Consider the following 57,216-nt stretch of genomic DNA (forward strand, 5'->3'; position numbering starts at 1 on the left):
CTGCGGTCATCGACCGTCCCAAGGGTTATTTCCCGGTGCCAGGGCTCAAGCATCTGCAGGGCGATACCTTGAATTGGGTGCGGGAGCTGCTGACCGACCCGAGCCAGGACCGCGGGCTGTATAACCCGGCCATGCTGGACAGGCTGTTCAATGACCCAGAAGGTCAACTGACGCCTCTGCGTGGCTCGAAATTGTGGCAGTTGGCAGCGGTCAATCTATGGTTGAGCGAACAAGGCCTCTAACAACCCGTTCATGACGACGCAATGAGCGAGCGCCGAAGCGTTGCCGTAGTGAAGTCATACAAGCTCCAAGGAATGCACCATGCAGAAGTCTCAAGCCTACGGACAGCGACTGTTGCGCGGCCAGACACCGACCTATGAGCGCTTGCAGCAACGGCTCGCCGAGGACGGCCAGGCGGAACATCAGGCGCCAGTAACACTGCACTGCGGCTGGGGCCGGATCTTGATCGGCCACACCTACTCCGACCCTGAGAAGCTCGCGGCCGACCTGCTCCATGAACAGGCCGGTGAGCGGGATATCGCCCTGTACGTCGCCGCGCCGCATCAGGTACTCGCCTATGCGCCGCAGCAGCTGTTCCTTGATCCATCGGACACATCGCGCATCTGGTTCACCGATTACCGCCCGGCTCGCCGGAGCTTCCGCGGCTTCGGCATCCGCCGCGCTCAGAGCGAGGAGGACTGGAAGGCGATCAACAGTCTGTATCAGTCCCGCCACATGCTGCCGGTCAACCCTGAGTTGTGCACACCGCGAGAGCAAGGCGGTCCGGTGTATTGGCTGGCTGAGGACGATGACTCCGGCGAGATCATCGGCAGTGTCATGGGCATCAACCACCACAAGGCGTTCAATGATCCGGAGAACGGTTCCAGCCTCTGGTGCCTGGCGGTCGCGCCAAACTGCACGCGCCCCGGTGTAGGCGAAGCGCTGGTTCGCCACCTAATCGAGCACTACATGGGCCGTGGGCTGGCGTATCTCGATCTGTCGGTACTGCACGACAACAAGCAAGCCAAGGCGCTCTACGCCAAGCTTGGCTTCCGCGACCTGCAAACCTTCACGGTCAAGCGCAAGAACACCTTCAACCAGCCGCTGTTTCTTGGCCCAGGCCCGGAAGCGGAGCTGAATCCCTACGCCAAGATCATCGTCGACGAGGCACGCCGCCGCGGCATCGAGATCACCATCGATGATGCCGAGGCCGGCCTGTTCACTCTGACCCAGGGTGGCCGCAAGGTGCGCTGCCGCGAGTCACTGTCGGACCTTACGTCTGCGGTCAGCATGACGTTGTGCCAGGACAAGAGCCTGACTCACCGGACCCTTGCTCGCGCGGGGCTTAAACTACCTGCCCAACAACTCGCGGGTTCGGTCGAGGAGAATGCCGCGTTTCTCGAGCAACACGGCGGTGTGGTCGTAAAGCCGCTCGATGGTGAACAGGGCCAAGGCGTCTCGGTCGACCTGCGCAGCAGCCAGGATGTCGAAGAAGCCATTGCTCGCGCACGTCAGTTCGATCAGCGCGTGTTGCTGGAAAGCTTTCATCCCGGACTTGACCTGCGCATTGTCGTGATTGGATATGAAGTCGTGGCCGCGGCGATCCGCCGTCCGGCTGAAGTGGTGGGTGACGGCAGCCACAGCATTCGCCAGTTGATCGAGACCCAGAGTCGGCGCCGCCAGGCTGCAACCGCTGGCGAAAGCCGAATCCCTATGGACGAAGAGACACAGCGCTGCATCAGCGACGCTGGCTTCGACTACGACAGCGTCTTGCCACGTGGCGAGCGCTTGGCGGTGCGCCGCACTGCCAACCTGCATACCGGTGGCACGCTCGATGATGTAACCGATCAGTTGCATCCAGATTTAATCGACGCCGCCGTTCGGGCCGCTCGCGCGCTTGATATTCCTGTAGTCGGCCTGGACCTGCTGGTGCCGGCAGCAGACAAACCCGAGTACGTATTCATTGAAGCGAACGAGCGGGTCGGCCTCGCCAATCACCATCCCCAGCCCACCGCCGAGCGCTTCGTCGACCTGCTCTTTCCACTCAGCTACGGCACCCACTAGCGGGGCACTCAGGCCGTAGATGGCCTGGTTCCGGCACCAGCAGATGCCGGAACGGCCCGCCGCCTCGCTTGCGGCACCACCGCAGCTCAACTTCACTCACTTACATAGCGGCAGCCAGTTTTCCGCCGCTAAGGAATGATCATGACTGCCAAGCTTCCCGAACCGGACCTCAACTACCTGCAACGTGTGCTGCTGGAGATGCTCGCCATTCCCAGCCCCACCGGCTTCACCGACACAATCGTTCGATATGTGGCAGAGCGCCTGAAGGAGCTCGGCATTCCCTTCGAGCTGACCCGCCGCGGAACCATCCGCGCCACGCTCAAAGGTCGCCGGTACAGCCCGGATCGAGCCATCGCCGCGCACCTGGACACCATCGGCGCCAGCGTCCGGGAAATTCAGGACAATGGCCGACTCGGTCTGTCCCCGGTGGGTTGCTGGTCAAGCCGCTTCGCCGAAGGCAGCCGCGTCAGCGTCTTCACTGACACCGGCGTGGTACGTGGCAGCGTGCTGCCCCTGCTCGCCTCGGGGCATGCATTCAACACCGCAGTCGACGAGATGCCGATCAGCTGGAACCACGTCGAGCTGCGTCTGGACGGCTATACCGCGAGCCGCGCCGACACCTTCGCGCTGGGCATCAACGTGGGCGATTTCGTCGCGTTCGATCCAATGCCCGAGTTTACCGACAGCGGTTACATCAGCTCGCGCCACCTGGATGACAAAGCCGGAGTGGCAGCCTTACTGACGTCACTGAAAGCGGTGATCGAAAGCGGTCGTGAGCCACCCATCGACTGCCATCCGCTGTTCACCATCACCGAGGAAACCGGGTCTGGGGCAGCCGGCGCCCTGCCCTGGGATGTCAGCGAGTTCGTCGGCATCGACATCGCGCCGACGGCCAAGGGCCAGGAATCCAGCGAACACGCAGTTACCGTCGCCATGCAGGATTCGGGTGGGCCATACGATTTCCACCTGTCCCGGCATCTGCTCAAACTGGCAGAAGCCAAGGAGGTACCGGTGCGGCGTGACCTGTTCCGCTACTACCACAGCGATGCACAGTCGGCGATCGCTGCCGGGCACGATATCCGCACCGCGCTGCTGGCGTTTGGCTGCGATGCGACACACGGCTATGAGCGCACCCATATCGACAGCCTGGCCGCCATGAGCCGCTTGATTTCAGCCTATTTGCTGAGCCCACCGGTTTTCACCAGTGATGCCCATGCAGGCAAGGATTCCCTGGAGAATTTCAGCCATCAACTCGAACACGTGACGCAGATGGAAAACGACACGCGCGTGCCGGCAGTCGATTCAATCTTCGACAAGCCGACCGATGATTCTTCAGGTTGACTGTGGCGTTTCATGATGTGCCGCCAACTTGAGGCATTTGCCGATTGCGAGGCGGCGGTGATCCGGGCAAAGTCGCAAGCCTCTGAAACATATGAATGCTTGGCCAGTCAGGCATGAAGCGAACAGGGTTTGCCATTCGCGCGACTGGAAACTGCGTTTTGCGAGTGTGTACTCCTTGGATCAATAACATGGCGCCGCGTCTTTTTCTGGCCGTTCTTCTGTTCTGTCTGACCGCTCAGGCATCGGCGTTCGAGCCCGTGCCGGTGGACTCCCAGCATTTCCGCCAGGCACTGGGTAGCTGGAGCTACTTTTTGCGAGACCCGGCTGCCGAACTCGGCGTGGCTGAAGTCTTCGCGCTGCCGGAAAAAACCTTCGTCCCCGTGTCCGGGGTACATCCCAACAAGGGCAAGAACGATTCGGTCTGGTGGTTCCGTGTCGACCTGGAAAACCAGTTGCACGACCCCATCGGCGGCTTCGTCGAGATCAACTACCCCCTGCTCGACGACATCCAGCTCTATCTCCGTCACCCGGACGGCCGCATCAGCCAGCAGCGCTCCGGCGACAACCATCCGTTCAACGAACGAGCGGTCAGGGTCAGCAACTTCTGGTTTCCTCTGGAACTGGAGCCCGGTACCTCGACCTTGCTGCTGCGTGTGGAAAGCACCAGCACTCTCTACGTGCCGCTGTACTTCAGCAGCTATGCAGCAAACGCCGAATCATTCGAGGATTCGACGGGCTTGGCCGGAGCCTTCTACGGCGTGCTGTTTGCGATGTTCTGCTACAACTTCTTTCTGTTCCTCTCCCTCCGCGAGCCTGCGTATTTCTGGTACCTGATCTACAACCTCAACGTGGGCCTGTTTGCGCTCAGCTTCGATGGCATGCTGGTCAAGTGGCTGAACGATGCAGGCGGGGTGATCGCGCTGGGCATCTATGCACTGATGCTCAGTCATTGCCTGGTGTCTATCCAGTTCAGCCGCCATTTCCTGCATACCCGAGAATACTTTCCGCGCCTGGACTTCGCTCTGCGGGTGGCTCTGATCCTGTCAGTGGGCGCGCTGCTCTCCGGTTTCGTTCTGGAAACGCAGGTGTGGAGCGTACTGGCCAGTGTGATGGTCATCAGCTCGTCGATCGGGCTGCTGCTGACCGGAGCGTTCGTCTGGAGCCGCGGCGTGCGCTATGGCCTGTATTACACGCTGGCCTGGGGCGTGCTGTTGGCGACCTTCGTCATCGTCACGGCCGGATCACTGGGCTTCAACCTGCTGGGGCTGTATGGCCCCTCGATCGTCAAAGTTGGTATTGCCTTCGAGCTGATCACCCTGTCGATCGGGCTCGCGGACCGCATCAACCTGCTCAAGGAAGAAGGCTTCCGTTCACGCCAGGCAGCCGAACGGGCGGAGAGCGAGAACCAGGCAAAGAGCCGCTTCCTGGCGAAAATGAGCCATGAAATCCGCACGCCGCTGAACGGTGTACTGGGCATGCTGCAATTGCTGCGTGAGACCCCGCTTGACCGTAACCAGCGGTTCTACCTCGACACTGTTTCGAGCTCCAGCCACTCGCTGATGACGGTCATCAACGACATCCTTGACTATGCGCGGATCGGTGCTGGCAAGCTGGTTCTGGAAGACATCGAGTTCGACCTCGAAGTGCTGGTCTCCGAAACCATCAGCCTGTTCACGGCTCAAGCGCTGCAGAAGCAGCTGAACCTGCATCTCAGCCTCGCCCCGGGTGTGCCGCGCCGCCTGCGCGGCGATCCGACTCGTCTCAAACAGGTTCTGATGAACCTGCTTAGCAATTCGCTCAAATTCACCGAACAGGGCTGTGTGGTACTGAAGGTTGTCTGCCAGGGCCCTGAAAGCAGTCGAAGCCTGGTCTTTTCGATCACCGACAGCGGGATCGGCATGCGCGCGGAGGTTCTGGCCCAACTGTTCGAATCCTTCGCTCAAGGCGATTCCAGTACCACCCGGCGCTATGGTGGCAGCGGTCTGGGGTTGGTTATCAGCAAGGAACTGGTAGAAATGATGGGCGGCCAGATCGATGTGCAGAGCACGCCCGGCCAAGGCAGCCAGTTCAGCTTCGACATCCCGCTGCGCGAGGCGAGCGGCAACCTCGACCCACTGACGGCGCTACTCGAGGGACGCACCGCTGTGATCGCGTCCAAGGACATCTGCGCCCTGGATGCAATGGGCAACTTGCTGCAGCGCTGGGGCATGCGAACCGTCCGCTGCGAGGAGCCACAACATCTGCGCCGCTACCTCGACGATCAAGCCTCAGCCCCACTATTGGTAATCATGGCGCCGTGGCCAGGTAAACCCCAGGCTTGGCTTAACGCCGTAGCCGATCAGCTCGAACTGAATCAACGGGTGATGCTGCTCTACCCGCCGCAAAGCGAACCTTCCCCGGCATCGTCATCGCTGCGCCTGGCCAACTTGCCGTTGCCACTGCTGCTCGGTCCCTTACGCGAAGCGCTGCATCGCCTCCATCAGGCGAACCCTCCGTCCGATAGCGCTGCGGCGGACACTGAGCACCCGGGACGCTCCAAACCGCTTATCCTCGCTGTTGAGGACAATCCCGTCAGCCAGATGGTGGTGTCCAGTCTGCTGCGCAAACGCGGCTATGAGGTCATGATGGCCGAAAACGGACGCAAGGCGGTCAGTGCCTACAGCGAGAACCCGGCCGCGGTGCGGCTGATCCTGATGGATTGCGAGATGCCGGAGATGGATGGTTTCGAGGCCAGCCGACAGATCCGCCGACTAGAGGCGCAGTTGCGGTTGCAGCCAGTGCCGATCATTGCGCTGACCGCTCACGTACTCGATGAACATCGCCGCGCTGGCAGCGAGGCCGGCATGGATGAATTCATTGGCAAACCACTGGACAGCGAGCAGCTGTATGCTTACCTGGATCGGTTCCTCAACGCGCCGATCAACGAACCCGACCTGCACCCTCCCACCTGATTCGGCATCGATGCTTATTCCTTACGACCAACTCGAACCTGACACCCTGACCCGCCTCATCGAAGATTTCGTGACCCGCGAGGGCACCGACAATGGCGATGAGACGCCGCTGGAAATCCGTGTCGAGCGGGTACGCCAGGCGCTGAGCAAAGGCACCGCGGTGATCGCGTTCGACATTGAGCATCAGCAATGCCAGTTGGCGCTCAGACGCGACGTACCGAAAGAATGGCTGGAGGACTAGAACTCAGCTGAGCACCCCACCGTCACGTTCCCAGGCGCAGCGCATGCGCAGATCGCGCTGATGAGGGCTGTGCGAGCCGCTTTCGGTTTCCCAGCGAAAGGTATGAATGCCATTGAGTTCGGTCTCCAGATGGACCACCGCGCTGGTCCAGTAGAGTTCGTTCAGCAGCTCCTCGAAATGACGCACCCAGAGCGCCCACTCATATTCGACCGCGCGGTAGCTGGCACCGAAATGAATGACCTGCGTCTGATACACCCCTTCGTCCATACAGCAAGAGAACATCTCTCTTCCGAGAAAAGGCCAACCCTCGCCTTGCGGCAGGCTGTACAGCGCACGCCGATTGACCGCGCGGCGCAACCGGCACTGCTCGATATCGGTTGAAGGCCAGTCACGGATGCTGCCGTAGACGATGGATTCCGGCTCCACAGAAACACTCCAGGAGAAAGCCCGTCATGTTCGACTAAATCCGTTCAGCCTTCCAGCGTCCCTTGCAGACAAGGTCTGGGTACAAGCTGCAGAGGTGACGCAGACCACAACCTCAAGGCAGTCGAGTCGCTTCAGCGCGTGCTCGCTGCAGCCAGATCGCGCCGAGGCGCCAGCCGCAAGGCCAGCAGGGACATCGCCGCCGACATGGTCGCGAGTACGAGGAAGGGTTCACGATAGTCACCGGCGATATCTCGGCCCAATCCGGTCAGCACAGGGGTGAAACAGGCCAGACAATAACCGGTGCAGAGCATCATCGCCGTCAAGCGGCTAACCGCAAGCGGCGTACTGGCTTCGTACATCGGCAATACCAGCGACATGGAGAAGGTCCCGTTCAGGGCTATACCCAGCAGCATGCACACCAGCAGCGGATTGACCTGCGGAAGCCAGGCAATGAGCAGCAGACAGACCGTTGCCAGCACGCCGCAGCAGGCCATCAGCAAGTGCCGCCGGCCAAAGCGCTGCGCCAGCCAAGGCATGATGAACGCGCTGGGCAAACCGATCAGCATGAAGCCACTGAAGAAGGCATTGCTCTGCAGCAGACTGAAGCCAACCTCGTGGTAACGCGCCACCAACCAGGTAGCCAGCGCGTAAAACAGACCAGCCTGCAAGGCGAAATAGATGCTTACCAACCAGGCGCGCGGTTCGCGCCATGGCAGACCGGTACGGCTCTCCACGGCCGGCTCCGGCTGGTTCGGTAGGCGCCACCAGATCAGCAATGCCAGCACCGCCGGGATTGCCCACAGCGCCAGGCCCCAGGTCCAACGCTGGCCCAACCATTCGGCTGCTGGTGCAGTCAGCACTACGCCGATGGTGCCGCCAACCGCCATGCTCAACGAATAGTAGGCCGCAGTCTTGCCCATCTGCTCGAGAAAATAACGCTTGATGAAGCCCGACAGCAGCGGCCCGGCAACCGCGATTCCGGCACCGACCATAGCCGCTGTGCCGATCAACACTGGAGCATTCTTGCCGAACAGACGCAGTAACAGCGCCAAACCGATCAAACCAAGGCACAGGCTGATGGTGCGCTCCAGGCCGAAACGCACGGCCAGACGGGGTGCCAACGGCGCCAGCAGCCCCATCAGCAGTACTGGCAAGGCGGTGGTGAGGCTGATGACGCTGCGGCTGAGACTGAGCTCCTCGGCGATGCGTTCGATCAATGGTGCAAACGAAGTGATGCCTGGCCGAAGGTTGATGGCGGCCAGCACAAGGGCCAGCATGAGCAGCCAGCGAGACGGGTTTTTCACAGTGAATCCAGAGGCAGACTGGGAAGGATCGGCAACCCTACTCCCGCCCCTGGATCAGGGCAAGCAAAACGGACCAGCCGGTCAGGTTTTGCTCTTGCTGCGCTTCTTTTCTGCCAACAGCGCCATCTCGTCGTAGATCGCCTGCGGGTTCTGTTGCTTGATCTTCCAGGCCATGCGCCCTTCATCGTGGGGCAGGATCATGAACACGCCCTCAGCCACCTGGCGATAGATGTAGTCGGCAATGTCGGCAGCAGAGATAGGCGACGCTTCGAGCAGCTTGCTGATCTGCGCTTTCATATTGGGAGTCGGACCGCGGTAGGAGTCCATCAGGTTGGTCTGGAAGAATGACGGGCAGACCACATGAACTCCGACTTCCTGCTGCTTCAGCTCCACCAGCAGGCTCTCGGACAACGCCACCACACCGGCCTTGGCCACGTTGTAATTGCTCATGCCCGGCGCCTGCATCAGAGCCGCCATGGACGCGATGTTGATGATCTTGCCTTGGCTCTTCTGCACCAATGGCAGGAAGGCCTTGCAGCCCTTGACCACACCCATGAGATTGATCGCGATCTGCCAGTCCCAGTCCTCCAGTGACAGCTCGTCGAAGAAACCACCCGAGGCAACACCCGCGTTGTTGACCACCACATCGATACCGCCAAGCTTGCTTTCGCATGCCTGCGCCAGGGCTGTCAGCTGGCTGTAGTCGCGCACGTCACAGCGTTGAGTAAAACCGTCGCCGCCTGCATCACGGACCATTTTCAGGGTTTCGGCCAGGCCGGCCTCGTTGACATCCGACAATGCCAGCTGCCAACCCTCGCGCGCCCAGCGCAACGCTATCTCGCGACCCAGGCCGGATCCGGCCCCCGTGACCATCATGCGATTTTGCATCGGTTGTAACCTTTTGTTCGTTGGGTTGCCACGAGTCTAGCGAAAGCTGCAGCAGGCTCCGGCCTCTATCGAAATGCTGAATGACTGGCATGCTCCGCTCCCGATTGGCCCCGCAGAGATGGCTGGTCCCAGAACAAAAAAGGCAGCCCGAAGGCTGCCTTTTCGATCACAAAACCCAGGATCAGTGGGCGACCGCACCAGTCGAACCCAGACCGGTCTGCGAGCGGATGAACTGCGGGAAGAAGCGCGCGCGCTCTTCGGCAGCCGTCTTGGACTTGTCGGTGACCGAGAAGAACCACAGGCCGGCAAAGGACGCGATCATGGCGAACAGGGCCGGATACTTGTACGGGAATATGGCCTGTTCGAAATGCAGCACGTCGACCCAGACCGTCGGGCTCAGGATGGTCAGCAGCAACGCCGTACCCAGGCCCATCGCACCACCGATCAGAGCACCGCGAGTGGTCAGGTCCTTCCAGTACATCGAAAGGAACAGGATTGGGAAGTTACAGCTGGCGGCAACCGAGAACGCCAGTCCCACCATGAAGGCGATGTTCTGATTCTCGAAAGCGACGCCAAGCAGGATGGCCAGTACGCCCAATGCCAGCGTGGTGCGCTTGGTCACCTTCATCTCGTCCTCTTCCTTGGCTTTGCCCTTCATGATCACGCAGGCATAGAGGTCATGAGCGACCGCGGAAGCACCGGCCAGCGCCAGGCCCGAGACCACCGCAAGGATGGTGGCGAAGGCCACCGCAGAGATGAAGCCCAGGAACAGGTTGCCGCCGACCGCCGATGCCAGGTGAATGGCGACCATATTGGTGCCGCCAACGATGGCGCCCGTGGCATCTTTGAAGCTTGGGTTGGTGCTGACCAGCAGGATCGCGCCGAAACCGATGATGAAGGTCAGGATATAGAAATAGCCAATAAAGCCTGTCGCGTAGAACACGCTCTTACGCGCTTCCTTGGCATCGGCGACGGTGAAGAAGCGCATCAGGATATGCGGCAGGCCGGCAGTACCAAACATCAATGCGAGGCCCAGCGAGATAGCCGAGATCGGGTCGGAAACCAGGCCGCCCGGGCTCATGATCGCCTGATGACTCGGGTGCAGCGCTACAGCCTCGGAAAACAGACGGCTGAAATCGAAGCCGACGTTATACATGACCATGACGGCCATGAAGGTTGCGCCGGACAGCAGGAGCACAGCCTTGATGATCTGCACCCAGGTGGTTGCCAGCATGCCGCCAAACATCACGTACATGACCATCAGCACACCGACCATGACCACTGCAACCAGATAGTCGAGGCCGAACAGCAGTTGAATCAGCTTGCCCGCACCGACCATTTGCGCGATCAGATAGAAGGCCACCACGATCAGCGAACCGCAGGCAGAAAGGATACGGATCTGTGTCTGTCCCAGGCGGTAGGAGGCTACGTCGGAGAAGGTGAATTTGCCCAGGTTGCGCAAGCGCTCTGCCATCAGGAAGAGAATGATCGGCCAGCCCACCAAAAAGCCGATCGAATAGATCAGGCCGTCGTAGCCGCTGGTGAAAACCAGCGCGGAAATACCGAGAAATGACGCCGCCGACATGAAGTCGCCAGCAATTGCCAATCCGTTCTGGAAACCAGTGATACTGCCACCGGCCGTGTAGTAATCAGAAGTGGAGGTATTGCGTTTGGCCGCCCATTTGGTGATTCCCATCGTGAACACGATGAACACGATGAACATGGAAATGGCGGTCCAGTTGGTGGCCTGTTTCTGCACATCGCCGGTCAGGGCGTCAGCAAACAGCGCCGGAGCAACTGCCATCAGAGCAGCTGCGGTCAGCAGACGAGCGAGCATTATTTCTGAGCCTCGTTGAGAATGTCCTGGGTAATGCGATCGAACTCGCCGTTAGCGCGCTGCACGTAGACGCCGGTCAGCACGAACGACAGGAAGATCAAGCCCAGACCCGCCGGGATCCCCCAAGTGGTGACGGAGCCTGCACTTAGAGGGGTTCCCAACACCGCAGGGTCAAAGGCGATGACCAGAATGAAAGCGAAGTAAGCGGTGAGCATGATGGTCGCCAGCATCCAGGCGAAACGACCACGCTTGGCAACCAGGTCCTGAAATCGTGGGTCAGCATTGATCTGCTGAATTACGGTCTCGTTGTTCATTGGGGGTCTCCACACGGTCCTCTGCCCACACATGAAGGCAGGGCGGCTACTTTAGGGCCGGCCCGTTTGAAAACCACTCGACCATAGTCTTGTTTTTATTTGGTGGAAGGCCCGTGCCAGACGCATTGATGACGACTTCCACCTAAAGCAGCGGGCACCGATAGCGATGGCCTATGTCATTCATCAAGCGTGACCATTTCCAACGTTTTGGCGGCATCTGCACACTCCATTGCAACCGAGAACAGTTCTCGATCGCCTTGGAGAAACAACCATGATCAAGACCGTTACCTTTACCCTGATGCATTTCTGCATCGCATTCTCGGTGACCTATGCGTTAACCGGCAGCGCTGCAGCGGGCGGGCTGGTTGCGGCGATCGAGCCCCTGTGCAACTCAGTAGGTTTCTACTTTCATGAGAAAATTTGGCAGCGCCTGGACAAGCGTCAGCTTTCGGAGGAGAACATCCCCGCTCACGCCTGGTTGCATCACCAGGCGTAAGCGACTCGACCGCAGTCCCGGAAGCGCTTACGCCGTCAAGAATTAATCGGCAGCTTCTTTAAAACGCTCTGTTCAGCGCCTGCGCCTGCCCTGACTGATCGGTCACATTTACCAGCCAATCAGTCCGCGACCGGCTTTTCGCTATCACCGGGCCTAAGCTACGCAACCTGACGGCTTAATTGTGGTCCATGCTTAGCGAAACGACAGGGTGCAGGCGATTCCAGGCATGATCTGGGTATGAAGATGCGTGGTCGTTGCGATCGAATCAACCTCTGCCGAGACGCCACCCGTTGTACCAACCGACGCCATTTCGCCGGACGGATTCCGGCCCCGCCGCCGACACGCGAACACTAAAGATTAAATCTGCCAACCCCCCACCGTAGTCACCGGAGATCACCTCATATGCGATTGCTGCTGTGCCTGAGCGCACTGCTTGCACTGGTCGTTACGCCTGCCCACGCGGCAGACATCAGCGTCGAGCAGTATGGCTATCCCCTGAGTAACCCGTTCGAGGCGACGATAGCGACGACACCGGCGCCTTTTCGTGCCGAGCTGCCTGAGGATGACGAGATCGATCAGGCCGACTACAGCCTGCGGTTACGCCCCGAACGGGAGTTCACCCTGCCCGACAATTTCTGGGCGGTTAAACGGCTGACCTACCGCTTGGCAAAACAACCCGGACCAGCACCGCTGATGTTCATCATCTCAGGCACTGGTGCCAGCTACTCGGCTGGCAAGACCGAGTCGCTCAAGCGACTGTTCTATGGGGCTGGCTATCATGTGGTGCAATTGTCCTCCCCCACCAGTTTCGACTTTATCGCCGCTGCCTCGCGCTACGCCACGCCAGGCTACAGTCCAGGCGATGCCAAGGACCTCTACCGCGTGATGCAGGCCGTTCGCGCACAGCAACATGAACTGCCCGTCACTGAGTTCAACCTGGTCGGTTATAGCCTCGGCGCGCTTAATGCTGCGTTCGTCAGCAAGCTTGACGAGACGCGACAAAGTTTCAACTTCAAGCGCGTGTTGATGATCAACCCGCCGGTGAACCTCTACACCTCGATCAGTAACCTCGACAAGTTGGTGCAGACGCAGGTCGATGCCATCGACAGCACCACAACCTTCTATGAAGTCATCCTGGAAAAGCTCACGCGTTACTACCGGCAGCAAGGCACGATCAACCTGGACGAGGCGATGCTGTTCGACTTCCAGCAGTCCGCGCTGCGGCTGACCGATGAACAAATGGCCATGTTGATCGGCTCGGTATTCCGCTTCTCGGCAGCTGATATTGCATTCACCTCGGATCTGATCAACCGCCGCGGCCTGATCGTGCCGCCGAAATACCCAATCGATGAAGGCACCAGCCTCGAGCCGTTCTTTCGCCGCGCGCTGCTCTGTGACTTCGATTGCTATATCACCGAGCAGCTGATCCCCATGTGGCGCGCGCAGCAGGACGGCGGCAGCATGGCGCAGCTGGTAGAACAGGTAAGCCTGTACGCGCTTGAGGATTACATGCGCAACAGCCCGAAGATCGGTGTAATGCATAACGCCGACGACATCATTCTCGGCGCTGGAGACCTGGGGTTTCTTCGCCGCACCTTCGGCGAGCGCATGACGCTTTACCCTCGCGGTGGCCACTGCGGCAACCTCACCTACCGGGTCAATGCCCACGATATGTTGGAGTTTTTCCGTGGCTAAACGCTCTCTGCTTGCTGTCATGCTGCTGATCAGTAGCGTGGCCCATGCCCAGACGGGAACTGTCGATGAAGATGGATTCACCCATCCGTTGCGTGACCTTGAGTTCAACCCTGGCCTCGACCAACGCGAATTCGAGCGCGCTACCTTCGACGCGCTGAACATCTATGACCCCTGGGAATCGCTGAACCGGCGCATGTATTACTTCAACTACCGACTGGATCAGTTCGTGATGCTGCCTGCCGTTCGCGGCTACCGTTACGTCACGCCTAAGATCGTGCGGACTGGCGTCAGCAACTTCTTCGATAACCTCGGTGAAATCCCGACGCTCTTCAACAGCATCGCTCAGCTCAAGGGCGAGCGCGCCATGACCACCACGGCGCGCCTGCTGTTCAACACGATCCTTGGCGTCGGAGGCGTCTGGGACCCTGCTACGCGCATGGGCTTGCCCCGTTACAACGAGGATTTTGGTCAGACCCTTGGCTTCTATGGCGTTCCCCACGGCCCGTACCTGATCCTGCCCGCACTCGGCCCGTCCAACCTGCGGGACACCGCAGGCCAGGCAGTGGATTTTGGCGTCGAACGGCAGGTCGACTACTTCAGCTATGCCGAAGCCAGCGGCGGTGAGTTCGGCTTAACGGCGCTTCGGTTGATTGACATCCGCTACACGACGCCGCTGCGTTACGGACAGCTCAACTCGCCGTTCGAATACGAGAAGGTCCGCTACGTCTATACCCGGGCGAGGGAGCTGCAGATCGAAGAATGATCGATCTGACCGATACGAAGGGTTCAAATTTCGCATGAACGGATCGAGTTGCTGGTCGTAGTCTTAGCTCATCTGTTCTAGGAGCGAGCTATGACCACGCGCGAAATCTTTTCTATCAGCACCGGCCGTGCCACCTCCGATGGTGCAGGCGTCAGCCTGACACGGCTGTTTGGCGGCGCCGAGCCGAAGCGATTCGATCCCTTCCTGATGCTTGACGAGTTCGGCTCGGATAACCCGGACGAATACATCGCCGGCTTTCCGGCGCACCCACACCGCGGCTTCGAGACCATCACTTATATGCTCGAAGGCCGCATGCGTCACGAAGATCACCTCGGCAATGTCGGTCTGCTGGAAAGCGGCGGCGTGCAATGGATGACCGCCGCACGCGGCGTCATCCACAGCGAGATGCCTCAGCAGGAACACGGGGCGATGCGCGGCTTTCAGCTGTGGCTCAACCTGCCGGCGAAGAACAAGCTGGACGAGCCGAGCTACCGTGATTTTTCACCTGCCGAAATCCCACGGATGACGCTGCCGAACGGTATCGAAGCAGTCGTAGTCGCCGGCCAGCTCTGCGCCGAAGGCGTCAGCCAAGCCGGTGCTGTGCAGCGCCCTGATACAGAGCCACAGCTGTTCGATCTTCACCTTCCCGCCGGCACAGGGTTAAGCCCACAGCTGTCCGACGGGCTGCGAGTGATCCTCTATGTGTTCGATGGCGAGTTGCTGGTAGGCGGGCAACGCCTCTCGAAAAACCAGCTCGCGCGACTTTCCGATCAGGGCGAGTTGGCGCTTTCGACCAGCAGCGGCGCCCGCGTTCTGCTTCTTGCAGGCCGTCCAATCGGCGAGCCGATTGTGCAGTACGGCCCGTTCGTAATGAATAGCCGCGAAGAGATCGAGCAGGCGCTGCGCGACTTCCGCGACGGCGTCTTTACAGACTGACCGGTTTCTTCGGGCGCTTGCGGTAAAGACTCGGATCCCCCGCCGGTCGTGTCTTGAAGCGCCGGTGGGCCCACAGATACTGTTCAGGATGCTGCCTGACCGAGTCTTCAATCCACTCGTTGATGCGGCGGCAATCAGCCTCCTCGCTTTCACCGGGAAAATCTTCCAACGGCGGATGCACCACCAGGCTGTAGCCCTTTCCGTGGGGCAGGCGCTCCAGCGTATAGGGGATCACCTTTGCCCGTCCCAGGCGGGCAAACTTGGTCGTAGCGGTCACGGTTGCGGCCTGAATTCCAAACCAGGGTACGAAGATGCTCTGCTTACGGCCGTAATCCTGGTCGGGTGCATACCAGATCGCCCGGCCCGCGCGCAGGACCTTGAGCATGGCACGCACATCTTCACGCTCGATCGCTGTCGCGTCCTGGTTGTGCCGCTCCCGGCCACGCCGCTGCACATAATCGAACACCGGATTCTTGTGCTCGCGGTACATACCATCAATGGTGTGCCACTGGCCGAGGAGCGCTCCACCGATTTCCAGCGTGGTGAAGTGCAAGGTCATCAGGATCACGCCCTGCCCTTGCGCCTGTGCTTGTTGCAAATGTTCGAGCCCCTGGATTTGTGCCAGCTGCTGCAAACGCGACTTGGGCCACCACCAGCTCATGGCCATCTCAAAGAAGGCAATGCCGGTCGAGGCAAAATTCTCGCGCAGCAGCCGCTCACGCTCCGCTTCGCACAGCTCCGGAAAGCACAGCTGCAAGTTGCGTCGGGCGATCTGCCGTCTCGAGCGCGCTACGCGGTACATCAACGCGCCAAGGCCGCCCCCCAGCAGCAGCAGTATCCGATAGGGTAACTGCACCACCAGCCACAACAGGCCGAAGCCAAGCCACAGCAACCAGAAACGTGGGTGAAGAAATGATGAACGGAAACGAGGACGATCCATTGGCAAGCCCGAACCAATAAAAGCGCGCATTCTAGCGATAAATCGCCCGCCAATGCGGTGGCGTCGCGATACACGGCATCCGTCCGACAGCGCTGGCGAGACTTGCAGGCGACAGTTTGCCCCGCTATAAGTCCTCGCCATTTACCGCAGCAGGCAGACCATGAGCCAAGCCGATCTCACCGACCAAGCCCCCGTGTTCCAGCTCAAGGGCAGCATGCTCGCTATCACCGTGCTGGAGCTGGCACAGAACGACCTGCAGCGTCTGGATCAACAGCTCGCCATCAAGGTCGAACAAGCCCCGGATTTTTTCAACAATACGCCGCTGGTGTTGGCGTTGGACAAACTCCCGGCCGATTGCAATCTCGACCTGCCCGCGCTCATCGCGCTCTGCCGCAAGCACGGCCTACGCACCCTTGCGTTGCGTGCAGGCGACCCGCAGATCGTCGAAGCCGCCGGCCGCCTGGATCTGCCCGTACTGCCGCCGTCGAACGCTCGTGAACGCAAGCTCGACATCGCCAGCAAAGCCCCAGCCGAGCCCGACAAACCGGCAGAGCCCGTCTACCGACCAACACGGGTGATCACCACCCCTATCCGCGGTGGCCAACAGGTCTATGCTCAGGGCGGCGATCTCATCGTGCTTGCTGCGGTGAGTCCTGGCGCGGAACTTCTCGCCGACGGGAACATCCATGTGTACGGCCCGTTGCGCGGCCGTGCGCTGGCAGGCATCAAGGGCGACGCCAACGCACGTATTTTCTGCCAGCAACTGGCCGCTGAAATGGTCTCGATTGCCGGGCATTACAAGGTCGCCGAAGACCTGAGACGCGACCCTTTGTGGGCCGAAGCCGTGCAAATGAAGCTATCCGGCGACGTGTTGAACATCACCCGCCTTTAACGGATACTGCCGCGAATTTTCAAGCACCAAAACGGGCGCACTGTAAGCCGACTCGGCTACGGTCCCGACTTCATATTTAGGGTGAATCACCTTGGCCAAGATCCTCGTAGTCACTTCCGGCAAGGGTGGCGTCGGTAAAACCACTTCCAGCGCCGCCATCGGTACCGGCCTCGCCTTGCGCGGCCACAAGACCGTCATCGTCGACTTCGACGTCGGTCTGCGTAACCTGGACCTGATCATGGGCTGCGAGCGTCGCGTGGTGTATGACTTCGTCAATGTCATTCAGGGCGATGCCACCTTGACCCAGGCTCTGATCAAGGACAAGCGTCTCGAAAACCTCTACGTTCTGGCCGCCAGCCAGACCCGCGACAAGGATGCCCTGACGCTCGAAGGCGTCGGCAAGGTCATCGACGAGCTGGCCAAAACGTTTGAGTACGTCATCTGCGACTCCCCGGCTGGTATCGAGAAAGGCGCCCACCTGGCGATGTACTTCGCCGACGAAGCCATCGTCGTCACCAACCCGGAAGTCTCTTCGGTTCGCGACTCGGATCGCATGCTGGGCCTGCTGGCCAGCAAGTCCCGCCGTGCTGAAAACGGCGAAGAACCGATCAAGGAACACCTGTTGTTGACCCGCTACAACCCCGAGCGCGTAGTCAAAGGTGAAATGCTTGGTGTCGAGGACGTCGAGGAAATCCTTTCGATTCGTCTGCTCGGCGTCATTCCCGAATCCCAGGCCGTACTGAAGGCTTCCAACCAGGGTGTGCCGGTGATTCTCGATGACCAAAGCGATGCCGGCCAGGCGTATAGCGACGCCGTGGATCGCCTGCTGGGCAAGGAAGTGAACCATCGCTTCCTCGACGTTAAAAAGCAGGGCTTCCTGCAACGCTTGTTTGGAGGCCGCGAATGAACCTTCTCGACTTCTTTCGTGAACGCAAGAAGAAGGAAACACCAGCCAACATCGCCAAGGAACGCCTGCAGATCATCGTCGCCCACGAGCGCGGCCAACGTACGCAACCGGACTACCTGCCGGCTTTGCAGAAGGAACTGGTCGAGGTGATCCGCAAGTACGTCAACATCGACAGCGATCAGGTTCAGGTCGCCCTGGAGGATCAGGGCAGCTGTTCGATCCTCGAGCTGAACATCACCCTGCCGGATCGTTGATCGAACGGGTAGTCGCCAGCACCTTTGTGTAGCGGCAGATTCATCGGCGACTTCGGTCGCCGATGTCGTTTGCGGAATTCGAAAATGCCACTGAGCAACATCCAGATCGTTCACCAAGACGCCGCGTTACTGGTCATCAACAAGCCTACTCTGCTGCTGTCGGTTCCCGGTCGCGCCGAAGACAACAAGGATTGTCTGGTTACCCGCCTTCAGGAAAATGGTTATCCAGAGGCACGGATCGTCCACCGCCTGGATTGGGAAACCTCAGGCCTGATCGTGCTTGCGCGCGACGCGGACAGCCATCGCGAACTCTCCCGACAGTTTCATGACCGCGAAACAGAGAAAGCCTACACCGCCTTGTGCTGGGGCGAACCCGAGCAGGACAGTGGAAGCATAGATCTACCGCTGCGCTATGACCCCCCAACCAAACCCCGACATGTGGTCGATCATGAACTGGGCAAGCATGCTCTGACGTATTGGCGAGTCCTGGAGCGCTGCGGTGATTACAGCCGGGTCGAACTCACCCCGATTACCGGCCGCTCCCATCAGCTGCGTGTACACATGCTCTCGATTGGCCATCCTCTATTAGGCGACCGACTGTATGCGCATGAGCAAGCCCTTGATGCGCATGACCGGCTCTGCCTGCATGCCAGCATGCTTGCCCTGACCCATCCTCAAAGTGGCGAGCGTATGCGCTTCGACTGCCCGGCGCCGTTCTAGAACGAAGCGGCTGAAGGCTTCATGCAAAACACAAGGTGCGGTTTCGGCTGCTTGCAGCATGCGGCTGTAGCTAGCACCTTGTTCCGCGATAAACTCCGAGCCATTGCCGTCCGGAGCCAACCATGCGCGAAGAACTCAACCAGGGTCTGATTGATTACCTCAAAGCCTCCCCTACCCCATTTCACGCCACCGCCAGCCTTGCCCAGGCGCTGCAGGCCGCTGGCTACAAGGCATTGGAAGAACGCGAGACCTGGCACACCGAACCGGGCGGCCGTTACTACGTCACCCGTAACGACTCCGCGATTATCGCGTTCCAGCTGGGTAACCAATCGGTCATCGAACAGGGTATCCGCCTGGTCGGCGCCCACACCGACAGCCCCTGCCTTCGGGTAAAGCCGCAACCTGAATTGCAGCGTCAGGGCTTCTGGCAGCTAGGCGTCGAAGTCTACGGCGGCGCGTTGCTGGCGCCATGGTTCGACCGTGACTTGTCCTTGGCTGGACGCGTGACCTATAGCCGCGATGGCCGGATCGAAAGCCAGCTGATCGATTTCAAGCTGCCTATTGCCGTAATTCCCAGCCTTGCCATACACCTCAATCGAGACGCCAACCAGGGCTGGGCGATCAATCCGCAGAACGAGCTGCCGCCGATACTGGCGCAAGTCGCCAGTGAAGACAGCCCGGATTTCCGGGCGCTGCTGGCGGACCAACTGAGCCGCGAGCATGGTCTGGTAGCTGACGTCGTACTGGATTTCGAACTGAGCTTCTACGATACCCAGAGCGCTGCCGTGATCGGTCTGAATGGCGATTTCATCGCCGGCGCCCGCCTGGATAATCTGCTGTCGTGCTTTGCCGGCCTCCAAGCCCTGTTGCGCGCCGGCCCCGAGGAAACCTGTGTACTGGTCTGCACTGATCATGAAGAAGTCGGCTCCACGTCGATGTGCGGTGCCGACGGGCCGTTCCTCGAACAAGTCCTGCGCCGCGTATTGCCTGAAGGCGAATCCTTCCAGCGCAGCATCAACCGGTCACTGATGATCTCTGCCGATAATGCTCACGCCGTGCATCCCAACTACAGCGACAAGCATGACGGCAACCACGGTCCGAAACTCAATGCCGGGCCGGTGATCAAGGTCAACAGCAACCAGCGATACGCCACAAGCAGCGAAACTGCCGGCTTCTTCCGCCACTTGTGTCTGGAAAATGAAGTCTCGGTGCAGAGTTTCGTAACCCGCAGCGACATGGGCTGCGGCTCGACCATCGGTCCTATCACCGCCAGCCAGCTGGGTGTACGCACCGTGGATATCGGCCTGCCGACCTTTGCTATGCACTCGATCCGCGAGCTGGCCGGCAGCCAGGATCTGGCACATCTGGTGAAGGTACTCAGCGCGTTCTATTCGAGCGCCGAGCTGCCTTGACCCGTGAAATCCAGGCGCACGCGCCTGGCTTGGATTGTTCAGCCAGACTGGCATCGATAACCAACGCAATATTCGCCGATATATGGTTGCTCGCCAGGGCAGCAAACGCGCCTCCACGTCGCCGGGACTGCATCCAAGGCGTGGAGAAAGCGTCTGGTTGGCCAAGAGCGGCCCGAATCTGCTCTGCAATGTCAGCCAGTAACTTAGCCCGGTCATCCGAAGATATCGGTCACACCGGGTGGCGGCGGATGGTGCCCGCGCACTGCAGCAAATCGGCACGGTTCAGGCCTGCAGTCGCCATTTGAATCCTGACCTCTTTCTTGCCGCACTTCGCAACGGTGCGCTCCACTCACTCCAGCTGTCCTTCGATGCCTTGCAATGCCTTCATGCTGCCTCCATAGTGGTTCACACCTGCGCCCGCTAAACCGTGACTCCGGCAGTGCAGGCCGCTGATCAAGTTCTACCCAGGCCTCACAGCGATACGCCCATTCAAAACCATGGATTGCCTGATCGGCATCCTCGGTGCGGAGAATCGCCCTACCGCCTCGGTGCGAACTGAATCGCGGCGTGCCAGCCGCCAGATACCATCGGGCTGTGTTCTTCCCGCCGAGCGGATTCCGTCTCGGCGCCTGATTTGATGGCCTAATATGCGTTACTACTCAGCCTCGCGTCGCTCTCTCGATATGAAACGATCATTAACCGCAGGCTTGCTAGCTTTGCTGGTAGGTCTTCAGGCAAGCGCCACTCTGGCCAAGCCTGCCGACCCGCACACCTGGGATTATCTGCAGCCTGACCGTGATCAGGTGATTGCCAGCCTGAACGTGGTCGAACTGCTCAAGCGTCATCACTACAACAAGCCCCCGCTCAACGACGCTCGCTCGGCGAAGATCTTCGACAGCTACATCGAGATGCTCGACCCTTCGCGCAGCTATTTCACTGCAGGCGACGTCGCCGAGTTCGAAGCCTGGCGCAACCAGTTCGACGACTTCTTGAAGAATGGCAACCTCGAGCCTGGGTTCATTATTTACAAAGTGCATCTGGAGCGGCTGCAGAGCAGGCTGGAGTACGCCCTGAGCCTGCTGGAGCAAGGCGTTGACAGCTTTGACTTCACCCTGGACGAGGAGCTGCTGGTCGATCGCGAGAATGCAGCGCGCCCGGAGAACGAACAGGAACTGGATGACCTCTGGCGCAAACGCGTAAAGGACGAGGTGCTGCGACTGAAGATCGCCGGCAAGGAGTCCAAGGCCATCGAGGAGTTGCTCACCAAGCGCTATAAGAACCAGCTGGCACGCCTTGAGCAAACCCGTGGCGAAGACGTGTTTCAGACTTACATCAATGCCTTTGCGCAGTCCTACGATCCGCACACGCAATACCTCTCTCCCGACAACGCGGAGAACTTCGATATCAACATGAGCCTCTCCCTTGAAGGGATTGGCGCGGTACTGCAGAGCGACAACGAGCACGTCAAAGTGGTGCGTCTGGTCCCTGCTGGTCCTGCGGAGAAGAGCAAGCAGATCGCGCCTGCCGACAAGATTGTCGGGGTCGGTCAAAGTAATGAGGAGATGGTCGATGTGATCGGCTGGCGGCTAGACGAAGTCGTCAAACTGATCCGCGGCCCGAAAGGATCAGTCGTCCGGCTCGAGGTCATCCCGGCGAGCAATGCGCCAAACGACCAGAGCAGCAAGGTCGTTGCCATTACCCGTGAAGCGGTGAAGCTTGAAGAGCAGGCGGCGAAGAAATCCGTGCTCAAGCTCAATCAGGACGGCCGCGATTACAAGCTCGGGGTCATCGAAATCCCTGCGTTCTACCTTGATTTCAAGGCCCTGCGTGCTGGCGACAAGGAATACAAGAGCACAACCCGCGACGTGAAAAAGCTGCTGACGGAGCTGGAAGAGGAAAACGTCGATGGCGTGGTCATCGACCTGCGTAACAATGGCGGTGGCTCGCTCCAAGAAGCCACCGAACTGACCGGCCTTTTCATCGATCAAGGGCCTACGGTTCTGGTCCGCAACAGCGATGGCCGTGTCGACGTCCTCGCCGACGAGCAGCAAGGTGTGTTTTATAAGGGCCCACTGGCCGTGCTGGTCAATCGACTGTCCGCATCGGCCTCGGAGATCTTCGCCGGCGCCATGCAGGACTATCACCGGGCGCTTATCGTCGGTGGTCAGACCTTCGGCAAAGGCACCGTACAAACGGTCCAGCCACTTAATCATGGCGAACTCAAGCTGACACTGGCCAAGTTCTATCGGGTCTCGGGACAGAGCACGCAGCATCAGGGCGTGATTCCGGACATCTCCTACCCAGCCGAAGTCGATACCAAGGAAATTGGCGAAAGCGCATTGCCGGAAGCGATGCCCTGGGACAGCATCCGCGCAGCGGTCAACCCGGATATGAACCCGTTCAAGCCGTTCCTTGCTGAACTCAAAGCTCGTCACGAAGGACGGACCCATGAGGATCCCGACTTTGTGTTCACGCGCGACCGTCTCGCGCTGACTCAGGAGCTGACTCACGAGACGACCATCAGCCTCAACGAGGAAAAGCGCCGGGCTCAGCAGGAGCGCATCGAGAAGCGCCAGCTGGCCCTGGAGAACACGTTGCGCGAGGCCAAAGGCGAGGAGCCACTGGCCAAGCTCGAAAAAGAGGATGAAACGACACCGCACGTTGAGGATAAAAAAATCAAACCCGAGGACGATGCCTACCTCTCGGAAAGCGGCAGAATTCTGCTGGATTACCTGGGACTGCATAAGGCGATGGCCAAGAACCAGTCTGTCGAGCGCTGATCTCGGTGTCATCACAATGACATCATAGTGTCGTGAAATACGAAGGGCCGCCATTGTGCGGCCCTTCGCATTTTAAGGCCGCCACGAGACCCTCATGACCGTCACCGAGCAGTTGAGCACGCTGGATTCCATCCTTGCTCACAGCAGCATTACCAGCCTGTTCCAGCCGATCGTATCGCTTGCCGAACGAGTCATCCTCGGCTACGAAGCCCTTACCCGCGGCCCTTCAAACACCTCGCTTCACTCCCCTATCAATCTGCTAGCCGCCGCTCGACATGCCGGACGGCTCAATGAGCTGGAGATGACTTGTCGCGAGAGCGCCTGTCGCCGGTATAGCCAGCAGCAGCTAAAGGGCAAACTGTTCCTCAACGTGTCGCCGGAAACATTATTGGATGCCACGCACAAGCCGGGCCGCACCCTGGAGCTGCTGCACAACTACGGCATCTCGGCCGACAGTGTGGTAATCGAACTTACGGAGCAAACGCCCACCGACGATTTCGAACTGCTTCGTGCCGCCTTGCACCACTATCGTGACATGGGCTTTTCCATTGCACTGGACGACCTCGGTGCAGGCTACTCCAGCCTGCGCATGTGGTCGGAACTGCGCCCCGACTACGTCAAGATCGATCGTTACTTTATAGACGGTATCCACCGGGACGTTGTTAAGCGCGAGTTCGTCGGGTCGATCATGAAGATCGCCAGAGCATCACGTGCTCAGGTCATTGCTGAGGGCATCGAGCTGGGCGAAGAACTGCACGTCCTGTCAGACATGGGAGTCGATCTGGTTCAAGGCTATCTGTTGGGCCGCCCGGAAGAGGAGCCGAAAGCGGACGCCAGTCTTTGTCTGCCGGTTTTGGGAAATCGTGGCAGGCCATCAAACGACCACGACCCTGCCTGGCCGCTCGGCGGCTCAAGCAGCCCACACTCTTCAGCTAGTTGGGCTTGTTCAGCCTGCAAACAAGCTTGACGCTGCAATAAGAAGTTAGCGCAACAGTCAGGCTGGTGATCTTTTCCGTAGCGACCCATCGGCCAGTGCTGGTCACCCTCGTGTGCCTAACGAGCGAGACCGCACTCGCTCCGCAAGCGGCTGACGCAAGCAATCATCGGTTCAAAATACAACCGTGATCTATCGCCCTCCTCGTCCAAACAATGGGGGTGATCAATCCTGATCTCGGTCCCCCAACGTTCGGCGCGGGCGATGCTCCATATCCGGATCAGTGTCGCCATGATTGGATTGCTCGTAGATCTGCTCCAGCCGCTGATCGTGGACCTCACGAACGTCGCGCTTTTCCCCAGACTGTTCCGGTAGTCGTTCAATACCCGCGCCAGTGCCCATGGAACCATTTCCGAGGGTACGGTCGACCGAGCCGGTATTCTGCGCCAGCAGCGTATAACCAGGCATCGAATTTCCCGCTGACGCCTGGGCCGTAGCCACTGCCGCAAGCGCGGCCCCAAGCACGATAAGCAAATAGCTCGGCATACGTTTCTCCTTATGTTTAGAGCCGATACTCGAAATTAGGCAACGGGCTGCGGCCATTGATCCGCGCTATCGACAGAAGGCAAGCGGAACCGCTGTTTCGTTTCGGTGGTCCCATATCCAGAGAGCACTTGATGTCTGGTTAGAAAGGAATCCAACGATGATCACAGCGCCACTGGTAATTCTTCTGATAGTAATTGGCTGGAGTGCAGCCGCCCTGGCGATGCTTTGGGGCATGCTGCGAGTCGCTCGTCATCATCACAAGCCATCCGCAGATAGCCGACTGGATCAGAACCGGCCTCGGGCAAGCAAGTCGCACAGCGCTCATGTTTCGCTTAGCGCGTGACGAAATATCGTTCGGTTCGCAATAAAACCGTGACAGATCAGCCGAAAGATGTAAAATGCCGCCCACAGACGCGGGATGGAGCAGTCTGGTAGCTCGTCGGGCTCATAACCCGAAGGTCGTCGGTTCAAATCCGGCTCCCGCAACCAAATACGGAAAGGCCACTCAATTGAGTGGCCTTTTTCGTTTGGGTCCGCGCACAGACCCGGACTTAAGCGCTCCACTCATTGCGCCAACGCCTGACTACCCGCCTAAATACCTGAAAATAAAACGCTTTATCGAGCAGCAAGGTTGACACGGGATCGTTAGCCTGTAGAATGCCGCCCACAGACGCGGGATGGAGCAGTCTGGTAGCTCGTCGGGCTCATAACCCGAAGGTCGTCGGTTCAAATCCGGCTCCCGCAACCAAATAGAAAGGCCACTCAATGAGTGGCCTTTTTTTTGGTCTCCGCTTTGTACCCGAAAGAATTTCAAACGATATAAATCGCCCCAACCTTTTAATTTCGAAATAAGCCAAATAACTTCCGGCATCTATCTGTTCATCGATAAAATAGTCGTAGATCAAACGACTTAGTTCAGAAGATGGAGCCCGCTTAAACCCGTCCAACGCGGAAACCCATAAACACTTTAAAAGTTCCTTTGCAATCAAGGCATTGAGCTAAGTGACCGTATTGCTGACGATTTTTTTTGTTTCGGTTCTTGACTGCCGTCAGGTTCTGAATGTTAACTACATCACACAGCTAAGAGACGCCTCATTTCGAACGGCAAACTAACTAGTAAGCCGAGCTGTACTGATGCGCATGGATGGCGTTTCTTCAGCAGCAGCAATGCTGCTGCTTTCGCCAACAAAGATTTGTTTGCTTATCTCGAATTCTAGCCGAGTGCGGTAGCTCTGTCTGAAGCGTGCCAAGCCTGCAACCTAGAGCAACGCTCTAATCACGCAAAGGCAGCTGTGTCGGCTGGTGCGGTAGCTTTGCCTGATCGAAACTCGTGAGCGAAAAGCCAATACGGCTCGATACTGGCTCAAGCCCTTAATGCCAAACATCAGTCGTAAACAGAGAGCGCTGTTTACGAGAAGTTATCGCTTGGCTTGAACCTTTAAAAACTTCTACTCGATTGTATTATCCAATTGGAGTGCATCGTGAATACATCTTTCCGCAACCTGGAAGCGCCCGATCTTCAGTTAATTACTTATGAGATGTCCAATAAGGGAAGCGCCTGCATTGCCAACTTTCTAACAAGTGACCAACTGAAATCTCTTAAAGAAAGCGTCCGAGCAGAAGCCGAGAAGCATAAAGGAAGTTATTTCGCGCATCATGGTGGCAGCGAAATAGAAAGCTCCCTGCTCGGCGCGCTAGGCGCATCACCAGAATTTCGAAACATGCTGGAAAGTGTCTATCAGGCGGGCGCGGGGCAAGCTGCTTATAGCAACGAGATACTCAAAGTCCTGCGCTGTGTCCAAGGGACTTCAGGTCGCCGTGAGTCCAATTGCTTTCACTACGACGCTAGCCTGGTCACGGCGCTGCTACCGATAGAAATTCCTCAGGATGGCGTCGACCGGGGTGATTTGCTGTTGTTCCCCAATGGTCGCCGCATCCGCTCCAACGTGTTGATCAATGTTCTCGAAAAAGCGTTGCTGCAGAACGCGCTGAGTCGGAAATTGATTAGCGCAGCCATCCGGCACAACTTTCTGCGTCCACAAAAGCTTCAACTCGTTCCCGGCAACCTTTATCTGTTCTGGGGCTACCGCACGCTTCATGCCAACGAGCCCTGTGACCCTGATCATCGCCGCGCAACGGCCATCTTTCACTTTGGCGATCCACATGCAGGCAGCCTCGCGACCCGCTTGATTCTCAAGCTGAATCAGCGACGAGCACGACGCGCAACAGCCTTGGGTACGCAACCTGCAGCGTGACCTCACAGGCGCAACATTCATTGCGCCTGGTTCAGACGTGACGACAGATAGGGATATCGAGATGATCAATGTCACCCGATCATATCTTGGCAACAAAGCCAAATTTCTGGGCTACGTCGACAGCATCTATGCCACCGGTTGGCTGACCAATCATGGCCCTTTGGTTACGGAGCTGGAGGAGCGGCTGCGTGATTACCTGGGTGTCAGAAACATCATTCTGACCAACAACGGCACCTTGGCGTTGCAGATTGCCTATCGGGCTCTGAACCTCACCGGCAGTGCAATCACCACCCCGTTCAGTTTTGTCGCGACCACCAGTTCACTGCAGTGGGAGGGCATTCGACCGATATTTGCGGATATCGACAAAGCTACCTGGAATCTTGATCCCAGGGCGATCGAAGCGAGGATAGAGGCCGACACTCAAGCTATCGTCGCCACCCATGTTTTCGGCAATGCCTGCGACGTCGAAACAATCGCGCAAATCGCGCAGCAGCATCGCCTGAAAGTGATCTACGACGGCGCCCACGCATTCAGCGTCCGCTACAAGGACCACTCGGTATTCAACTGGGGCGATATCAGTACGCTCAGTTTTCACGCGACCAAGCTTTTCCACACGATCGAAGGTGGTGCCATCGTCACCGACGACGATGCGCTGGCCGCCAGGATTCGTTTGCTCTGCAACTTCGGCATCGTCGACACCGACATCATCGACGGCATCGGAATCAACGCCAAACTCAATGAGTTTGCCGCCGCGATGGGGCTGTGCATTCTCGACGACATGGCATTGATTCTGGAGCAGCGTGAAGAAATCGCTAGCCGCTACGAACATCAGCTCAGTGACCACTTCGACTTGCAGCGCCAGCAAGCGGACTCGCAACGCAACCACAGCTATTTCCCCATTGCCCTGACTGATGAAAGTCAGCTGCTGCGGTGTCGAGCGGCACTCATGGACAAGGGCATCAACCCCAGGCGCTACTTCTACCCCTCGTTAGACACGCTCAGCTACGTGCAGCCGCAAACCCCACAAACCGAGTCCCGCGCCCTGAGTCGTCGGGTGCTGTGCCTGCCGATCTATCCGGGCCTGCCACGGCATGTCCAGAACACGGTTATCGAGACGCTGTTGAAAGAATCATCACATCGCAGCCAGCCGCAGGCCGAGCGTATCTGGCCTCAGGTCACCGCCGGTTGGCTGGTGGACGACCGGGCAAACCTGCCGGCCCCTATGTGCAAGCGCATTTACTGATTCATTCGCAACGGCTGACGTCATGTCCGATCGAAATTTATCGATGCTTCGTAACACCGGCCTGAGCTATGCGGGGCAAGCGTATGCCATGCTCATCGGCATTCTTATCCTGCCCTTCTACCTCGGACATCTGGGCGCGGAAGCTTACGGTCTGATCGGCTTCTTCGCGGTACTACAAGCCTGGCTGCAGCTGCTGGACGCTGGCCTGTCCCCTTCACTGGTTCGTCAGATCGCCCATTTCCGCGGCCGGCCGGACAATGCGACACAGCGCTACGAACCGGGACAATTGCTGCGTTCGTTCGAGATCATATTTCTGCCGTTGGCAATATTCACCGCTCTCAGCATTCATCTCACCAGCGGATGGATTGCCTACCAATGGCTGCAGGCAGCCGAATTGAGCAACACCACCATCGTCCACTGCATCAGCCTGATGGGCTTGATGATCGGGCTCAAGCTCTACGCCACCCTGTATAAGAGCGGCCTGCAAGGGCTCGAGCTACATGCGTGGCTGAACAGCGCCAATGTCATCGTCGCCACGCTGCGTTATTTCGGCGGGTTGTTTCTGGTGGCCAATATCAGCCAAAACCCGGAAGACTTCTTTCTCTTCCAGACAGCTGTCGGACTGCTCGAAACCCTCATCTTCGCCGTAAAAGCGTACAGCTTGATGCCCAATCCAAAGCTGCTGACCGGTTTCAACTGGGCAGTCGTCAAGCCGGTGCTGCCATTTGCCGCCGGCATTTCGCTCACCTCGGTGCTGTGGATTGTCCTCACGCAGCTGGATAAGGTGCTGCTATCCAATGTGCTGCCGCTCAGCGAATACGGCTATTTCTCGCTGGTTGCGCTGATGTCGACCGGCATCATGACGCTGACCAATCCGCTGGTGCAGACGCTGTTACCGCGCATGACGATGCTTGTCGCCGAGGACCGTATCGCCGATATGCAGGCGCTCTATCTGAACGCGACCCGGTTCGTCTGCAGCTTGCTGTTTCCCCTGGCCGGGGTGATCGCGTTTCACTCTGCCGAGCTGGTTTTAGCCTGGACCGGCGACGCAGAAGCCGCGCAATGGAGCCGTCTGGTCCTGCCGTGGTACGTGATCGGCAGCGCCATCATGGCCGTTACCGCCTTCCAGTTTTACCTGCAGTACGCCTATGGGCAGTTGCGCCTGCATGTGTGGTTCAGCCTGGTCAGCGCCGTATTGAGCATCCCCGTGGTCGTCTACGTAACCCTCGAACACGGTGTCTACGGCGCTGCGCTGGCCTGGTTCGGATTACGCATGCTGACCTTTCTGATCTGGCCGTCGATGGTGCACAAACGCTTCGGTGCCTGCCTGCATCGCCCATGGCTACAGGACCTGTTGCGCATCACGGCCATGACCGGCCTGGGGCTGCTGATCGGCGAACCGGTGTTCGCTGCCATCGCCAGTGACAACCGATTCGACATTCTCCTGGGGCTGGCAGTCAGCGGCCTGATCTGCCTTGCCCTGGTGACCTTCACCTCCAAGCCGGTGGTAATGCGGCTTTACGTAATGATGACCAAGTCGAGCGTTTGAAATGGACAGCCAATCGAGAACCGAACAGGACGTAATGGCAGCTTGGGGCGACCAACGCTCTCCCCTGCTGAGCATCATCTGCCTGACCTACAACCATGCGGCGTTCATAAAGGAAACGCTGGACGGTTTCATTCGGCAGGAAACCGACTTCCCGTTTGAGGTGGTCGTCCACGATGATGCGTCGACCGACAGCACAGCCGCGATCGTCCGCGAGTACGCCGCGCGTTACCCCAACCTGATCAAGCCGATCTATCAGCAAGAAAATCAATATCAGCTGGGGGTGCCGTTCAGCACGCGACTTTTCGCTCAGGCCCGCGGCAGATATATCGCCTACTGCGAAGGAGACGATTACTGGACGGACCCGCGCAAGCTGCAGATACAGGTGGACTTCCTCGAAACACATCGTGACTACGTGATGACTTACCACGATGCATTCATGTTCAACAGCCAGGGCGTCGTCCGTACCCCTCACCTGACCGGCAAGTATCGAAAGGACGCAACCGCTCTCCAGCTGCAAAAGGCGCGTCCGGTTTCCACGCTGACCGTCTGTTTTCGCAACCTTTTGAAGGAGTTGCCACCGGAGTTGCACGGCGTCGAAGTGCTGGATATCTGCTGGTGGTCACTGCTTGGCGCGCATGGCAAAGGCAAGTTCATCGAAGAGATAAAGCCTGCGGCCTATCGCGTGCATGAAGGCGGAATCTTCTCGATGCGCAGCAGTAAGCAACGCATCCAGATGACCACGCACGCCTACTACAACCTCGCTCGTTACTACCAGCGCATCGGCGTTCAGCCGCTGTACGAGTACTTCATGATCCAGGTGTTCGCTCAGGTGCTCGCGTCGATCTCGCCGCTCAGCAAGCTCCAGGCACTGGGTCAGGTCTTCCAAAACATCAGCATCAATCTTTTGCGCAGGCTGACCCCAGGTGTCTGAAGAACACCTGGCCGTCACGCCCGCTGCTGCACCGGTGGCGCAACACTCAAGGAAGGAACCCGCAATGACTGCAATGGCCCGCTCTTCGCTGGAATACGATGGCGATAACCGGATCGATCTGGCGCGCATTCTGCGCGTGGCGTTCGATCACAAGCGTCTAATTTTCACCATCACCGGCCTCTTCGCTCTGCTCGGCGTCGCCTACGCCATCGTCGCCACTCCGATCTATGAAGCCACCGCGATGATCCAGATCGAACCAAAGAAGTCAGGGATCACTGGTATTCCCGAATCCGTGCCCAGGCCGAACTCGGTGTCGCAGGCGATCACCGAAATAGAGCTGATCAAATCCCGTGCGGTACTAGGCGACACCGTCAATGACCTGAGGCTTTACATCAATGCCCGGCCCAAGTACGTCCCGCTGCTCGGCAGCTACCTGGCCCGCCAGCACGACCCCGTAGAAGACGGAGAGCTCGCTGCACCGCTATTGGGCCTGGACAGCTACGCCTGGGGTGGAGAAAAACTCGACATCTTCCAGCTGGACGTGCCGGACGCCTACCTGGGCGAGAAACTGCTGCTGCGTGCCGGCACTGCTGGCTCATACCGCCTGTATGACGCTGAAGAGAAATTGTTGCTGACCGGCAAAGTCAACGAAGCCGTTCAACTAGACGGATTTCGTCTTCAAGTCGCCGAACTCAAGGCTCGCCCCGGCACCGAGTTCGTCGTTGTGCGCAGCCGTCCGCAGACCACAGCCTTGGACTACCAGAAGCGCCTCAAGGTGGGTGAAGCCGGAAAGGACTCCGGGATCATCTATCTCACGATGGAGGACCCGGATTCGGACAAAGCAAATCGGGTGCTCGACAAAATCAGTCGCCTGTATGTTCGACAGAACATCGAACGCAGCTCCGCCGAAGCGGCTCAGCGCCTGGAGTTCCTGAGGTCGCAGGTACCCATGGTGCGCAAGGAGCTGGAAAAGGCCGAAGCCGCCCTCAATGACTACCAGACCAGCGCCCAGTCGGTGGACATCAGCATCGAGACCAAGGGCGTGCTCGATCAGATCGTCGCGCTGGAATCACAGATCTCCGAACACAACCTCAAACGCACCGAATACAACCAGCTCTACACCCCGGAACACCCGACCTACCAGACGCTGATGAAGAAGATCGGCCAGTTGGAGGCCCAGAAAGCCGCGTTGATGGGCAAGATCGACACCCTGCCAATGACGCAGCAGGAACTCTTGCGTTTGAATCGCGACATGCAGGTCACCACGCGCACCTACACGCTGCTGCTGGACAAAGCCCAGGAACAGGACATCCTGCGCGCGGGCACCATCGGTAACGTCCGCATCATCGACAGCGCCTACGCGGTGGTGGAGAAACCAGCAAAACCAATCAAGCCACTGGTGGTGCTGGTCGCGATCTTCATCGGGCTGCTGGTGTCGGCAATGGTGATCCTGCTGCGGCAGGTGTTCTACCGCGGCATCGAAAGCCCCGAGACCATTGAGAATCTAGGGACGCCAGTGTATGCCGCGCTGCCTTTTTCGCCGAAGCAGGAGCACCTGTACCGGTTGAGGAAGATTCACGACGGCAGAAGCAAGCTGCTGGGTCGCGCCGATCCCGCCGACCTGGCTATCGAATCGCTCCGCAGCCTGCGCACCAGCCTCAAGTTCGCCATGCTCGAGGCACGCAATCAGGTGCTGGTGATTACCAGCCCGACGCCCGCGGTGGGCAAATCGTTCGTCGCAAGTAACCTCGCTTCTGTCATAGCTCAGGCTGGCCAGCGCGTGCTGCTGATCGATGCCGACATGCGGCGCGGCTATCTGGCCGGCATGTTCGGCATGGCGCCGCGCAACGGTCTGTCGGACGCCCTGGCCAGCGGCTTGCAGCTCGCCGCCGTGGTTTGCAAGACCGATCAGGCCAACCTGCATTTCATTGCCAGCGGACATAGTGCGCCCAACCCCTCGGAACTGTTGATGCACGAGAATTTCGCTCGTCTGCTCAAGGACGCCGAGCGTGAGTACGATTTCGTGATCGTCGATACACCACCGGTGTTGGCCGTAACCGATGCCGTTCTGGTTGCGCAACAGGCCGGCACCTGCCTGTTGGTGGCCCGATATGGGTTGAGCACTGCCGGCCAGATCGAAGCCTCCAAACGGCGCCTGGCGCAGAACGGCGTACTGCTCAAGGGCGCCATTCTCAACGGCGTCAAACGCAGGGCCTCGAGCTCGGCCTACGAGACCGGCGCCTACGGTTACTACAGCTATTCTCAAAAAGCCTGACACACGCGAGGGATATGCCCGTGCTCAGAACCGTCTCGATGATGCAGCCCTACCTGTTCCCCTATCTCGGCTATTTCCAGCTGATCGCGCGCAGTGATGTCTTTGTGCTGGGCGACGACCTTCAGTACGTCAAAGGCTCATGGATCAACCGCAACAGGATACTGGCGGCTGGGCAACCGAAACTCATCACCTTTCCACTGCGGAAAGCCAACCAGTTCTTCCCGATCAACCAACGCTGGCTCTGCGACGAGTTCGAGCAAGAAGCGCAAAAGATGCTGAAGACCTTGGAGCTGGTGTACTCCCGTGCGCCACACAAAGCCGAGGTGATGACCCTGGTGCGTCAGATCTTGGCGCACCCCGAGCGCAACCTGGCGCGCTTCATCGAGAATTCCATCCGCCGGATCTGCGCCTACCTGCAGATCGCGACGCCGATCCGCATCGGCTCTGAACTGGGCTTGCCGGCACGCATGGACAAGCAGGAACGCGTGGTCACCATCGCCCACAAAATGAACGCGGAGCTGTACATCAACCCAATCGGCGGCACGGAGCTCTACAGCCACGCCTTTTTCAGAGCGCAGGGGCTGACGCTGAGATTCCTGAAGATGGATGACTTGAGCTATCCCCAGTTCAACCACCCCTTCGTGCCTTCGCTGTCGATCATCGACGTGTTGATGTTCAACAGCCGAAGCGAAGCGCAGGCGCTGCTCAAACGTTTTTCTTTGGTCGAGGGCATAGAGCAGCCGGCCGCGTTGCAAGGCGCATGACCTCGACAGAACGGACATCGACAATTCTCACTATGGAAGGCGGTTCAAATGACCTCGCTCAGCAGCAACTCCCACTGGTACCTGATCCAGACCAAACCCCGCCAGGAAAGCCGCGCCGAAGACAATCTTCGACGTCAGCACTTCGAGTGCTACCGGCCTATAAAGCCTTGCACAGGGAACGGAAAAACGGACGAAGCGCTCTTCCCGGGTTACCTGTTCATCCGACTCGATCGGCAGCTGGATAACTGGTACCCGATTCGCTCCACGCGCGGCGTCGCCCGCGTAGTGTCATTCGGCAGCGAGCCGACACCCGTCAGAGACGAACTCATCGAGCAGTTGCGTCAACGTCTGGCCAGCGAGCCTCAGGCGCCTCAGTTCGAGCCCGGCGAAAAGGTTCAGGTGCATGGCGGCAGCTTCATCGATCTCGAGGCTATTTTCGTCAGTGCCGACGGCGAGAAGCGTTCGGTGATCCTGCTGAACCTGCTTCAGCGTGAACAAAAGGTTCGTGTGCCCAACCGCTACCTCTGCAGCATCCCTGCACAGCCAGCCTTCTCGCTGGCCTGCCGAGCGGATTGACTGATCATCGAGGGGCGCACCATGAAGGTTCTTTTTCTACACAGTTTGTATGCGCCCCACATTGGCGGCGGAGCGGAAATAGTGGTCCGACAGTTAGCCGAAGGGCTCCAGCGCCGTGGCTGCGACATTGTTGTCTTGGCGACTGGCCCAGAGGCGGGACTTCACGATGAGGAACTCGACGGCGTGCGGATCTACCGCGCCGGGCTGGATAACTTCTACTGGCATTTCACTCAGTCCCGTCCCAGTCGACTGTTGCGGCTGGGTTGGCATTATCGAGACCGCTACAACCGCCCCATGCGACGGCATGTGCGTCAGGTCATCGAGCGCGAGCGACCCGACGTGGTGGTTTGCAACAACCTCACAGGCTGGTCGATATCCGCATGGGACGAAATCAGCGCGGCCGGACTGCCCATCGTTCAGGTGCTACACGATCTCTATCTGCTCTGTCCCAAAGACACCATGTTCAGCAAGGGCCGTAGCTGCGAGCGTCAGTGCGGCAAGTGTTCAGCCTTTCGCCATTCGCATGCGGCGGCCTCGGCTCAGGTCGCGGCGGTAATCGGCGTCAGTCGGTTTGTCCTAGATCGGCTGACCGCCCAGGGCTATTTCGGCCGAGCCAGCCAGCATGTCGTGCATAACTGCATCGACGCCGGCAGCGGCCTGCCCGCCAGGCCAAGGTCACGCCATAGCGGGCTGTTGCGCTTCGGTTACATCGGTACGCTTTCTGAAAACAAGGGTGTGGGCTGGCTGATCGAGCAATTTCAGGCGCTCTCCATCAACGCCACGCTGGAAATCGCTGGTAGCGGCAAGCTGGACTACGAGGCCAAGCTCAAGGAACAGGCCGACCCTGCCAGGGTGAGGTTTGTTGGCTACCAACCCTCGGAACGCTTCATGCGGGAAATTGACGTGTTGGTCATCCCGTCGATCTGGGCCGAGCCCTTCGGGCTGGTGGCGGTTGAAGCCTGCGCTCAGTGCTTGCCGATCATCGCCACGAACATGGGCGGTTTGCCGGAAATCATTCAGGACAACCTGAATGGCTTGATCTGCACCCCGAGCGACCCCGACTCCCTCGGCAGGGCCATGCTCAAGCTCTATCTGGACAGCGGACTTCGCCATCGTCTGTCCAGCCATGCACGCGAGAGTGTCGCCGCCTTTTTAGATACGGAACGAATGCTCGATCAGTACCAGTCGATCCTGCATTCCACGCTACACGGCCGGAGCGCCCACGATGAACCCGAGTTCGCTGACCATTTCGCATCGCAGGTCGAGACCGCTGGCGATTGATAAACCGACGGTGCTGACGCTGATCGCGGCCTCGCTGCTGATCAGCGAAACCTTCGCCGGAGCACTTCGTTATTACCTCGATATTGCTGGCGTTTCGGCCCTGCTCTACTTGCCCAAACTGGCCTGCGTCGCGGCAGTTGCGCTGGAAATGCCCAGGGCCCGAAGCCAGCCCGGCGTCTGGCTGGTGCTGTTTGCCGTGCTGGTCTCAAGCCTGTTTGCTCTGCTGCACGGTGCCACGCTGGGCAATGTCGGCTTCAGCCTGTTCATCTACATCCCGCTGTTGTTCGGATTGTTCTGCGGCGGCTATCTGGAGCAAAGGACCAGCCTGCTCAGCTGGGTCATCGGTTTCTGCCTGGTCGCGTCAATGCTCGGCATTGCGCTGGACATGTTCACCAGCGTGCCATGGAAGGGCTATAGCTACATGATGGGCGACGTCGAGCTGACCGCAAACAAATCCTGGGCGTTCGGCAGTACCGACCGTCTTGCCGGATTCGCCCGGATGTCGACCAACCTGGCCGTAATGATCGCCCTGTACAGCCTGTTCCTGGCGGCGTTCCTGCGGTCGCGGTTACTACGGATGCTGCTGTACCCGCTGGCCTTTGGCGCGATATTTCTCACGACCAACAAGTCCACTGCCGCTGCATACCTGCTGACCCTGCTCATGCTGTTTCTGGCCGGTTACCGCCTGCCCAGCGCCACGGCATTTTTCATCGCCGTGCTGGTGGGCATGGGATTGCCGATCGCCAGCCTGCTGTTGAACATCCCGCAAAGCGAGGCGTATAGCGCCAGCCTGCTAGCGTCCTTCAATGATCGGCTGATCCACAGCTGGCCGAATTTCATCGATGTCATCGTTAACGAAGGCTGGGGTTGGTGGGGCGCTGGCTTCGGCGCAGTAGGCAGCAGCGCGGCGGCCTTCCCATTGGCTTGGCTGGAGTTGCTGAGCATCGCTGACAACACGGCGTTGTATCTCTGGGGAATGCTCGGCGTATTCGGTGTACTGCTGTATCTGCTGCTGTTTCCGTTGCTGCTGCGCCTGCATGACCGTGGCCCGCGCATTCGCGACGCGCTACTGGGGATTGTTTTCTGCACCATCCTGATCGGCTGGGCAACCGACGTACTGGAAGTCACCACGGCCACCCTGTTCCTCGGCATGGCCATTGCCCATGCCCTGACGCCGCAGGAGCGTCACCATCCGGTTGCAACGGTATCAACGCATTACGGCCTTGAGCTTGATAAGCGAAAACCCAGGGACGACCGGCCATGAAACACCGACATCCATTGCACTGCCTTGCGCTTGCCGCTGCTGTGACTGCGCTTGCTGCGCCAGCACCGGCACAACCGACAGAGGACCCATTTATCGTGGGGGTCTGTTCGCATGACCTGCATCTACGCGACACCACCAGCAAGGGTGTGCAGCTTTTACAACAAGCAGGCATCGAGTCGGTACGCACCGATGCGCACTGGGCCTTCCTCGAGCGCAAGCGCGATCAGCTCAAGGTGGAGCGGCATTGGCCAGCCTACCTTGCTGGCAACGAAGCGCAGGGGATCGAAAGCATGTTCATTCTGGGCTATGGCAACCGCTTTCACGGCAACGGCGAGAAGCCACGCAGCGAGCCGGTGCGCGCGGCGTTCAATCGCTACGTGGCGTTCACGGCTCAACAATTCCGCGGTCGCATCAAGCACTACGAGATCTGGAACGAATGGGACGTAGAGGACCCGATCGACCCGCAGTTCACGCAGGATTACGCCCGGTTGATCACAGATGCGGCGGGCATCATCCGTCAGCATGACCCGGACGCCAAGGTGCTGGCCGGTGCAGTGACCACCAAGGGCATCGAGTCTGGATTCGCGTTGCGTCTGGTCGAGGCTGGGATCATGCAATCGATCGATGGCCTCTCGTTGCACCCGTACGTCCACTGCCGTAACCGTGGGAAGAACACCCCCGAAGCCTGGATCGAATGGCTCGCCGAGGTCGATCTCGAACTGTCGAGCGCTGCCAACCAACCGGTTCCGCTTTACCTGACCGAAATGGCTTGGCCTGCGCACCAAGGTGCCTGCGGGATCGATGAAACCCTTCAGGCGGCCTATCTGGCACGAAGTTTTTTCCTTGCCAAAACGTTACCCAACGTGCGCGGCTACTGGTGGTATGACTTCCGCAACGATGGCACCGATAAGCGAGAGCGGGAACACAACTTCGGTCTGGTCCGACAGGACTACTCGCTTAAACCGGCGTATCGCGTGCTCGAAACAATCAGCCCGATCATCAATAACTTCGAGTTCGTAGGCCGGGTTGGCAACTCACCGGACAGCGTCCAGCTGCAGTTCTCCAATGGCCAGGAGCAGCTGCTGGTGGCATGGGCCCCCGACCGGCCACGCCCAGCCACCATTACCGCTACAGGAAAGACAACGGGTGACTTGAAGCTGCTCGATACCGCACAGCCCGACAAGGGATGGTCGTCCTTTAAAGCCTGGCAGTGCGCGAGCGACACAGGTACCTGCACTGCGCAGATTGAGCTCGACCGGTTCCCTAAAATTGTCAGCCTCGGCGAAGCGGCTTCGCCTGATACGGGGCAGGCGCTGACCATCTCGACTCGTTGAACAGAAGGAACTCAAGATGATCGTGATCAATGCTCGCTTCCTGACTCAGGATATGCGAGGCGTACAGCGGTTCGCGGAACAGATTTGCCTGCAGCTCAAAGACTTGCGCAACGACCTGGTCTTCGTCGCGCCTGATGACATACGCCTGCACGAAAGTGCAGAACAATTGCAGGTCCGACGTATAGGCCGACACCACGGGCACTTGTGGGAGCAATTGGATCTTCCACTGTGGCTGGCACGCAACGGCTCTCCCCCCCTGGTCTCGCTGTGCAACACCGCCCCACTGTTCTACGGCAACCAGATTGCGACGCACCACGACATCACCTACATCAGGCACCCGGAAAGTTATTCCAGGACATTCAGAGCCATGTACCGAAACCTGACCCCGTTTCTGCTTGGACGAACCAAGGCGTTGATCACCGTCAGCGAATTTTCCAGAAAGGAGATAGCCGGCCATTACGGGTATCCGGCAAAAAATATCTGCGTTGTACCAAACGCGGTGGATGCACGCTTCCAACCCTTTTGCGCAGAGCAATGCCCACGCGAGGCGGCGCCTTACCTCCTGGCAGTGTCGTCGCCCAGCGCGCACAAGAATTTCGCCCGGATGGTCGCGGCTTTCCTGAGCATGGAAGGTCTCGATGAGGTCGAGCTGCGCATCATTGGTGACTCCAACCGGATCTTCTCGGGAAGCCTCCACGATGTGGCCGGTAGTCGACGCATTCGCATGCTAGGCAGGCTGACGGACGAGGAACTGGTAGAGGCCTACCAAGGTGCGGCTGCCTTCGTATTTCCTTCGCTATATGAAGGGTTCGGCATCCCTCCACTCGAAGCGCAGGCCTGTGGTTGCCCGGTTATCGCCGCGCGTGCCGCATCCATTCCCGAGGTTCTCGGCGACAGCGCGCTGTACTTCGATCCCATGAGGGTAGAGGACATCGCCCAGAGCATGCAGCGGGTCCTGCGGGACGAAGCCTTGCGTCAGGACCTGCGCCGTCGAGGCAAGGCAAACGTCGCGCGATATTGCTGGAACACCTCGGCTCGTCAGGTCTCCAGACTTATCGACCAAGCATTCACCGGCGTGCGAAATGTCGACGTTGCAGACATTAATCCGCTGCCAATCAGCCAACCAAAGCACTAGCCAGGAAGCGGGTCCGTTCCCAGCCGTCCCGATATCCCCGCCCCGCTGGCGGCTGAAGCATCACGCCAGTAGCTGTAACTGCAATTCCCGTCACTGCAACCGGGGTGACGCCTGCCACTCCCCTACCTAGAAAAGGCCTTCGCAATGAAAATCGCCATAATTCATGACTGGCTAGTGACCTATGCCGGTGCCGAGAGGGTGCTTGCCGGATTGCTGGATGTCTGGCCGGAAGCTGACCTGTATTCCGTGATCGATTTCCTCTCCGATGAGGACCGAGCCAACCTCGGCGGCAAGCGCGCCACCACGACTTTCATCCAGCAATTGCCGAAGGCGAAGACGCACTACCAGAAGTATCTGCCCTTGATGCCGCTGGCCATCGAGCAGCTGGACATGTCGGGTTACGACCTGGTGATTTCCAGCAGCCATGCCGTTGCCAAGGGCGTTTTGACCGGCCCCAACCAACTGCATATCAGCTACGTGCACTCGCCGATCCGCTATGCCTGGGATTTGCAGCATCAGTACCTGCACGAAGCGAGTCTCGATCATGGATTCAAGGCCAAACTGGCGCGCATGCTGCTTCACTACATGCGCATGTGGGATCAGCGCACCGCCAGCGGTGTTGACGACTTTGTCGCCAACTCTCACTTCATCGGTCGGCGCATCAACAAGAGCTACCGCCGCGAATCCACCGTGATCTACCCACCGGTCGACACACGTCAGTTCACGCTCCACGCGGCGAAAGAGGATTACTACCTGACGGCCTCGCGAATGGTGCCGTACAAGCGCATCCCGATGATCGTCGAGGCGTTCTCCCGAATGCCCGACAAGAAGCTCATCGTGATCGGCAGTGGGCCGGAAATGGAAAAGGCCAGGGAACTCGCCACGTCGAACGTGACGCTGATGGGCTACCAGAGCTTCGCCGTGCTGCTGCACCACATGCAGCGCGCCCGCGCCTTCGTGTTTGCTGCAGAAGAGGATTTCGGCATCGCACCCATCGAAGCACAGGCGTGCGGCACGCCAGTCATTGCCTACGGCAGAGGCGGCGTACTGGAAACCGTGCGGGGAATCGAGCATCCCGAGCCAACGGGCGTGTTCTATAACGAGCAGACACCTGAATCGTTGATAGCCGCCGTGGAGCGATTCGAGGTGCACGCGCATCAGATTCTGCCTGAGACCTGCCGCACAAGCGCAGAGCGATTTTCAACCGAACGATTCAGGCAGGAGATCAAGTCATTCGTTGATACTAGGGTTCGAGAGGTTTCGTTGCTCCAAGGGCAGGATGCGCTACTGGATCTACCAACGATCACCTCTCTGAATGTGGCTCAGGTTTACCCTACGGCAGTTCCGATGAAACATGCCTGACCGAGTCCTCACTCCCCTATGCGAGGCTTCAAGGATGAACACAACCACCGCAGCACAATGCTTTCAAACCATTTCGGCATTAAGCCTCGCGCTGTTGATCGGCGGTACCGCTAGCGCCCACCACCGCTCGGACTTGCCAAGCGAAGACGGGCTGTTACATGAGTCTGGCCATTCCGTGCAGAGCAAAACAGGCTGTGCCAAGCGTCGCGGAGCAACCCTGTTCAACCTCGGCATGCATCAGAACGCTCCGCAATGCGCAGGCAGTTCCAGTTCCGACATAGCGACACCCGCGCCGATCCGCCTGGCAAAACCCTTTGTAGGCAACCCATACCGCTCAAACGAAACCATTCGCTACTCGTTTTAACCCCCGTGATACTTGGAGTCGCTATGGACAGTGCAGACCAAACCCAGCAAACCCTGGTGTATGCCGACGGATATTCCTACACGGAATTTTTCCAAACGCCGCCCGACGCGTCCGGGCCCAGCAAATTGATCAGTGTCTTCCACGCATTGTTTACCCCGGACCGCCATGTCCTATTCTCAGCAGTCGAGCCGTCCTCTGAAGCGCAGCCAAACGCCAACGCTACATCCGACCAAATCGGCTGATTAGAACCACCCACTTCCTAGCGATCCCGCTACCCGCTACCGCAGCGCCGCAAGGGCCTTGCCGGGAGCGCCACGCCCCTGGGTAGCGGGCCGCTCACGTTTCCACGTCGAGACAATCATGACTTCGAAAACCACTGTGGTCACCGTGACCTACGGAGACCGGCTGCCGTTTGTGCAGCAATCGATCGAGCGCGCCCTGAGTTTTCCCGCGGTCAGCAACGTGGTGGTGGTGAGCAACGCATCGCTGACGTCTCTCGATCAGTTGGTACAGCGCTGGCCGGATCAGGTTCGTGTGATCGAACTGGCCGAAAACACAGGCTCGGCCAATGGCTACGCCGTGGGACTTGAAGCTGCGCTGGCTTCCGACGCCGACTTCATCTGGATGATGGACGATGACAACCTGCCCACTGCCGCCGCCGTATCGATTCTGCACCATGAGCTCACGCGTCTGACTGGCCTGCTCGGCTCGGACCAGGTCGCAGTCCTGGGCTACCGTGAGACCCAACAGGCCGACATCGCTCAGGGCATACCTGCCCGTTACATCCGGCAACCGCGCTCCAGCTATTTCGGGTTTCACATCGCCCAATTGCCTTACAAAATCTGGAGGCGACTGCCGTGGGGCAAGCGAGCCGGCCCACTGCCTACAAGCATCAGCCTGCCATTCGCCCCCTATGGCGGCATGCTCGCGCACCGCAGCCTGTATGAGCGGATAGGTTTGCCGCTGAAAGAGCTGGTCCTTTACGTTGACGACACCGAGTACACCCGGCGAATCACGGCCAGCGGTGGGCGGCTGTTTCTCTTTACCGAGGCGGTGATCGAGGAGCTGGAGCAGTCCTGGAACACAAAGCAGCGTACCCGAAACATCTATGAAACCTTCCTCCTCGGCGAGTCGGATTTCCGCGCCTACTACACCGCGCGTAACCAGGCCTGGTTCGACAAGAACGTTTGGGCTGCCTCCCCCAGGCTCCACCGCATCAACCGAGCGATGTTTCTCACCCTTTTGCGCCTCGTCGCTCGTCTGCGCAACAGCCGCGGGCGTCTGGCGCTCATTGAGCAAGCCATTCACGACGGCGAATCCGGTGCGTTAGGAATGAGCAAGACATTCCCCTTGCGTTGACCTGGCCACCTCGGGCGTTTCAGAAACATCAGGAGCCGTGCATGGACATCGCCTCAATGCAACGCGACGAAAACAACTTCGACTTTCTACGCTTCTTCGCTGCATCCGCAGTGGTGCTTGGCCACTGCTACTGGCTCTCTGGACTGGGCGCTGTCGAACCAGTACGGCTGTTCACCGGCTCCATGGACACCGCTGACATTGCGGTGAACCTGTTTTTCGTCATGAGCGGTTTTTTGATCGCCGCCTCGTGGATTCACAGCCGTAGTGGCCTGGACTTCGCCGGCAAACGAGCACTGCGTATATTTCCAGCGCTGGCGGTATCGACGCTGTTCACCGCGTTTGTCGTCGGCCCACTGGGCACCGACCTTTCGCTCGGCGAGTACTTGCTCAACAGCCAGACTGTCCGTTATCTCTCCAATGCAGCGCTGTTCACACAGTTCCATCTGCCCGGCGTCTTCACCGAAAATCCGTTTCCGGGGACGGTCAACGGATCGGTCTGGACGCTGCCTTACGAAGTACTGATGTACACGATGCTGTTGGTGCTAGGGCTGCTCAGGCTGTTTGGACGAGCTGCAGTAGTGGCGGTGCCGATGGTGCTTATGGTCGTCCACTTCTACCTGGTGCCGAAGCTGGGGCTGGAGAGCGACATCCTGCGCAAGGTAACCCGCTTGGGCATGTTTTTCTTTCTTGGCTCAGCGCTATATATCTACCGCAAGCTGCTGCCGTGGAACTGGAAAATCGCGCTTGCCCTGCTTTCGCTATCGCTGATTAGCGCAAGGACCGAATGGTGGTTCTTCGTACATGTCCTGACATTGCCCTACCTGACCATTTACCTGGCGCATCTGAAAATCCCGCGGCTGTCAGGCTTCGGCCGATACGGTGATTTCTCATACGGCATCTACATCTTCAGTTTTCCCGTGCAGCAACTGATGATGCACTGGTTGGATCCCCACCTGTCGTTGCCGGCATTCATGGTAATCAGCCTGGTGGCGAGTATCGCCATCGCTGCAGTGTCTTGGTATCTGATCGAGTCGCCAGCGTTGCGCCTCAAGCGCTTCCTGCCGGGCAGTCGGCAAGGTATCAGCGCTACTGGCCTGAATCCGGTGCCCTGAGCGCGATATTCTTATCGGCCTAGCGAGTCGCCTCCGAGGGCGTGCCGTTGTCCTCGACGAGACGGCGAATGGTGGCCACCAGTGTCTCCAAGCCGGTGCCCTTTTGCAGGAAATGATCGACCAGGCCGTCGATTGGCAGCTGCTGGGGCAACGCAGCGCTCATCATCAGGATTGGCACGTCGTCATACGCAGGGTTCTTGCGTATTGCGCACACCATCTCGAAGCCATTGAGCTCGGGCATCATGTAGTCGGTGATGATCAGCGCGGGCTTTTCCTGCTCGAGCTTGGCTAAGCCCTGCGCACCGTTTGCCGCTTCGACGACTCGGTAACCCTCGTCCTCTAAGATCATCACCATCAGTTTGCTGAGGCCGAGCTCATCCTCGACCAGCAACACGAGCGGTTGGAGTCTTTGGGGCTGCTCGTCACGCATCCCGCCCTCCCGTCAAGGTTTGACGGTGGGGCTGCCCCGTCACGACCCCCTCAGTACGCTCCATCCTCCCTCCGAGCTTGAACCCGCCCTCGCCCAGATAGAACTCGTACACATAGGGGTCGAAGCCGCTTTCGCGCATCTTCAGGATCGCCAGTGTTCGGTAGAGCCGCGATTCGAGTTCTGCATACCTCAGCAGAATGATGTTCTCGGCGATCGCCGAGACGGCGGCAAACTGCAATCCATGCTCGCCGCCGACGATCTCTGCCAACTCCGCGGTAAATACCGTCGTAACACCCTCGCAACGGAGAATGGCCGTCAGGGTGCTGACAAAACGCCCCAGCCGCTGCTCATTCACTGCCGCTTGTTTGAACGCGTCGATGCCGTCGATGAACAGCCGCTTCACGCCTCTCCGGCGAACCTCCTCGATAATCTCTTCGGCGAGCTGATCCTGCAGCAGCTCGGTTGGAGCGTGATGAACCACCTCCACCACGCCACTGTCGATCATGGCCCCCAGCTCAAGCCCGAGTGCTTTTGCACGACGTCGCAGCCTGTGTGCGTCCTCGTAAAAGCCAAAAATGAGACCGGGCTCAGCTTCGCTGCTGTCACAGATGAAGCTCAGTCCCAGGGTGGTCTTGCCCACCCCGGTGGGGCCTACCAGCAAGGTCGTCGAGGAAAAAGGAATACCGCCCTGAATGATGTCGTCGAGCCCAACAACACCGGTGCTCAGGCGCTCATCGCGCATGGGCGCCGATTCCAATTCGCCGGTAACTGCCTCCAGCCGTGGGAACACACGAAAACCGTCGCTGGTGATCGAACTCATGTGCCGACCGGAAATGAAGTCGCTGCCGCGGAACTTGCGCACCTGCAGATACCGGTAGGTCCGGAACTGATCCTCGTCACTGCCCAGGTGCAACCAACCATCGACCATGGTGAACTCGGGGCTGCCAGAGTCGCGTTTGCTGTTGGTCAGCAACAGGATGGTGCAGCCAACTACGTCAGCGTAAATCGACAGGTCATTGATGAATTCGCGAAAAGCACGCTCCGAGGCGGCGTTTTCTTCCAGCGCGAACAGCCCGTCGATCACGATCAACGAGGCCTGTTGACGCTTTCCATTGCGCGTGAGGTAACGCAGGATGCCTTCCAGCCCGTCGGTACGGAGAATGTCAAAGGCACTCTCATAGACCACCGAAGTGCCAGCATACTGGTTGTCCATGAAACGCATGTTCTGCAGATGGCGAAGCAGACGGTGGTGGGTTTCGGCCAGCAAGGTCACATACAGGGAACGCTCGCCACGGGCTGCCCAGCTGTAACAGATCTGGTTGGCCAGAATGGTTTTCCCCTCACCCGGCCCACCCTGGACGATGTATACCGCTCGGGGCAGCAGCCCGCCTTTTAGGACAGCGTCCAACCCTGGCACGCCAGTCGGAACATGAGCTGGCGCGGTTGGCGAGTAGGTAGAGTTGTCGGTCACAGCAGCTTTCCGTTTCGATCAGTGAGCGCATGGTAGCAAAGGCACCCCGGACCAGATTACTCGCCGGTGCACATTGGTCACCTTCCGGGCCCGGTTGTTCATGTTTCATACAAGGTATGACAGGGGAAGCGATCAATAATCTTGCTTGCCTGCTTGATGACCGTGTTAGGGTCTCGCGAGCTGCACGCCCGCAACCAGAATCTGCCAGACCTGTTGTCGACTGTTTGCCGTCATTGCTGGAGGCAAGGCAACAAACGCCCTAACATCCCGCCGAGATTGACTACAGCTGGAACTATGCAAACCGCTCGCCTACCTCGCTTGGACTTGCGCCGACTGATCATCCTGTTGGCAATGCTGAGTGGCTTGATCACGCTCGGCATTGGCTTCTACGCCAGCTACAAGGTCCAGCGCGACTCACTGATCGGCAGCACACTCGCCGCCAACCAAGCGTATGCAGCAAAGTTGGCAGACGGGGCCGAAGAGTTCTTCCGTAGCGCTCAACAGCAATTGGCTGTGAGCGCCGAGATCATGGCCACGCGGTTCCCGGACGTTAACCAATGGCAGGCTGAGGCCTGGCGGCTTCGGCAACAGACCGACAGTTTCAATGCTGTGGTCATCACCAGCGCCGAAGGTAAGGTTCTCGCAACCGCCCCGAATACCGGACTACTGGTCGGCCAGAAGCTGAATTCGCCGGGCGCAAGCCAAGCGCTCGCCGAGCGCAAGCCCCTGATCAGCAGCCCCTATATTTCGGCTCTGGGCACATTGGTCGTCCTGATTTCACATCCCATCGTGGCAGACGACGGAACCTACCTCGGCTATGTCGGTGGAGTGATCTATCTGCGAGAGCGCAACATCCTGCACAGCATGTTGGGCCAGCACTTCTATCAGGACGGCTCCTACCTCTATGCCGTCGACCAGACGCGAAGGTTGCTCTATCACCCTGAGCCGAAACGGCTGGGTACGGTAGTGGGCGAAAACGCAGTGATCGACAGGGCGCTACAAGGCGAGTCCGGTAGCCTTCGGGTGGTCAACAGCCAAGGCGTGGACATGCTGGCCGGCTATGCGGCCTCCCCTGCCGCTGGCTGGGGCATCGTGGCTCAGCGGCCGACAGCCAACACCTTGCAACCGCTCGATGACCTGATGTTCAGGGTTGCTCGCCAGACCGCGCCGCTAGCCCTGCTGACGTTACTGTGCATTTGGGGCCTGGCGACGCTGATTACTCGACCGCTGTCGCAACTGGCCCAGCGCGCCAGCGAAATGGACGCACCCAACACCGCTGAGCGCATCCAGCGTATCCGCTCGTGGTATTTCGAAGCGGCCCAGCTCAAGCGCGCCATGCAATTGGGTATCAGCCTGCTGCATCAGCGCATCGGCAAGCTCAACCTGGACGCACAGACCGATCCGCTGACTGGGCTGCACAACCGTCGAGGCCTTACCTTCGCGCTGGAGATGCTCGGCAGCGAAGGCCGTTCCTTTGCAGTCATTGCGCTGGACATCGACCATTTCAAGCGCATCAACGACACCCACGGCCATGACGTAGGCGATACCGTCATCCAACAGATGGCTGGACTGATGAAGACTTGCTCGCGGGATGCCGACATTCTCTGTCGCAGCGGCGGCGAAGAGTTCTTGATGCTACTGCCCAACACCACGCTCGATTCGGCGTTGCTGGTAGCCGAGCGCTTGCGTACCTGCGTCGAGCTTGAGCAAATTCCGGTGGTTGGCCACATCACCGTTTCGCTGGGGATCGCAGTCTGGCCGATGCACGCCAGCGACATCGAACGCGTCCTGAAACTGGCCGATGCCGCGCTCTACCGAGCCAAGCAACACGGGCGCAATCGCTCGGAAATCGCTGAACCCGATCAGTACTTGCCGGAAGATTCCAAACCGGACGCTTGAGCTCTGCAAACCCCGCGGTTTTAGTGCTGACAGGATTCCACCTTGACCTGGGCGACGGCAGACATGGCTAAAAAATACCCAGCTCTGTATACTCGCGCGCCTTTTTCATGCGCGGTTTTCGAGGTTCAAAGTCGATGAGCAAAACGCCAACAGTCGGGTTCGTCAGCCTGGGTTGCCCCAAGGCCACGGTCGACTCTGAACGCATCCTGACCCAGCTGCGCATGGAGGGTTACCAGATCGTGCCGTCCTACGAGGATGCCGATGTGGTGGTGGTCAACACCTGCGGCTTCATCGACAGCGCCAAGGCCGAGTCGCTGGACGCCATCGGTGAAGCCATCGCCGAGAACGGCAAGGTGATCGTCACCGGCTGCATGGGCGTCGCCGAAGACAATATCCGCAGCGTGCACCCCAGCGTCCTGGCGGTGACCGGCCCGCAGCAGTACGAGCAGGTGGTCAACGCCGTACACCAGGTTGTGCCGCCGAACATCGATCACGACCCCTTCGTCGATCTGGTCCCGCCGCAAGGCATCAAGCTGACCCCGCGCCATTACGCCTACCTGAAGATTTCCGAAGGCTGCAACCACACCTGCAGTTTCTGCATCATTCCGTCCATGCGCGGCAAGCTGGTCAGCCGCCCGGTAGGCGATGTGCTCAGTGAAGCCGAGCGTCTGGTCAAGGCCGGTGTAAAGGAAATCCTGGTGATCTCTCAGGACACCAGCGCCTACGGCGTCGACGTCAAGTACAAGACTGATTTCTGGAACGGCCAGCCGGTCAAGACGCGGATGCTGGAGCTGTGCCAGGCATTGTCGAGCATGGGCGTGTGGGTGCGACTGCACTACGTGTATCCCTACCCGAACGTCGATGACGTGATCCCGTTGATGGCTGCCGGCAAGCTCCTGCCGTACCTGGACATCCCCTTCCAGCATGCCAGCCCCAAAGTGCTCAAGGCCATGAAGCGTCCGGCCTTTGAAGACAAGACCCTGGCGCGCATCAAGAAGTGGCGCGAGATCTGCCCGGAACTGACCATTCGCTCCACCTTCATCGTGGGCTTTCCTGGCGAGACCGAGGAAGACTTCCAGTACCTGCTCGACTGGCTGACCGAAGCCCAGCTCGACCGCGTGGGCTGCTTCCAGTATTCGCCCGTCGAGGGCGCGCCCGCAGAAGCCATGGATCTCGAGCCGGTACCGGACGACGTCAAGCAAGACCGCTGGGACCGTTTCATGGCCCATCAGCAAGCCATCAGCGCAGCGCGCCTGGAACGCAAGGTTGGCCAGGAACTGGACGTGCTCATTGACGAAGTCGACGAAGACGGCGCGATCGGTCGCTCATGGGCTGATGCCCCTGAAATCGACGGCATGGTCTATGTCGACAGCGAGCGTCCCCTGCAGGCTGGCGAAATGGTCCGTGTTCGGGTCACCAATGCCGATGAATACGACCTCTGGGCTGAAGTGATCTGATCAAACCCATGCGAAAGCGTTAAGCCCCGTACCCACGGGGCTTTTTTCTGTCCAGAAAGGCAACGCGATCATGCGACATCCATGCAGCGCGACCTGGATCAACACTGCGGCCGCTAATGAATGAGTGCCGGCTTCTGGGCGAGAGCAGATGGCTTATTGCTGCATCGAGATGAAGCATTGTCCGCTTGGTCAGGTTCTTTCTGGGGCAAGAACCTGCGCTGGCGCCGAACGAGCCCGGCGCTATAGCTGACCGTAAGGCTTATGTAATTGATAAATAAACAATAATACGAACACAAGGCCATTCGAGAGCACTTGGCTCAAGACTTGCTTTGTCAGATTCATCTGACCGTTCGGCCAAGAAAAAGCACACATAACGCAACAGGAGCACTACATGAAATCCATACTGACCACTGCCGCACTCGCCAGCAGCATGATGCTCGCTGGCCAGGCAATCGCCGCACCGATGCTCTGGCAGAACAACAGCCTGACTTATCTGTACGGGAACGACTTCAAGGTCGACCCGGATACCCAGCACACCCTGACCTTCGAACATGCCAGCGGCTGGACCTACGGCGACGTGTTCATGTTCGTCGACTACAAGTGGAATGAAAGCACGGACGACAGCGAGGCCGCACGGACCTACTACGGCGAGTTCAGCCCGCGTCTTTCGCTCGGCAAGACCACCGGAATGGATTTCTCGTACGGCCCGATCAAGGATGTACTGATCGCTTTCACCTACGAGCGCGGCGAGGACGAAGTGCAGAACTACCTGCTCGGACCGGCCGTCGACCTGGCGGTCCCGGGCTTCGACCGCCTGGCCATCAACACCTACTACCGCAAGCCCGACGGCATTCGTGACAAGGCGTCCGGCCAGTGGCAGATCACCCCGACCTGGGCTATCACAATTCCCGTCGGCAGCTCGGACATCCTCTTTGATGGCTATATCGACTGGGTCGTGAATGACGCCGGTAACGAAGGTTCGGACGATTTCCAGTCGAAGAACCTTCACATCAACCCGCAGGTGAAGTACGACCTTGGCAAGGCCGTGTATCAGAAGGCCGGTCAGCTTTACGTCGGTATCGAATATGACTACTGGTCGAACAAGTACGGCATCAAGGACGGCGGCTTCGTCAGCGAAAACTTTGTCGGCCCTACCGACCAAAGCGCCTGGAACGCCATCGTGAAGGTGCATTTCTGATGCACGCAGCCGCCCGTTCCACGGGCGGCCCACCGTCTTGAACGGTCTTGCTCGCCAACGGCGGAGCCCAAACGGTGCCGCCGTTGTTGCGTATCGAACACCGCTTTATTTGTCGCGCGAGTGCACGGTCAGCCGAAGGTCTGTAGCCACCGCTTCCGGAGCCGGCGTAGGCTAGCATTCGACAAGCGCATCGGGCCTGATGCCGCCCCTACAGGGAAAGGACCTTATGACAACTTTCGACGCGTTGCTCCCCCCGGCGTCAACCGACGGTAAACGCACCGGGCGGATTCGCCAGAAGAACGAAGAGCTGATTCTGTCAGCCGCGGCGGAAGAGTTCGCCCACCACGGCTACAAGGGCACCAGCATGAACGCGATAGCCCTTCGAGCAGGTCTGCCCAAGGCCAACCTGCATTACTACTTCACCAACAAGCTCGGCCTCTACGTCGAAGTGATGCGGCATATCCTCGAACTCTGGGACAGCGCTTTCGATCACCTCACCGTCGAGGATGATCCGGCCGTTGCGCTGGCTGATTACATCCGCACCAAGATGGCTTTTTCCCGCAAACAGCCACAGGCCTCGAAGATCTTCGCCATGGAGGTCATCAGCGGCTGCGAATGCCTTTCCGCGCATTTCAACGAAGACTATCGCGATTGGTTTCGCGGTCGCGCAGCAGTGCTGCAGGCCTGGAGCGATGCCGGCAAGATGGACCCGATCGACCCCATGCACCTGATCTTTCTGATCTGGAGCAGCACCCAGCATTACGCCGACTTCTCCGATCAGATCCGACGCATCACCGGTCAACGCCGCGTCACCAAGGATGATTTCGAGCGCGGCACCGAGACGCTCATCCAGGTGATTCTCAAAGGGTGTGGCCTGACCCCACCACGCTGACCCCAGCGCCATTCACCGTTTGCTCCCGAGCCGTCAGCCTGTATGTCCCGACGCCTGCGTATCCATTCACCTGCGATCCATTACTTCGACATGGTGCGGCGTTGCCAGTCGATCCGCGAAGCCGCGCGGCGTCTGAACGTCGCCTCCTCCGCCGTGAACCGGCAGATCCTCAAGCTGGAAGGCGAAATCGGCTCGCCGCTGTTCGAGCGCCTGCCAGCGGGCCTGCGCCTGACTGCGGCTGGCGAAGTCTTCGCGCGTCACGTCCTCGTCGTATTACAAGACGCTGCACGCGCGAGCTCGGAACTTGACGCGCTGCAAGGCTTGCGCACCGGCCATGTGGAGATCGCCACCGTTTCGGGCGTCACCGTCGACTTGCTGCCCTCGGTGCTGGAAAGCATGACAGCACGCTATCCGCACATCACGGTCGGGGTGACCAGCCTGGGTTCGCAAGCCATTCCGGAAGCAGTCGTCAGTGGCCAGGCCGATATCGGTATCGCCTTCGCGCTGCGGCGGACTGCCGATCTGCAACAGCTCGGCGTCGGTCATTTTCGCCTTGGCGCCATCGTCCCTGCGGCCCATCCGCTGTCAGACCGCCGCGAGGTGAGCTTCTCGACCTGCGCTGAGCATCGCCTGATTCTGGCCAAAAGCGACCTCTCGATTCACCACCTACTTGCCCCGGTATTGGCGCGTACCCGTTCGCCACAGAAAGCAGCACTTGAAACCAGTTCGGTGGAGCTTGCAGCGCAGATGGCCAAGCGTGGCGCCGGCATCGCTTTCCAGACACGTATCGGCATCGAGGCGGAACTGTCTGCAGGTAGCCTGGTGCACCTGCCGCTGAACGACAACGGTCAGGTGCTCAGCGATCTCGGCGTGTATGTACGCAGCTCACGCTACCTGCCCGTGGCGGTGGATGCATTCGTTCGCGCGCTCTGCGAGGAAATCACTCTTCGCGAGCAACGCGAGCGCACCGATGCCGGGCTGATCTGACGTCCCCCCCTGGCCCCGCCGCGCCCTCCCATACAAAACCCAACACCGCCCGCCGCTCAGCTCAGAACCAGTCCCTTCAAAACAGCACGCTCAGTGCTTCAGCCATCCAATGAGAGTGGAGTTTTTTCGCCTCACTCAGAACCCGCCTGAGTGCGCCCTTTCGGAGCACACGGTTTCGGCTAAAGGCTGCCCTCATGCCTGCAGATCACGCACGGCGCGAATAACCACAAGCCCCGTTTTAGAGCGCCCCAAGCCCTATAAAGAGGCAGCGAGCGCTGATGCCGAAACGGCATCGGCATGCGCGATATTCTCTTCTTTTGCGCACAGCTGACGCACCGGATACTGCAGCACAAAGGGTCACCGCCCTCCCGTACGCAGGACTGTTTACATGCCTTATCCCCTCGTCTCAGGCCACGCACCCGCATGCCATCTGCCCTTGATCGACCTGACCGGTCTGCTCGGCGAGGATCCACAGGCACGCATCGCCGTCGCCGAGGAAATTGGACAGGCGTGCTGTGACTGGGGCTTTTTCTACATCCACCACCATGGCATCGATGCGGCGCTGCAAGCGGTCGTGTTCGAACAGGCGCGACAGCTGTTCGCCCTGCCTGACGAAGCCAAACGAGCGCTCGACAAAGCCGCCTCCCCTGCCAACCGTGGATACGAAGCGCTGCGCGGTCAGCGGCTGGAGCCAGGCGCGCCGGCTGACTTGAAGGAAGGCTTCTACCTTGGCCGCGACCTTCCGGCAGAAGACCCGCGCGTACAAGCCGGACGCTTCAATCACGGGCCGAACCAGTGGCCGGTGACCCTGCCCGATTTCCGCCCTGCCATGGCGCGTTATCACGCCGCCATGACCGATCTCGCCGAGCAGCTGATGACGGGACTGGCGCTATCGCTTGAGCTGCCGGAAGCGTATTTCGCCGGCTTCTGTGAAGACGCCATGGCCACCCTGCGGCTGCTGCACTACCCGCCGCAACCCGCAAACGCTGCGCCGGGCGAGAAGGGTTGCGGTGCGCACACCGACTTCGGCGGCTTGACGCTGTTGCTGCAGGACGACAACCCCGGCCTGCAAGTCTGGAATCACCGCACTCAGGACTGGATGGACGCTCCGCCTCTAAAGGGCACCTATGTAGTCAACCTCGGCGACATGATCGCCCGCTGGACCAACGACCGTTACCGCTCGACCCTGCACCGCGTGGTCAATCTGTCCGGTCGCGAGCGTTACAGCGTGCCGTTCTTCTACGGCGGTAACCCCGATCATCTCGTCAGCTGCATCCCGACCTGTCTCGAGCCCGACGAAGCGCCGCGCTACCCAAGCGTCACGGTCGAAGAACACTACCGCGAGATGTATCGGAGGACGTATGCCTGAACGCCATGTCGTACTGATTCACGGCGCCTGGGCCGGCAGCTGGGTCTGGGACGGTTTGCTCGACGGGCTGCGGTCTGCCGGCTTCACGCCCCACGCCGTGGACCTGCCCGGTAACGGCAGCGATGACACGCCAGCAACAGCGGTGAGCCTCGAGAGCTACGAGGCGCACGTCTGTACGCTGATAGATCAACTGGAAGGCTCCATACAGCTGGTGGCGCATTCCGGCGGCGGAATGACCGCGACGGCTGTGGCCGAAAAGCGCGCCGAGCGTATCGCGGGCGTGTCCTATGTCGCCGGCATGATGTTGCCCAGCGGCTTGTCGTTTGCAGAAGCCTGTGCGGAATTGGTCAGCACAGCGCCGGAAGTGTCCGGCGTTGGCCCTTTTCTACAGCGCAGCGCGGACGGACTCGGCACCCGGGTGCCCGCCGAAATCGCCTGCGCACTGTTTTTCCATGATGTGCCATTGCCGCAAGCGCTGGCCGCCGCACAGCGGTTGGGGGTCCAACCCGACAGCGGGCGTGCAGTCGTAGCGCGCTGGACCGCCGAGCGCTTTGGCCGCCTGCCACGCCTGTACATCGAATGCAGCACGGACCGCTCGGTGGTGCCGGCCGTTCAACGCTGGATGCAGGAGCTGGTGCCCGGCGCCGAACGGGTCACGCTCGACTGTGGGCACGCGCCGCAACTGGCCGCCCCGGACAAGTTGCTCGCCAGCTTGCTGCCCTTTTTCTCACACCATCCCGACCCCGTTTTCTGATCGACACCCTCTCGTGACGCCAATCAAGGAGCGACGCCCCATGTTCAAGAAAAACCTGATCGCCAGTTCACTGCTGGCCCTGTTCTCCCAAGCTGCGCTGGCGGCCGATACCGTGCGCTGGCTGAATGACTGGCTGCCCGCCGGCGACAAGGCAGTGATCTATCTCGGCGTCGACAAAGGCTTGTTTGCTGACCAGGGCATCGAGGTGGAGATCGCCAGCGCTCGCGGCGGCAGCGACGTGGTGACCAAACTGGCCACTGCCAGCGCCGACTTCGGCAGCGCCGGCCTGGCCTCGGTCCTGCAGGCGCGGGCACAGGGACCTGTGCCGGTGGTCGCCGTGGCACCGATCTACAACAAGCAGCCAGACGCCTTCTTTACCGCAGAAGGCTCAGGCATCGAAGCGTTCAAAGACATCGCCGGCAAGACGGTTGCAACCCCGACCTTCTCCGCCTCCAATGTGGTGTTCCCGCTGGTGCTCGAAGCCAACGGCATCGACCGCGACGGAGTGAAGCTGCTCAAGCTCGACCCGGGCGCGCTGGCGCCCATGCTGGCCACCGGCAAGGTCGATGCGACCATCAATTGGGTCACCGTGGCGCCAGGCTTTGCCCGTTCCATGCAGGAAGCCGGCAAGCAACTCAAGGTCATCCCGTGGTCGGACTACGGCTTCGACGGCTATGGTCTGTCACTGATCGCCTCTGAACGCTTCCTGAAGGACAACCCCGAGGTTGCGAAGAAATTCATCAAGGCCTACCGCCAAGCCCAGGACATGGCCATTGCCGATCCCGCCGCAGCCGCGGCTGCGCTGAAGAAAATCGTTCCAGAAGTCGATGAGCAGCAGGCGGTCGAGCAGTTCACGGCGTCAGTCCCACTGATGCAGAACGAGGTCAGCGAAGCCGAAGGCACCGCCCAATTCGATGCCGAGCGCCTGGAAACCACCTGGCAATGGGTCGCCCGCGCGCAGAATCTGCCAAGCGACAGCCTCGACCCGAAACAGGTCATTGCCAACGGTTTTGTCGAGTAATCGCATGAATCAGACCGAAACCCCCTCGGCCGTACGGCCGAGCATCACCTTCGAGCAGGTCCGGCAGGTGTTCACCTCCTCGGATGGCAGCGAAGTGGTGGCCCTCGACGACACCAGCTTCGCCATCGATCGCCACGAGTTCATTGCCGTGATCGGCCCGTCAGGCTGCGGCAAGTCGACGTTACTGCGCATTCTTGCCGGTCTGATTCAGCCCACCAGTGGTCATGTCAGCATTTACGGCAAGAAGCTGGACGGCCCGCGTGATGAGGTGGGCATCGTTTTCCAGAAACCAACGCTGCTGCCCTGGCTGACGATCCGCGACAACCTGACCTTTCCGATGAAGCACAAATACGGGCGGGTCACCCAGCAGGAGCGCGAGCGTGGTGAAGAGCTGCTCCAGCTGGTGGGCCTTCAGGAATTCGGCGGCAAGCGTCCGGATGAACTGTCCGGCGGCATGCAACAGCGCGCAGGCATCGCCCGCGCGCTGCTGCACGACCCGGAAATCCTGCTGATGGACGAGCCCTTCTCGGCGCTGGACGCCCTGACGCGCGACGAACTCAGCCTGGAGCTGCTGAACATCTGGACCCAGCGGCCGAAGACCGTGCTGTTCATCACCCACTCGATTCCCGAAGCGCTGCTGCTGGCCGACCGCATCCTGGTGATGTCAGCACGCCCGGGCCGAGTGACCGAGATCATCGATGTCGATATACCTCGACCGCGGTCGCTGGACACCCTCACGGAGCCCCGTTTCAACGAGCTCGCCAACCATATCCGTCGCAAGGTATTCAGCCGTCATGGTCTCTAAAAGCGCACTGGGCGAGCGTTTCGCCCCTGGGCTGGCACTGCTCGGCCTGCTGTTGCTCTGGGAAGCAGCCTGCCGCCTGTTGAGCCTGCCGGCATTCGTTCTGCCTTCCCCGAGCGCCATCCTTGCCGCCACCTGGAAGCTCGACCCGACGATCTGGGCCGAGCACATCTTCGCCACGCTGCGGGTCACCCTGCTCGGCTACGGGCTTTCGATTCTGATCGGGATTCCGCTGGCTATCGCGCTGGCATCGTCCAGGCTGCTGTCACGCACGCTCTATCCGCTGCTGGTCATCGTGCAGTCAACGCCCATCGTCGCGGTCGCCCCGATCATCGTAGTGGTGATGGGTGCCGGTGACCTGCCGCGCGTGTTCATCACCTTTCTGATCGCCTTTTTTCCCATCGTGGTGTCGACGGTAACCGGCCTGCTGGCGACGCCACCTGAGCTGATCGAATTGTCGCGTTCGCTGGGCGCCTCGCGAACCCGCGAGTTTCGCAACATCCGTCTGCCCTACGCGATTCCTCACCTGTTCTCGGCGCTGCGCATCTCCATCACGCTGGCGGTGATCGGTGCGGTGGTCGCCGAGTTCGTCGCGGCGGACAAGGGCCTGGGTTACTTCATCAATTTCTCGACCTCGATGTTCCAGGTCCCACAAGCCTTCGCGGCCTTGATGATGCTGGTCATCATCAGCCTGGCGCTGTTTCAGCTGGTCGGCCTCGCGCAACGCCTGTTCTTCACCTGGAGCCTGCCGAAAGGCGAAAGCTGAACCCTGCCCGCCAGCAGATCCAAACTCTCAATGGACATCTCACCATGCCCCTAGACGACACTGCCTTGCTGCGTAAAAGCTTCGACGTGGCGCGCCGCGCCCTGGCCGAGGGTACGCACCCCTTCGGCGCCATTCTGGTCGGCCCGGATGGCGAGACCCTGCTCGAACAGGGCAACGCCTACATGCCGGACCATGACATGACCGGCCACGCCGAACGTGTACTGATGACCCGCGCTTCGACCCGCTATACGCCGGAGTTTCTCTCACGCTGCACCATGTACACCTCCGCTGAACCCTGCGCGATGTGCGCCGGCGCCGCGTACTGGGTGGGTCTGGGGCGGGTGGTGTATGGCCTTTCCGAGCGCAGCCTGAAGACCATCACCGGCAACCATCCGGAAAACCCGACGTTGGACCTGCCCTGTCGCGTGGTCTTCGAAGCGGGCCAGCGAAAGGTCGAGGTCGTCGGGCCACTGCTTGAAGATGAAGCGGCCGCGCTGCACGACGGCATCTGGTAAGGCTCACTCAGCCAGAATCAGGCAAGCCCTCGGCAGGATCGACATAACGCCGCGTACCGTCCGCTGCTTAGCATTCATCTCACGGCGCATCCGCGCTGCCGAATGACCGAGCGAGGATCTGCGCATGTCGAACATCAACGGAAAAGTCGTACTCATTACCGGCGCCAGCAGTGGCATTGGCCAAGCCACGGCGCGCCTGCTGGCCGCTCG

At 59.5% G+C, this 57,216-nt stretch carries 51 protein-coding genes, 2 tRNA genes and 2 pseudogenes (2 of these 55 running past the window's edge); 45 read left to right on the top strand and 10 right to left on the bottom strand.

Annotation, left to right across the window (positions count from 1 at the left end; all coding sequences use genetic code 11):
- From ALTERO38_RS11945 to ALTERO38_RS11965, 5 genes are all read left to right on the top strand, one after another.
- Nucleotides 1-242, top strand: partial view of an N-acetylglutaminylglutamine amidotransferase gene (locus tag ALTERO38_RS11945; RefSeq protein ID WP_159968527.1) — the 3' end only. Its footprint begins 1,531 nt before the window's first position; 242 of the gene's 1,773 nt are visible here — the last part of the coding sequence; the start codon falls outside the window, past its left edge; its stop codon occupies nt 240-242.
- 79 nt (nt 243-321) lie between these two features.
- Nucleotides 322-2,064, top strand: coding sequence for an N-acetylglutaminylglutamine synthetase (gene ngg / locus ALTERO38_RS11950; protein ID WP_159968528.1), 1,743 nt, complete (start codon nt 322-324; stop codon nt 2,062-2,064).
- Nucleotides 2,065-2,205: 141 nt separating this feature from the next.
- Nucleotides 2,206-3,405: an osmoprotectant NAGGN system M42 family peptidase gene (locus tag ALTERO38_RS11955; RefSeq protein ID WP_159968529.1), complete on the top strand. Its 1,200-nt coding sequence runs from the start codon at nt 2,206-2,208 to the stop codon at nt 3,403-3,405.
- A gap of 188 nt (nt 3,406-3,593) precedes the next feature.
- A complete protein-coding gene (locus ALTERO38_RS11960) occupies nt 3,594-6,356 on the top strand; it encodes a hybrid sensor histidine kinase/response regulator (RefSeq protein WP_159968530.1) in 2,763 nt (920 codons plus the stop codon).
- Between the two features lie 10 nt (nt 6,357-6,366).
- On the top strand, nt 6,367-6,597 hold the full coding sequence (locus ALTERO38_RS11965; RefSeq protein WP_102834584.1) for a YheU family protein: 231 nt from the start codon (nt 6,367-6,369) through the stop codon (nt 6,595-6,597).
- A 3-nt stretch (nt 6,598-6,600) separates the two neighbouring features.
- On the opposite strand, the gene ALTERO38_RS11970 is transcribed toward ALTERO38_RS11965, so the two are convergent.
- The 5 genes from ALTERO38_RS11970 to ALTERO38_RS11990 all read right to left on the bottom strand — a co-directional run bounded on the left by ALTERO38_RS11970 (nt 6,601) and on the right by ALTERO38_RS11990 (nt 11,366).
- Nucleotides 6,601-7,023, bottom strand: a complete 423-nt coding sequence (locus ALTERO38_RS11970; protein WP_102834585.1) for a hypothetical protein — start codon at nt 7,021-7,023, stop codon at nt 6,601-6,603.
- Nucleotides 7,024-7,154: 131 nt separating this feature from the next.
- Entirely contained in the window at nt 7,155-8,300 is a 1,146-nt protein-coding gene (locus ALTERO38_RS11975; RefSeq protein ID WP_159969698.1) for a CynX/NimT family MFS transporter, read from the bottom strand.
- A 108-nt stretch (nt 8,301-8,408) separates the two neighbouring features.
- Nucleotides 8,409-9,215, bottom strand: a complete 807-nt coding sequence (locus ALTERO38_RS11980; RefSeq protein ID WP_102834586.1) for an SDR family oxidoreductase — start codon at nt 9,213-9,215, stop codon at nt 8,409-8,411.
- Nucleotides 9,216-9,396: 181 nt separating this feature from the next.
- Nucleotides 9,397-11,052, bottom strand: a complete 1,656-nt coding sequence (locus ALTERO38_RS11985) for a cation acetate symporter (protein ID WP_102834587.1) — start codon at nt 11,050-11,052, stop codon at nt 9,397-9,399.
- Nucleotides 11,052-11,366 carry a DUF485 domain-containing protein gene (locus ALTERO38_RS11990; protein ID WP_102834588.1) on the bottom strand — a complete coding sequence of 105 codons (315 nt, stop codon included), beginning with the start codon at nt 11,364-11,366 and terminating at the stop codon, nt 11,052-11,054. The genes ALTERO38_RS11985 and ALTERO38_RS11990 overlap by 1 nt, the downstream gene beginning before the upstream one ends.
- A 271-nt stretch (nt 11,367-11,637) precedes the next feature.
- Between ALTERO38_RS11990 and ALTERO38_RS11995 the strand changes: the two genes are divergently transcribed.
- From ALTERO38_RS11995 to ALTERO38_RS12010, 4 genes are all read left to right on the top strand, one after another.
- Nucleotides 11,638-11,862 carry a DUF2061 domain-containing protein gene (locus tag ALTERO38_RS11995; RefSeq protein WP_102834589.1) on the top strand — a complete coding sequence of 75 codons (225 nt, stop codon included), beginning with the start codon at nt 11,638-11,640 and terminating at the stop codon, nt 11,860-11,862.
- Between the two features lie 402 nt (nt 11,863-12,264).
- The gene (locus ALTERO38_RS12000) at nt 12,265-13,557 is read left to right on the top strand and encodes a serine/threonine protein kinase (RefSeq protein WP_159968531.1); all 1,293 of its coding nucleotides are present in this window, start codon (nt 12,265-12,267) and stop codon (nt 13,555-13,557) included.
- A gap of 19 nt (nt 13,558-13,576) precedes the next feature.
- Nucleotides 13,577-14,320 carry a VacJ family lipoprotein gene (locus ALTERO38_RS12005; RefSeq protein ID WP_372239418.1) on the top strand — a complete coding sequence of 248 codons (744 nt, stop codon included), beginning with the start codon at nt 13,577-13,579 and terminating at the stop codon, nt 14,318-14,320.
- Between the two features lie 90 nt (nt 14,321-14,410).
- Nucleotides 14,411-15,256, top strand: coding sequence for a pirin family protein (locus tag ALTERO38_RS12010; protein ID WP_159968532.1), 846 nt, complete (start codon nt 14,411-14,413; stop codon nt 15,254-15,256).
- Here the strand turns inward: ALTERO38_RS12010 and ALTERO38_RS12015 are convergent.
- Nucleotides 15,246-16,196, bottom strand: coding sequence for a lipid A biosynthesis lauroyl acyltransferase (locus ALTERO38_RS12015; RefSeq protein ID WP_159968533.1), 951 nt, complete (start codon nt 16,194-16,196; stop codon nt 15,246-15,248). The two genes, ALTERO38_RS12010 and ALTERO38_RS12015, sit on opposite strands and share 11 nt — an antisense overlap.
- Nucleotides 16,197-16,356: 160 nt before the next feature.
- Between ALTERO38_RS12015 and minC the strand changes: the two genes are divergently transcribed.
- From minC to ALTERO38_RS12040, 5 genes are all read left to right on the top strand, one after another.
- The gene (gene minC, locus ALTERO38_RS12020; protein ID WP_159968534.1) at nt 16,357-17,088 is read left to right on the top strand and encodes a septum site-determining protein MinC; all 732 of its coding nucleotides are present in this window, start codon (nt 16,357-16,359) and stop codon (nt 17,086-17,088) included.
- Between the two features lie 91 nt (nt 17,089-17,179).
- Nucleotides 17,180-17,995, top strand: a complete 816-nt coding sequence (gene minD, locus ALTERO38_RS12025) for a septum site-determining protein MinD (protein WP_102834594.1) — start codon at nt 17,180-17,182, stop codon at nt 17,993-17,995.
- The gene (gene minE, locus ALTERO38_RS12030) at nt 17,992-18,249 is read left to right on the top strand and encodes a cell division topological specificity factor MinE (protein WP_019341568.1); all 258 of its coding nucleotides are present in this window, start codon (nt 17,992-17,994) and stop codon (nt 18,247-18,249) included. The genes minD and minE overlap by 4 nt, the downstream gene beginning before the upstream one ends.
- Before the next feature lie 84 nt (nt 18,250-18,333).
- Nucleotides 18,334-18,969, top strand: a complete 636-nt coding sequence (locus ALTERO38_RS12035; RefSeq protein WP_159968535.1) for an RluA family pseudouridine synthase — start codon at nt 18,334-18,336, stop codon at nt 18,967-18,969.
- Between the two features lie 122 nt (nt 18,970-19,091).
- Complete coding sequence (locus tag ALTERO38_RS12040; RefSeq protein WP_159968536.1) at nt 19,092-20,381, top strand: M18 family aminopeptidase; 1,290 nt, start codon at nt 19,092-19,094, stop codon at nt 20,379-20,381.
- A gap of 215 nt (nt 20,382-20,596) precedes the next feature.
- On the opposite strand, the pseudogene ALTERO38_RS21530 reads toward ALTERO38_RS12040, so the two are convergent.
- A pseudogene (locus tag ALTERO38_RS21530) lies at nt 20,597-20,730 on the bottom strand (NAD(P)H-quinone oxidoreductase); the annotation flags it as partial.
- A gap of 334 nt (nt 20,731-21,064) precedes the next feature.
- Here ALTERO38_RS21530 and ALTERO38_RS12045 point away from each other — a divergent pair.
- A complete protein-coding gene (locus ALTERO38_RS12045) occupies nt 21,065-23,161 on the top strand; it encodes a carboxy terminal-processing peptidase (protein WP_159968537.1) in 2,097 nt (698 codons plus the stop codon).
- A gap of 94 nt (nt 23,162-23,255) precedes the next feature.
- A pseudogene (locus ALTERO38_RS12050) lies at nt 23,256-23,988 on the top strand (EAL domain-containing protein); the annotation flags it as partial.
- Nucleotides 23,989-24,320: 332 nt separating this feature from the next.
- On the opposite strand, the gene ALTERO38_RS12055 reads toward ALTERO38_RS12050, so the two are convergent.
- The gene (locus ALTERO38_RS12055) at nt 24,321-24,641 is read right to left on the bottom strand and encodes a hypothetical protein (RefSeq protein ID WP_159968538.1); all 321 of its coding nucleotides are present in this window, start codon (nt 24,639-24,641) and stop codon (nt 24,321-24,323) included.
- 412 nt (nt 24,642-25,053) lie between these two features.
- Between ALTERO38_RS12055 and ALTERO38_RS12060 the strand changes: the two genes are divergently transcribed.
- The 17 genes from ALTERO38_RS12060 (at nt 25,054) to ALTERO38_RS12140 (ending at nt 43,445) form a co-directional block, all read left to right on the top strand.
- Nucleotides 25,054-25,130: transfer RNA gene (locus ALTERO38_RS12060), tRNA-Met, on the top strand.
- Between the two features lie 182 nt (nt 25,131-25,312).
- Nucleotides 25,313-25,389: transfer RNA gene (locus tag ALTERO38_RS12065), tRNA-Met, on the top strand.
- Nucleotides 25,390-26,179: 790 nt separating this feature from the next.
- A complete protein-coding gene (locus ALTERO38_RS12070) occupies nt 26,180-26,896 on the top strand; it encodes a hypothetical protein (protein WP_102834599.1) in 717 nt (238 codons plus the stop codon).
- 61 nt (nt 26,897-26,957) lie between these two features.
- Nucleotides 26,958-28,139, top strand: a complete 1,182-nt coding sequence (locus ALTERO38_RS12075) for a DegT/DnrJ/EryC1/StrS aminotransferase family protein (protein WP_159968539.1) — start codon at nt 26,958-26,960, stop codon at nt 28,137-28,139.
- Nucleotides 28,140-28,161: 22 nt separating this feature from the next.
- The gene (locus ALTERO38_RS12080; RefSeq protein ID WP_159968540.1) at nt 28,162-29,688 is read left to right on the top strand and encodes an oligosaccharide flippase family protein; all 1,527 of its coding nucleotides are present in this window, start codon (nt 28,162-28,164) and stop codon (nt 29,686-29,688) included.
- 1 nt (nt 29,689) lies between these two features.
- Entirely contained in the window at nt 29,690-30,619 is a 930-nt protein-coding gene (locus ALTERO38_RS12085) for a glycosyltransferase (protein WP_159968541.1), read from the top strand.
- A gap of 64 nt (nt 30,620-30,683) precedes the next feature.
- Nucleotides 30,684-32,894: a polysaccharide biosynthesis tyrosine autokinase gene (locus ALTERO38_RS12090; protein WP_102834603.1), complete on the top strand. Its 2,211-nt coding sequence runs from the start codon at nt 30,684-30,686 to the stop codon at nt 32,892-32,894.
- Between the two features lie 20 nt (nt 32,895-32,914).
- The gene (locus ALTERO38_RS12095; protein ID WP_102834604.1) at nt 32,915-33,658 is read left to right on the top strand and encodes a WbqC family protein; all 744 of its coding nucleotides are present in this window, start codon (nt 32,915-32,917) and stop codon (nt 33,656-33,658) included.
- 48 nt (nt 33,659-33,706) lie between these two features.
- Entirely contained in the window at nt 33,707-34,234 is a 528-nt protein-coding gene (gene rfaH / locus ALTERO38_RS12100) for a transcription/translation regulatory transformer protein RfaH (protein ID WP_102834605.1), read from the top strand.
- A gap of 21 nt (nt 34,235-34,255) precedes the next feature.
- On the top strand, nt 34,256-35,515 hold the full coding sequence (locus tag ALTERO38_RS12105) for a glycosyltransferase family 4 protein (RefSeq protein ID WP_159968542.1): 1,260 nt from the start codon (nt 34,256-34,258) through the stop codon (nt 35,513-35,515).
- Nucleotides 35,460-36,779, top strand: a complete 1,320-nt coding sequence (locus ALTERO38_RS12110) for a hypothetical protein (RefSeq protein ID WP_159968543.1) — start codon at nt 35,460-35,462, stop codon at nt 36,777-36,779. The genes ALTERO38_RS12105 and ALTERO38_RS12110 overlap by 56 nt, the downstream gene beginning before the upstream one ends.
- Nucleotides 36,776-38,113 (top strand): hypothetical protein, encoded by a 1,338-nt coding sequence (locus ALTERO38_RS12115; protein WP_148924895.1) that lies wholly within the window; start codon nt 36,776-36,778, stop codon nt 38,111-38,113. The genes ALTERO38_RS12110 and ALTERO38_RS12115 overlap by 4 nt, the downstream gene beginning before the upstream one ends.
- Nucleotides 38,114-38,129: 16 nt before the next feature.
- Nucleotides 38,130-39,248, top strand: a complete 1,119-nt coding sequence (locus ALTERO38_RS12120; protein ID WP_159968544.1) for a glycosyltransferase family 1 protein — start codon at nt 38,130-38,132, stop codon at nt 39,246-39,248.
- A gap of 144 nt (nt 39,249-39,392) precedes the next feature.
- Nucleotides 39,393-40,610 carry a glycosyltransferase family 4 protein gene (locus ALTERO38_RS12125; RefSeq protein WP_148924893.1) on the top strand — a complete coding sequence of 406 codons (1,218 nt, stop codon included), beginning with the start codon at nt 39,393-39,395 and terminating at the stop codon, nt 40,608-40,610.
- 34 nt (nt 40,611-40,644) lie between these two features.
- Complete coding sequence (locus ALTERO38_RS12130; RefSeq protein WP_148924892.1) at nt 40,645-40,974, top strand: hypothetical protein; 330 nt, start codon at nt 40,645-40,647, stop codon at nt 40,972-40,974.
- A 360-nt stretch (nt 40,975-41,334) separates the two neighbouring features.
- Nucleotides 41,335-42,333, top strand: a complete 999-nt coding sequence (locus ALTERO38_RS12135) for a glycosyltransferase (protein WP_148924890.1) — start codon at nt 41,335-41,337, stop codon at nt 42,331-42,333.
- Nucleotides 42,334-42,374: 41 nt separating this feature from the next.
- A complete protein-coding gene (locus ALTERO38_RS12140) occupies nt 42,375-43,445 on the top strand; it encodes an acyltransferase (protein WP_159968545.1) in 1,071 nt (356 codons plus the stop codon).
- A gap of 19 nt (nt 43,446-43,464) precedes the next feature.
- On the opposite strand, the gene ALTERO38_RS12145 is transcribed toward ALTERO38_RS12140, so the two are convergent.
- Nucleotides 43,465-43,875 carry a response regulator transcription factor gene (locus ALTERO38_RS12145; protein WP_148924888.1) on the bottom strand — a complete coding sequence of 137 codons (411 nt, stop codon included), beginning with the start codon at nt 43,873-43,875 and terminating at the stop codon, nt 43,465-43,467.
- Nucleotides 43,868-45,346 (bottom strand): ATPase domain-containing protein, encoded by a 1,479-nt coding sequence (locus tag ALTERO38_RS12150; protein ID WP_159968546.1) that lies wholly within the window; start codon nt 45,344-45,346, stop codon nt 43,868-43,870. Before ALTERO38_RS12150 ends, ALTERO38_RS12145 begins: the two co-directional genes overlap by 8 nt.
- A gap of 294 nt (nt 45,347-45,640) precedes the next feature.
- Here ALTERO38_RS12150 and ALTERO38_RS12155 point away from each other — a divergent pair, with 294 nt between their 5' ends.
- From ALTERO38_RS12155 to ALTERO38_RS12210, 12 genes are all read left to right on the top strand, one after another.
- Nucleotides 45,641-47,245, top strand: coding sequence for a sensor domain-containing diguanylate cyclase (locus ALTERO38_RS12155; RefSeq protein ID WP_159968547.1), 1,605 nt, complete (start codon nt 45,641-45,643; stop codon nt 47,243-47,245).
- A 134-nt stretch (nt 47,246-47,379) separates the two neighbouring features.
- A complete protein-coding gene (gene rimO, locus ALTERO38_RS12160; RefSeq protein WP_159968548.1) occupies nt 47,380-48,702 on the top strand; it encodes a 30S ribosomal protein S12 methylthiotransferase RimO in 1,323 nt (440 codons plus the stop codon).
- A 391-nt stretch (nt 48,703-49,093) separates the two neighbouring features.
- Nucleotides 49,094-49,900: an outer membrane protein OmpK gene (locus ALTERO38_RS12165; protein ID WP_148924884.1), complete on the top strand. Its 807-nt coding sequence runs from the start codon at nt 49,094-49,096 to the stop codon at nt 49,898-49,900.
- A 226-nt stretch (nt 49,901-50,126) separates the two neighbouring features.
- Nucleotides 50,127-50,792, top strand: a complete 666-nt coding sequence (locus tag ALTERO38_RS12170; protein ID WP_159968549.1) for a TetR/AcrR family transcriptional regulator — start codon at nt 50,127-50,129, stop codon at nt 50,790-50,792.
- Between the two features lie 42 nt (nt 50,793-50,834).
- Entirely contained in the window at nt 50,835-51,779 is a 945-nt protein-coding gene (locus ALTERO38_RS12175) for a LysR family transcriptional regulator (RefSeq protein ID WP_148924882.1), read from the top strand.
- Nucleotides 51,780-52,167: 388 nt separating this feature from the next.
- Nucleotides 52,168-53,148, top strand: coding sequence for an isopenicillin N synthase family oxygenase (locus ALTERO38_RS12180; protein WP_159968550.1), 981 nt, complete (start codon nt 52,168-52,170; stop codon nt 53,146-53,148).
- Complete coding sequence (locus tag ALTERO38_RS12185; protein ID WP_159968551.1) at nt 53,141-53,902, top strand: alpha/beta fold hydrolase; 762 nt, start codon at nt 53,141-53,143, stop codon at nt 53,900-53,902. The genes ALTERO38_RS12180 and ALTERO38_RS12185 overlap by 8 nt, the downstream gene beginning before the upstream one ends.
- A 40-nt stretch (nt 53,903-53,942) precedes the next feature.
- Complete coding sequence (locus ALTERO38_RS12190; protein WP_159968552.1) at nt 53,943-54,923, top strand: ABC transporter substrate-binding protein; 981 nt, start codon at nt 53,943-53,945, stop codon at nt 54,921-54,923.
- A 4-nt stretch (nt 54,924-54,927) separates the two neighbouring features.
- On the top strand, nt 54,928-55,728 hold the full coding sequence (locus ALTERO38_RS12195; protein ID WP_159968553.1) for an ABC transporter ATP-binding protein: 801 nt from the start codon (nt 54,928-54,930) through the stop codon (nt 55,726-55,728).
- Nucleotides 55,718-56,491, top strand: coding sequence for an ABC transporter permease (locus ALTERO38_RS12200; protein ID WP_159968554.1), 774 nt, complete (start codon nt 55,718-55,720; stop codon nt 56,489-56,491). The genes ALTERO38_RS12195 and ALTERO38_RS12200 overlap by 11 nt, the downstream gene beginning before the upstream one ends.
- Nucleotides 56,492-56,535: 44 nt before the next feature.
- Entirely contained in the window at nt 56,536-57,006 is a 471-nt protein-coding gene (locus tag ALTERO38_RS12205) for a nucleoside deaminase (RefSeq protein ID WP_102834625.1), read from the top strand.
- A 124-nt stretch (nt 57,007-57,130) separates the two neighbouring features.
- Nucleotides 57,131-57,216: the beginning of an SDR family oxidoreductase gene (locus ALTERO38_RS12210; protein ID WP_159968555.1), read on the top strand. The gene runs 652 nt beyond the window's last position; only the first 86 of its 738 coding nucleotides appear in the window; it begins with the start codon at nt 57,131-57,133; its stop codon lies beyond the right edge, outside the window.

The sequence above is a fragment of the Pseudomonas sp. 9Ag genome (assembly GCF_902506445.1).
Taxonomy (GTDB): domain Bacteria; phylum Pseudomonadota; class Gammaproteobacteria; order Pseudomonadales; family Pseudomonadaceae; genus Stutzerimonas; species Stutzerimonas stutzeri_AB.

What these genes read in the sequence shown, in the direction of transcription:
- ALTERO38_RS11975 (WP_159969698.1), bottom strand. Translation starts at nt 8,300, where the DNA reads ATGCTGGCCCTTGTGCTGGCCGCCATCAACCTTCGGCCAGGCATCACT.
- ALTERO38_RS12140 (WP_159968545.1), top strand. Translation starts at nt 42,375, where the DNA reads ATGGACATCGCCTCAATGCAACGCGACGAAAACAACTTCGACTTTCTA.
- ALTERO38_RS11995 (WP_102834589.1), top strand. Translation starts at nt 11,638, where the DNA reads ATGATCAAGACCGTTACCTTTACCCTGATGCATTTCTGCATCGCATTC.
- ALTERO38_RS12085 (WP_159968541.1), top strand. Translation starts at nt 29,690, where the DNA reads ATGGACAGCCAATCGAGAACCGAACAGGACGTAATGGCAGCTTGGGGC.
- ngg (WP_159968528.1), top strand. Translation starts at nt 322, where the DNA reads ATGCAGAAGTCTCAAGCCTACGGACAGCGACTGTTGCGCGGCCAGACA.
- rfaH (WP_102834605.1), top strand. Translation starts at nt 33,707, where the DNA reads ATGACCTCGCTCAGCAGCAACTCCCACTGGTACCTGATCCAGACCAAA.
- minC (WP_159968534.1), top strand. Translation starts at nt 16,357, where the DNA reads ATGAGCCAAGCCGATCTCACCGACCAAGCCCCCGTGTTCCAGCTCAAG.
- ALTERO38_RS12075 (WP_159968539.1), top strand. Translation starts at nt 26,958, where the DNA reads ATGATCAATGTCACCCGATCATATCTTGGCAACAAAGCCAAATTTCTG.
- ALTERO38_RS11985 (WP_102834587.1), bottom strand. Translation starts at nt 11,052, where the DNA reads ATGCTCGCTCGTCTGCTGACCGCAGCTGCTCTGATGGCAGTTGCTCCG.
- ALTERO38_RS12070 (WP_102834599.1), top strand. Translation starts at nt 26,180, where the DNA reads ATGTCCAATAAGGGAAGCGCCTGCATTGCCAACTTTCTAACAAGTGAC.
- ALTERO38_RS11960 (WP_159968530.1), top strand. Translation starts at nt 3,594, where the DNA reads ATGGCGCCGCGTCTTTTTCTGGCCGTTCTTCTGTTCTGTCTGACCGCT.
- ALTERO38_RS12010 (WP_159968532.1), top strand. Translation starts at nt 14,411, where the DNA reads ATGACCACGCGCGAAATCTTTTCTATCAGCACCGGCCGTGCCACCTCC.
- ALTERO38_RS12205 (WP_102834625.1), top strand. Translation starts at nt 56,536, where the DNA reads ATGCCCCTAGACGACACTGCCTTGCTGCGTAAAAGCTTCGACGTGGCG.
- ALTERO38_RS11955 (WP_159968529.1), top strand. Translation starts at nt 2,206, where the DNA reads ATGACTGCCAAGCTTCCCGAACCGGACCTCAACTACCTGCAACGTGTG.
- ALTERO38_RS12080 (WP_159968540.1), top strand. Translation starts at nt 28,162, where the DNA reads ATGTCCGATCGAAATTTATCGATGCTTCGTAACACCGGCCTGAGCTAT.
- ALTERO38_RS12015 (WP_159968533.1), bottom strand. Translation starts at nt 16,196, where the DNA reads ATGGATCGTCCTCGTTTCCGTTCATCATTTCTTCACCCACGTTTCTGG.
- ALTERO38_RS12090 (WP_102834603.1), top strand. Translation starts at nt 30,684, where the DNA reads ATGACTGCAATGGCCCGCTCTTCGCTGGAATACGATGGCGATAACCGG.
- ALTERO38_RS12045 (WP_159968537.1), top strand. Translation starts at nt 21,065, where the DNA reads ATGAAACGATCATTAACCGCAGGCTTGCTAGCTTTGCTGGTAGGTCTT.
- ALTERO38_RS12005 (WP_372239418.1), top strand. Translation starts at nt 13,577, where the DNA reads ATGCTGCTGATCAGTAGCGTGGCCCATGCCCAGACGGGAACTGTCGAT.
- ALTERO38_RS12195 (WP_159968553.1), top strand. Translation starts at nt 54,928, where the DNA reads ATGAATCAGACCGAAACCCCCTCGGCCGTACGGCCGAGCATCACCTTC.
- ALTERO38_RS11990 (WP_102834588.1), bottom strand. Translation starts at nt 11,366, where the DNA reads ATGAACAACGAGACCGTAATTCAGCAGATCAATGCTGACCCACGATTT.
- minE (WP_019341568.1), top strand. Translation starts at nt 17,992, where the DNA reads ATGAACCTTCTCGACTTCTTTCGTGAACGCAAGAAGAAGGAAACACCA.
- ALTERO38_RS12165 (WP_148924884.1), top strand. Translation starts at nt 49,094, where the DNA reads ATGAAATCCATACTGACCACTGCCGCACTCGCCAGCAGCATGATGCTC.
- ALTERO38_RS12105 (WP_159968542.1), top strand. Translation starts at nt 34,256, where the DNA reads ATGAAGGTTCTTTTTCTACACAGTTTGTATGCGCCCCACATTGGCGGC.
- ALTERO38_RS12130 (WP_148924892.1), top strand. Translation starts at nt 40,645, where the DNA reads ATGAACACAACCACCGCAGCACAATGCTTTCAAACCATTTCGGCATTA.
- ALTERO38_RS12145 (WP_148924888.1), bottom strand. Translation starts at nt 43,875, where the DNA reads ATGCGTGACGAGCAGCCCCAAAGACTCCAACCGCTCGTGTTGCTGGTC.
- ALTERO38_RS12055 (WP_159968538.1), bottom strand. Translation starts at nt 24,641, where the DNA reads ATGCCGAGCTATTTGCTTATCGTGCTTGGGGCCGCGCTTGCGGCAGTG.
- ALTERO38_RS12185 (WP_159968551.1), top strand. Translation starts at nt 53,141, where the DNA reads ATGCCTGAACGCCATGTCGTACTGATTCACGGCGCCTGGGCCGGCAGC.
- ALTERO38_RS12200 (WP_159968554.1), top strand. Translation starts at nt 55,718, where the DNA reads ATGGTCTCTAAAAGCGCACTGGGCGAGCGTTTCGCCCCTGGGCTGGCA.
- rimO (WP_159968548.1), top strand. Translation starts at nt 47,380, where the DNA reads ATGAGCAAAACGCCAACAGTCGGGTTCGTCAGCCTGGGTTGCCCCAAG.
- ALTERO38_RS12040 (WP_159968536.1), top strand. Translation starts at nt 19,092, where the DNA reads ATGCGCGAAGAACTCAACCAGGGTCTGATTGATTACCTCAAAGCCTCC.
- ALTERO38_RS12035 (WP_159968535.1), top strand. Translation starts at nt 18,334, where the DNA reads ATGCCACTGAGCAACATCCAGATCGTTCACCAAGACGCCGCGTTACTG.
- ALTERO38_RS12155 (WP_159968547.1), top strand. Translation starts at nt 45,641, where the DNA reads ATGCAAACCGCTCGCCTACCTCGCTTGGACTTGCGCCGACTGATCATC.
- ALTERO38_RS12000 (WP_159968531.1), top strand. Translation starts at nt 12,265, where the DNA reads ATGCGATTGCTGCTGTGCCTGAGCGCACTGCTTGCACTGGTCGTTACG.
- ALTERO38_RS12170 (WP_159968549.1), top strand. Translation starts at nt 50,127, where the DNA reads ATGACAACTTTCGACGCGTTGCTCCCCCCGGCGTCAACCGACGGTAAA.
- ALTERO38_RS11980 (WP_102834586.1), bottom strand. Translation starts at nt 9,215, where the DNA reads ATGCAAAATCGCATGATGGTCACGGGGGCCGGATCCGGCCTGGGTCGC.
- ALTERO38_RS12175 (WP_148924882.1), top strand. Translation starts at nt 50,835, where the DNA reads ATGTCCCGACGCCTGCGTATCCATTCACCTGCGATCCATTACTTCGAC.
- ALTERO38_RS12180 (WP_159968550.1), top strand. Translation starts at nt 52,168, where the DNA reads ATGCCTTATCCCCTCGTCTCAGGCCACGCACCCGCATGCCATCTGCCC.
- ALTERO38_RS12125 (WP_148924893.1), top strand. Translation starts at nt 39,393, where the DNA reads ATGAAAATCGCCATAATTCATGACTGGCTAGTGACCTATGCCGGTGCC.
- ALTERO38_RS12120 (WP_159968544.1), top strand. Translation starts at nt 38,130, where the DNA reads ATGATCGTGATCAATGCTCGCTTCCTGACTCAGGATATGCGAGGCGTA.
- ALTERO38_RS12190 (WP_159968552.1), top strand. Translation starts at nt 53,943, where the DNA reads ATGTTCAAGAAAAACCTGATCGCCAGTTCACTGCTGGCCCTGTTCTCC.
- ALTERO38_RS11965 (WP_102834584.1), top strand. Translation starts at nt 6,367, where the DNA reads ATGCTTATTCCTTACGACCAACTCGAACCTGACACCCTGACCCGCCTC.
- ALTERO38_RS12135 (WP_148924890.1), top strand. Translation starts at nt 41,335, where the DNA reads ATGACTTCGAAAACCACTGTGGTCACCGTGACCTACGGAGACCGGCTG.
- ALTERO38_RS12110 (WP_159968543.1), top strand. Translation starts at nt 35,460, where the DNA reads ATGAACCCGAGTTCGCTGACCATTTCGCATCGCAGGTCGAGACCGCTG.
- ALTERO38_RS12115 (WP_148924895.1), top strand. Translation starts at nt 36,776, where the DNA reads ATGAAACACCGACATCCATTGCACTGCCTTGCGCTTGCCGCTGCTGTG.